The sequence below is a fragment of the Listeria costaricensis genome (assembly GCF_900183385.1).
In the GTDB taxonomy this organism is placed as follows: domain Bacteria; phylum Bacillota; class Bacilli; order Lactobacillales; family Listeriaceae; genus Listeria; species Listeria costaricensis.
On record NZ_FXUT01000008.1, the window covers coordinates 173014 to 221486 of the forward strand.

52 protein-coding genes (1 of these 52 running past the window's edge) are annotated in these 48473 nt (G+C 45.0%); 28 read left to right on the plus strand and 24 right to left on the minus strand.

What is annotated here, in order from left to right:
• The 3 genes from CS921_RS08075 to CS921_RS08085 all read right to left on the minus strand — a co-directional run.
• Nucleotides 1-1031 carry the start of an immunoglobulin-like domain-containing protein gene (locus CS921_RS08075; protein ID WP_099222738.1) on the minus strand. 1261 nt of this gene lie to the left of the window's left edge, so 1031 of the gene's 2292 nt are visible here — the first part of the coding sequence; its start codon is at nt 1029-1031; the stop codon falls past the left edge of the window.
• Between the two features lie 133 nt (nt 1032-1164).
• Nucleotides 1165-2742, minus strand: a complete 1578-nt coding sequence (locus CS921_RS08080; RefSeq protein WP_099222740.1) for an MFS transporter — start codon at nt 2740-2742, stop codon at nt 1165-1167.
• 62 nt (nt 2743-2804) lie between these two features.
• Nucleotides 2805-3242: a MarR family winged helix-turn-helix transcriptional regulator gene (locus CS921_RS08085; RefSeq protein ID WP_099222742.1), complete on the minus strand. Its 438-nt coding sequence runs from the start codon at nt 3240-3242 to the stop codon at nt 2805-2807.
• A gap of 133 nt (nt 3243-3375) precedes the next feature.
• On the opposite strand from CS921_RS08085, the gene CS921_RS08090 reads away from it, so the two are divergent.
• From CS921_RS08090 to CS921_RS08110, 6 genes are all read left to right on the plus strand, one after another.
• A complete protein-coding gene (locus CS921_RS08090; protein WP_099222744.1) occupies nt 3376-4119 on the plus strand; it encodes an alpha/beta hydrolase in 744 nt (247 codons plus the stop codon).
• 100 nt (nt 4120-4219) lie between these two features.
• Nucleotides 4220-4567 carry a DUF2200 domain-containing protein gene (locus tag CS921_RS08095; protein WP_099222834.1) on the plus strand — a complete coding sequence of 116 codons (348 nt, stop codon included), beginning with the start codon at nt 4220-4222 and terminating at the stop codon, nt 4565-4567.
• A 169-nt stretch (nt 4568-4736) separates the two neighbouring features.
• Nucleotides 4737-5345, plus strand: a complete 609-nt coding sequence (locus CS921_RS08100) for an SGNH/GDSL hydrolase family protein (RefSeq protein WP_099222746.1) — start codon at nt 4737-4739, stop codon at nt 5343-5345.
• Nucleotides 5342-5485 carry a DUF7677 family protein gene (locus CS921_RS15550; protein ID WP_162921719.1) on the plus strand — a complete coding sequence of 48 codons (144 nt, stop codon included), beginning with the start codon at nt 5342-5344 and terminating at the stop codon, nt 5483-5485. Before CS921_RS08100 ends, CS921_RS15550 begins: the two co-directional genes overlap by 4 nt.
• 158 nt (nt 5486-5643) lie before the next feature.
• Complete coding sequence (locus CS921_RS08105) at nt 5644-6162, plus strand: DUF4303 domain-containing protein (protein WP_099222748.1); 519 nt, start codon at nt 5644-5646, stop codon at nt 6160-6162.
• A 154-nt stretch (nt 6163-6316) separates the two neighbouring features.
• Nucleotides 6317-7942 (plus strand): NAD-dependent malic enzyme, encoded by a 1626-nt coding sequence (locus CS921_RS08110; RefSeq protein WP_099222750.1) that lies wholly within the window; start codon nt 6317-6319, stop codon nt 7940-7942.
• 458 nt (nt 7943-8400) lie between these two features.
• Here CS921_RS08110 and CS921_RS08115 read toward each other — a convergent pair whose 3' ends face one another.
• Genes CS921_RS08115 through CS921_RS08130 form a run of 4 tightly spaced genes read right to left on the minus strand, consistent with a single transcriptional unit; the run spans nt 8401 to nt 11412 of the window.
• Nucleotides 8401-8955: a CD3073 family putative ECF transporter S component gene (locus CS921_RS08115; RefSeq protein WP_099222752.1), complete on the minus strand. Its 555-nt coding sequence runs from the start codon at nt 8953-8955 to the stop codon at nt 8401-8403.
• 36 nt (nt 8956-8991) lie between these two features.
• Nucleotides 8992-9486, minus strand: a complete 495-nt coding sequence (locus tag CS921_RS08120) for a CD3072 family TudS-related putative desulfidase (protein WP_205527771.1) — start codon at nt 9484-9486, stop codon at nt 8992-8994.
• Entirely contained in the window at nt 9483-10241 is a 759-nt protein-coding gene (locus tag CS921_RS08125; protein WP_099222754.1) for an acyl-CoA dehydratase activase, read from the minus strand. The genes CS921_RS08120 and CS921_RS08125 overlap by 4 nt, the downstream gene beginning before the upstream one ends.
• A 7-nt stretch (nt 10242-10248) precedes the next feature.
• Nucleotides 10249-11412 carry a double-cubane-cluster-containing anaerobic reductase gene (locus CS921_RS08130; RefSeq protein ID WP_099222756.1) on the minus strand — a complete coding sequence of 388 codons (1164 nt, stop codon included), beginning with the start codon at nt 11410-11412 and terminating at the stop codon, nt 10249-10251.
• Nucleotides 11413-11657: 245 nt separating this feature from the next.
• On the opposite strand from CS921_RS08130, the gene CS921_RS08135 reads away from it, so the two are divergent.
• From CS921_RS08135 to pnuC, 3 genes are all read left to right on the plus strand, one after another.
• Nucleotides 11658-12428 carry an NUDIX domain-containing protein gene (locus tag CS921_RS08135; protein WP_099222758.1) on the plus strand — a complete coding sequence of 257 codons (771 nt, stop codon included), beginning with the start codon at nt 11658-11660 and terminating at the stop codon, nt 12426-12428.
• 67 nt (nt 12429-12495) lie between these two features.
• Entirely contained in the window at nt 12496-13623 is a 1128-nt protein-coding gene (locus CS921_RS08140; protein WP_099222760.1) for an AAA family ATPase, read from the plus strand.
• Complete coding sequence (gene pnuC, locus CS921_RS08145) at nt 13617-14309, plus strand: nicotinamide riboside transporter PnuC (RefSeq protein ID WP_099222762.1); 693 nt, start codon at nt 13617-13619, stop codon at nt 14307-14309. Before CS921_RS08140 ends, pnuC begins: the two co-directional genes overlap by 7 nt.
• A 101-nt stretch (nt 14310-14410) precedes the next feature.
• On the opposite strand, the gene CS921_RS08150 is transcribed toward pnuC, so the two are convergent.
• Nucleotides 14411-15376, minus strand: a complete 966-nt coding sequence (locus CS921_RS08150) for a cation diffusion facilitator family transporter (protein ID WP_099222764.1) — start codon at nt 15374-15376, stop codon at nt 14411-14413.
• Nucleotides 15377-15542: 166 nt separating this feature from the next.
• Here CS921_RS08150 and CS921_RS08155 point away from each other — a divergent pair, with 166 nt between their 5' ends.
• Nucleotides 15543-15767: a DUF896 domain-containing protein gene (locus tag CS921_RS08155; RefSeq protein ID WP_099222766.1), complete on the plus strand. Its 225-nt coding sequence runs from the start codon at nt 15543-15545 to the stop codon at nt 15765-15767.
• Between the two features lie 106 nt (nt 15768-15873).
• On the plus strand, nt 15874-16692 hold the full coding sequence (locus CS921_RS08160) for a LysR family transcriptional regulator (protein ID WP_162921720.1): 819 nt from the start codon (nt 15874-15876) through the stop codon (nt 16690-16692).
• A gap of 4 nt (nt 16693-16696) precedes the next feature.
• Here the strand turns inward: CS921_RS08160 and CS921_RS08165 are convergent, their stop codons facing one another.
• From CS921_RS08165 to CS921_RS08190, 7 genes are all read right to left on the minus strand, one after another.
• Nucleotides 16697-17191 carry a hypothetical protein gene (locus CS921_RS08165; protein WP_099222770.1) on the minus strand — a complete coding sequence of 165 codons (495 nt, stop codon included), beginning with the start codon at nt 17189-17191 and terminating at the stop codon, nt 16697-16699.
• A gap of 158 nt (nt 17192-17349) precedes the next feature.
• A complete protein-coding gene (locus CS921_RS15690) occupies nt 17350-17439 on the minus strand; it encodes a putative holin-like toxin (protein WP_240422325.1) in 90 nt (29 codons plus the stop codon).
• Nucleotides 17440-17652: 213 nt separating this feature from the next.
• The gene (locus tag CS921_RS08170; RefSeq protein WP_099222772.1) at nt 17653-18852 is read right to left on the minus strand and encodes an MFS transporter; all 1200 of its coding nucleotides are present in this window, start codon (nt 18850-18852) and stop codon (nt 17653-17655) included.
• Between the two features lie 179 nt (nt 18853-19031).
• Nucleotides 19032-20270, minus strand: a complete 1239-nt coding sequence (locus tag CS921_RS08175; protein WP_099222774.1) for an MFS transporter — start codon at nt 20268-20270, stop codon at nt 19032-19034.
• A 46-nt stretch (nt 20271-20316) separates the two neighbouring features.
• Entirely contained in the window at nt 20317-21186 is an 870-nt protein-coding gene (gene aroE, locus CS921_RS08180) for a shikimate dehydrogenase (RefSeq protein WP_099222776.1), read from the minus strand.
• A 45-nt stretch (nt 21187-21231) separates the two neighbouring features.
• A complete protein-coding gene (locus CS921_RS08185) occupies nt 21232-23157 on the minus strand; it encodes an oxidoreductase (RefSeq protein WP_099222778.1) in 1926 nt (641 codons plus the stop codon).
• 35 nt (nt 23158-23192) lie between these two features.
• On the minus strand, nt 23193-24053 hold the full coding sequence (locus CS921_RS08190) for a sugar phosphate isomerase/epimerase family protein (RefSeq protein WP_099222780.1): 861 nt from the start codon (nt 24051-24053) through the stop codon (nt 23193-23195).
• Between the two features lie 357 nt (nt 24054-24410).
• Between CS921_RS08190 and CS921_RS08195 the strand changes: the two genes are divergently transcribed.
• From CS921_RS08195 to CS921_RS08210, 4 genes are all read left to right on the plus strand, one after another.
• A complete protein-coding gene (locus CS921_RS08195; RefSeq protein WP_099222782.1) occupies nt 24411-25295 on the plus strand; it encodes a LysR family transcriptional regulator in 885 nt (294 codons plus the stop codon).
• Between the two features lie 73 nt (nt 25296-25368).
• Nucleotides 25369-26307, plus strand: a complete 939-nt coding sequence (locus tag CS921_RS08200) for a ribose-phosphate diphosphokinase (RefSeq protein WP_099222784.1) — start codon at nt 25369-25371, stop codon at nt 26305-26307.
• A 201-nt stretch (nt 26308-26508) separates the two neighbouring features.
• Nucleotides 26509-27351 carry a DUF72 domain-containing protein gene (locus tag CS921_RS08205; RefSeq protein ID WP_099222836.1) on the plus strand — a complete coding sequence of 281 codons (843 nt, stop codon included), beginning with the start codon at nt 26509-26511 and terminating at the stop codon, nt 27349-27351.
• A gap of 181 nt (nt 27352-27532) precedes the next feature.
• The gene (locus CS921_RS08210; protein ID WP_162921721.1) at nt 27533-28033 is read left to right on the plus strand and encodes an LPXTG cell wall anchor domain-containing protein; all 501 of its coding nucleotides are present in this window, start codon (nt 27533-27535) and stop codon (nt 28031-28033) included.
• A gap of 134 nt (nt 28034-28167) precedes the next feature.
• Here CS921_RS08210 and CS921_RS08215 read toward each other — a convergent pair whose 3' ends face one another.
• The 3 genes from CS921_RS08215 to CS921_RS08225 are packed head-to-tail and all read right to left on the minus strand — an operon-like array spanning nt 28168 to nt 29881.
• Nucleotides 28168-28629 (minus strand): hypothetical protein, encoded by a 462-nt coding sequence (locus CS921_RS08215; RefSeq protein ID WP_099222788.1) that lies wholly within the window; start codon nt 28627-28629, stop codon nt 28168-28170.
• Between the two features lie 36 nt (nt 28630-28665).
• Nucleotides 28666-29040, minus strand: coding sequence for a DUF1634 domain-containing protein (locus CS921_RS08220; RefSeq protein ID WP_099222790.1), 375 nt, complete (start codon nt 29038-29040; stop codon nt 28666-28668).
• Nucleotide 29041: 1 nt separating this feature from the next.
• Nucleotides 29042-29881, minus strand: coding sequence for a sulfite exporter TauE/SafE family protein (locus CS921_RS08225; protein ID WP_099222792.1), 840 nt, complete (start codon nt 29879-29881; stop codon nt 29042-29044).
• A 138-nt stretch (nt 29882-30019) separates the two neighbouring features.
• On the opposite strand from CS921_RS08225, the gene CS921_RS08230 reads away from it, so the two are divergent.
• The 5 genes from CS921_RS08230 (at nt 30020) to CS921_RS08250 (ending at nt 36933) form a co-directional block, all read left to right on the plus strand.
• Nucleotides 30020-31402, plus strand: coding sequence for a bifunctional metallophosphatase/5'-nucleotidase (locus CS921_RS08230; RefSeq protein ID WP_099222794.1), 1383 nt, complete (start codon nt 30020-30022; stop codon nt 31400-31402).
• Nucleotides 31399-31695: a YutD family protein gene (locus tag CS921_RS08235; protein WP_099222795.1), complete on the plus strand. Its 297-nt coding sequence runs from the start codon at nt 31399-31401 to the stop codon at nt 31693-31695. The genes CS921_RS08230 and CS921_RS08235 overlap by 4 nt, the downstream gene beginning before the upstream one ends.
• Nucleotides 31692-32456: a TIGR01457 family HAD-type hydrolase gene (locus CS921_RS08240; protein WP_099222797.1), complete on the plus strand. Its 765-nt coding sequence runs from the start codon at nt 31692-31694 to the stop codon at nt 32454-32456. Before CS921_RS08235 ends, CS921_RS08240 begins: the two co-directional genes overlap by 4 nt.
• Before the next feature lie 72 nt (nt 32457-32528).
• Nucleotides 32529-33830 (plus strand): hemolysin family protein, encoded by a 1302-nt coding sequence (locus CS921_RS08245; RefSeq protein WP_099222799.1) that lies wholly within the window; start codon nt 32529-32531, stop codon nt 33828-33830.
• Between the two features lie 316 nt (nt 33831-34146).
• Nucleotides 34147-36933: a MucBP domain-containing protein gene (locus CS921_RS08250; RefSeq protein ID WP_099222801.1), complete on the plus strand. Its 2787-nt coding sequence runs from the start codon at nt 34147-34149 to the stop codon at nt 36931-36933.
• A gap of 89 nt (nt 36934-37022) precedes the next feature.
• On the opposite strand, the gene CS921_RS08255 is transcribed toward CS921_RS08250, so the two are convergent.
• Together CS921_RS08255 and CS921_RS08260 are read right to left on the minus strand one after the other, a co-directional pair.
• Nucleotides 37023-37256 carry a YuzB family protein gene (locus CS921_RS08255; RefSeq protein ID WP_099222803.1) on the minus strand — a complete coding sequence of 78 codons (234 nt, stop codon included), beginning with the start codon at nt 37254-37256 and terminating at the stop codon, nt 37023-37025.
• Between the two features lie 36 nt (nt 37257-37292).
• Nucleotides 37293-37622, minus strand: coding sequence for a YuzD family protein (locus CS921_RS08260; protein WP_099222805.1), 330 nt, complete (start codon nt 37620-37622; stop codon nt 37293-37295).
• A gap of 386 nt (nt 37623-38008) precedes the next feature.
• Here CS921_RS08260 and CS921_RS08265 point away from each other — a divergent pair, with 386 nt between their 5' ends.
• From CS921_RS08265 to CS921_RS08275, 3 genes are all read left to right on the plus strand, one after another.
• Nucleotides 38009-38245 carry a NifU family protein gene (locus tag CS921_RS08265; protein ID WP_099222807.1) on the plus strand — a complete coding sequence of 79 codons (237 nt, stop codon included), beginning with the start codon at nt 38009-38011 and terminating at the stop codon, nt 38243-38245.
• Between the two features lie 56 nt (nt 38246-38301).
• Complete coding sequence (locus CS921_RS08270) at nt 38302-38802, plus strand: phosphatidylglycerophosphatase A family protein (protein WP_099222809.1); 501 nt, start codon at nt 38302-38304, stop codon at nt 38800-38802.
• A gap of 98 nt (nt 38803-38900) precedes the next feature.
• Entirely contained in the window at nt 38901-39335 is a 435-nt protein-coding gene (locus CS921_RS08275) for a universal stress protein (RefSeq protein ID WP_099222811.1), read from the plus strand.
• 105 nt (nt 39336-39440) lie between these two features.
• Here the strand turns inward: CS921_RS08275 and CS921_RS15555 are convergent, their stop codons facing one another.
• The 3 genes from CS921_RS15555 to CS921_RS08285 all read right to left on the minus strand — a co-directional run bounded on the left by CS921_RS15555 (nt 39441) and on the right by CS921_RS08285 (nt 41480).
• Nucleotides 39441-39587 (minus strand): hypothetical protein, encoded by a 147-nt coding sequence (locus CS921_RS15555; RefSeq protein WP_162921722.1) that lies wholly within the window; start codon nt 39585-39587, stop codon nt 39441-39443.
• Between the two features lie 206 nt (nt 39588-39793).
• Nucleotides 39794-40423 carry an SDR family oxidoreductase gene (locus tag CS921_RS08280; protein WP_099222813.1) on the minus strand — a complete coding sequence of 210 codons (630 nt, stop codon included), beginning with the start codon at nt 40421-40423 and terminating at the stop codon, nt 39794-39796.
• Nucleotides 40424-40484: 61 nt separating this feature from the next.
• Nucleotides 40485-41480 carry an NAD(P)/FAD-dependent oxidoreductase gene (locus tag CS921_RS08285; RefSeq protein WP_099222815.1) on the minus strand — a complete coding sequence of 332 codons (996 nt, stop codon included), beginning with the start codon at nt 41478-41480 and terminating at the stop codon, nt 40485-40487.
• A gap of 505 nt (nt 41481-41985) precedes the next feature.
• On the opposite strand from CS921_RS08285, the gene CS921_RS08290 reads away from it, so the two are divergent.
• From CS921_RS08290 to alr, 4 genes are all read left to right on the plus strand, one after another.
• Nucleotides 41986-43194: an NAD(P)/FAD-dependent oxidoreductase gene (locus tag CS921_RS08290; RefSeq protein ID WP_099222816.1), complete on the plus strand. Its 1209-nt coding sequence runs from the start codon at nt 41986-41988 to the stop codon at nt 43192-43194.
• Nucleotides 43195-43358: 164 nt separating this feature from the next.
• Complete coding sequence (locus tag CS921_RS08295; protein ID WP_099222818.1) at nt 43359-44393, plus strand: D-alanine--D-alanine ligase family protein; 1035 nt, start codon at nt 43359-43361, stop codon at nt 44391-44393.
• Nucleotides 44393-44950: a D-alanyl-D-alanine carboxypeptidase family protein gene (locus CS921_RS08300; RefSeq protein WP_162921723.1), complete on the plus strand. Its 558-nt coding sequence runs from the start codon at nt 44393-44395 to the stop codon at nt 44948-44950. The genes CS921_RS08295 and CS921_RS08300 overlap by 1 nt, the downstream gene beginning before the upstream one ends.
• Entirely contained in the window at nt 44947-47049 is a 2103-nt protein-coding gene (gene alr / locus CS921_RS08305; RefSeq protein WP_099222820.1) for an alanine racemase, read from the plus strand. Before CS921_RS08300 ends, alr begins: the two co-directional genes overlap by 4 nt.
• 94 nt (nt 47050-47143) lie before the next feature.
• Here the strand turns inward: alr and CS921_RS08310 are convergent, their stop codons facing one another.
• Nucleotides 47144-47626 (minus strand): divergent PAP2 family protein, encoded by a 483-nt coding sequence (locus tag CS921_RS08310; RefSeq protein WP_099222822.1) that lies wholly within the window; start codon nt 47624-47626, stop codon nt 47144-47146.
• A 104-nt stretch (nt 47627-47730) separates the two neighbouring features.
• On the opposite strand from CS921_RS08310, the gene menI reads away from it, so the two are divergent.
• Nucleotides 47731-48102: a 1,4-dihydroxy-2-naphthoyl-CoA hydrolase MenI gene (gene menI, locus CS921_RS08315; protein WP_099222823.1), complete on the plus strand. Its 372-nt coding sequence runs from the start codon at nt 47731-47733 to the stop codon at nt 48100-48102.
• The last annotated feature ends 371 nt before the right edge of the window (nt 48103-48473 follow it).

The window sequence follows — 48473 nt, forward strand, 5'->3', positions numbered from 1 at the left end:
TTGGCATAGGAATCCGGAATGGTACCACGAATGGCATTGTATCCTGCGTAGAGAGTTTGAAGTTTTGGACAGCTGCCCAGTTCGGGAGGTAAATATTCTAGCTCCATTTGCGAAATATCCAGATACTTGAGGCTTTCGCACTCCCCGATTTCAGCTGGAATTTCTGTTATATAATTATAGTTACCGACAATAAGTGTGTCGAGCTTTTTCAGATTGCCAATGGAATGCGGCAGGCTGTCAATGCCCGTACCATCATAACCGCTCAGTGTGGTGTTCATCCCGTTGCCTGAGATGTCGAGCCGCTGTAGTTCCGTACAATTACCGATTTCTTCAGGAACAGCACCGTAAAGTTCATTGTCAAATATCCTTAAGCTGGTCAAATTTTTCAGATTCCCAATCTCAGCCGGAATTTCACCAGTCAGTACACCATAACCATAGCCGGATCCTTCACAGTTAGAAACCGCCTGAAGAGAGGTTAAACCAGTGAAAAGACCGATTGCTTTAGGGATATACTCTGTTTTACCATAGTCGATGTGGGCTTGAATCATCGTTATTTTCGCCAGATCGCCATAGGTAATCTGCGCAAGCGGTTTCCCGACATAACTAGTCGCAACGTTGATCAACCAGGTCTGATTTTCAAATAAAGAAGCGTCAACAATTTCATCATTATGCGTGCCATCCGTCAATTCTTCAATTGAAAGAGTAGTGGTGGCAGTTAGTGGCTGTTCTTGTTGCGTGGTTGCAGTCTCTGCTTGAGATTCTTCTATCACTTCAGCGGAGTTCGTGGATTCGTTGGAAGTAGTTGTGTCTACTTCTGCGGAGTCTGTCGTTTCTTCGGATTCCGTTGAGGTCGAGCTTTCTTCTGTTGCTGTGCTGTCGCCATCTGTTGAATTTTTCTCTGTATCGTCTGCTGTTTCAGTTGTTTGTTCACTTGTTTCCATTTGCGTTGCTGGCAAGACATCTTCGGCAAAAGCGAAAGTTGTAAAACTAAGCATACCGATGGAACAAACAGCTAATACTTTTTTAAACAAAAAATCCCCTCCTTGTATTTCATCTTAAGTTTATGTTACTACTTATGAAATAGAGGAGGGGATAAAAATGGGAAAATTCAAAGAAAGTTCGATTTTAAAGTGGAATAAAGTCCTCGTGCAAAGCAATTGTTCGCTATTTTTCTTTCCGCAAAGCACGCCATAGGAAAAAGGCAAGCGGTAGAATCAGAAAAGCCATGATCGAAGCGGTCAGAAACACATGCTGGTAAGCAATTTCGGCTGCCTGATGAATGGCGCTTTCTAGGGCGCTTTGAATCTGCGGGACGGGGATTTTGTCGATTTGGCTGGCCAGATCATTCATATTTCCTGTGCTACTGGAGAATTTTTGCCACTCTGATGCCGGAATATCCTGCGGAGAGATACCGTTTTGCTGAAGCTTTTCAGGAATGATCGTTTTGAGCTGTCCAAAGCCATTTTGAATGAGTGTCGCATAAATGGTCGGCGCGATGGTGAGCCCGATTTGGCGGGCAACGGACAGCGTGCCAAGAGCGGAGCCTTTTTCTTCACCGGCGGCATTTGAGGCTAGCACGGATAGCGGTGCTCCAATTAGGAAGCCAAAACCGATCCCGGCGACAATGGACGCAGCAATAAACAGTGGCTTGGTATCTGCAAAGTAAGCCAGCCAGCCGAAGCCGATGACCGCAACGATACTGGCATAAACAAGCGTCTTGACGGGTCCTTGCTTATCGACAAAGATGCCACCCATCGAAGCGCCGACACCGGCTGCCAGTGCGAGAGGTGTCATCCAGTAGCCAGAATTTGCTGCTGTAACGCCTAGCACAGCTTGCACGAAAGATGGCACGAAGATAACGGCCGCAATCAGCGTTCCGGACAAGAAGCCCATTAGAAGCGTCAACAGGTAGGCCTTTTGGCGGAGCAGTGAGAATGGCAGAATCGAATCGACATTTCGTTTTGGATTGCTTTTTTCGATTAGAATTAGGATAACGAAAAGCAGAATTCCCAAAATCAGCAGGCCGAGTACTTTGAGTGATAGGAAGCTGCCAAGGAGGTCGTCCGAACCAAGATTCGTGATGGCGAACATGATGCTGAGAATGGCGGTAGAAAGGAACACGATGCCCCAAAAATCGGTTTTGGAAAGCACATTTCCTTTGGTTTCAGGGATGACGATTAGGCCGAAAATCAGTAACAGCAGGGCAATGGGCACATTGATCAAGAAGAGCCAGTGCCAGCTGCCGGTCCAGTCGAGCAAAAAGCTGCCGATGTTGGGCCCGAGAACCGAAGCAATCCCATTCATTGCACCGAGAATTCCAAGCAGGCTGCCTTGTCGCTCTTTCGGCATCGTACTGAGCACATGCGAGCTGGCAATGATAAAGATCCCGCCGCCGCCAAATGATTGAATCAGTCGAGCGGTCAGGAAGAACGTGAAACTAGGACTCAGTGCCACAAGCAGCGAACCTAGCCCGAAAATCAGTATTTCAATAAGAAAGAGTTTTTTCCGGCCGTAACGATCAGCCAGTTTGCCGACGATTGGTGTGCTGACCGCCATGCCAAGTGTGTAAAGCGTGATGCCCCATGCCCCTTCAGTCGCCGAAACCTGAAAAGACTGGTTGATTGTTGTGAGCGCGGCACTGATAATCCCATTGTCCAGCGCTGCCATAAATACCCCGATGATGAAAATAAGCAAAGAAGTTGGTATCTTTTGACTTTTGGATACATTTTCCATGTTTTTCATCTCCATCTATTTTAGTTAATTCTAAATTAACTATTAATGAGGATTTTGTCAAAGATTTCAACTTACAGATCATGCGGGTGGAGCATTTGCGGTTCTAGATGTTTTTCGAGCAGTTGGAAAGCTTCTAACACGGTTGCCCGTTCGGTGGGTGTCATTTTTTGCAAAGCGGTGGACAAATTTTGTAATCCGCCGTCCAAGGCTTCATTAAATAGCTGTGCGGCTTTTTCAGATAAGGCAATCAGTGTCACGCGGCGATCTTTTTCAGAATTGTAGCGGACGACAAGTTCAGCAGCTTCCAAACGGTTTGTAATGCCATTCATATTGGGCATGCTAGTTTCCATTTGATCCGCCAGTATGCGCATAGGTGTTTCGCCTTCAATCATTAGATATAGAAGGGTTTTCATTTGCGGCATACTGAGATGCATCCCGACCCATTTGGTAAAATCACCGATCCCGATTCGGTAGATGACGCGTTTATAAAGTGACCATAATTCTTCCATTTGACATGTACCCCTTCTCGCGTTATTATATGTCTATTGTACTTGAAATCACTCAAAAAAAGCCAGTTGTAAAAAGCGATCAAATCGGCTACAATGGAGTGAATACAAGATTGATATGGAGGATTGCTAAAAAATGAGTGCGGATCGTAGCTTTAGCTTGAAGGCGGGTAAACGTGCGGTTTTGCTCTTGCATGGTTTTGCAGGAACGACAGAAGATGTCAGAGAACTTGGCGAACGTTTGGCAGAAAATGGCTATACCGTTCATGCTCCGAATTTTCGTGGACATGGCGATGAGCCGGCCATCTTTTTAAAGACGACACCAGAGATGTGGTATGAAGATGCTGTTGCAGGTTATGAGGCGCTTCAAAAAGAAGGCTATCAGGAAATTGCGATTGTTGGCGTGGCAATGGGCGGCGTATTTGCCTTAAAGATGGCAGAGCAGTTCCATCCGAAAGCAATTGTTCCATTATGTGCCAATGTTAACCGAAAGATGCGCTATATTCCTGTAGAGCAGTATTTACAGAAGCAATTAGAAAAAGACGGCATGCAGGCAGAAGATGTAGCGGCGATGATTCAAAGCTATCAGCCAGAGATTGCGAAGATGGCAGAGGAACGTTCATCATTCTACAAAAATGTCGCAATCAATATTGAAAAAATCCAAGTACCAACAATGATTGGCCAGGGATGTCAGGACGAAGAAATTGATGCAGACAATGCCAATTATATCTTTAAACACATCCACACTGACGAGAAGCAGCTTTGTTTCTATCAGGGGAGTGGTCACGACATTGTCAATGACTGCGAGAAAGATCTTTTGGAAGAAGACTTGATCTACTTCCTAGATGATTTGATGTGGCTTGACGAAGAGGTTGGATGAATCGAAAACTTATACACCAGTATTGGCCGTTTGCTGATACTGGTTTTTTTAAACGGACAGGCGTTTTATTATATTAATGAAGAAAGAAGGGATTTTAGATATGACCAAGCATCGGATTTTTACAACAAGTGTGGCAAGCGTTTATCCGCATTATGTTCAGAAGGCTGAACGAAAAGGACGTCAAAAAGCAGAAGTCGATGAGATCATTCGCTGGCTGACCGGCTATAGCCAAGTTGGACTTGAAAAGCAACTGGCGGATGAAGCAGATTTTGAAACTTTTTTTGAGCAGGCGCCGGAAATGAACCCGCACGCTTCACTGATTAAGGGTGTTGTTTGCGGTGTGCGTGTAGAAGAGGTGGAAGATCCCCTGATGCAGAAAATCCGCTATTTGGACAAACTGGTGGATGAACTTGCGAAAGGGAAAGCGATGGAGAAGATTTTGAGATGACAACGAGCTCTCACATATAATAGACAGTTGAAAGTTACTAATAGCCCCCTGCTAATCAAAGTAGGAGGCTATTTTTATAGTGTCGCTATTTTATGTTTATAAAAGGTTGTTCAAATGGTTGAAAAAAGATTAAAATATAGAAGTAAATTGAAGCAGAGGAGGTGCGAAAATGAAAATCAAAGCAGATAGTCGAATTTTATTTCAAGGTGATAGTGTGACGGATGCGGGGCGCGACCGGAGCAAAGCTGATCACCTGGGTGAAGGATATGTCAGTATGATTGCGGAGAAATGGGACGGACCGGGCACTTTGCTAAACCGCGGGATTAGTGGCAATACGAGTGCGGATATGGCGAAACGGTGGCAGGAGGATACGATCGATCTTCAGCCAGATGTGGTGACCATTTTGATTGGCATCAATGATACTTGGCGGAGTTTTGATACTTGGCAGGATACCTCGACGTCGGCCTTTAAGGCGGTTTATGAGCAGGTTTTGAGAGAGACGCGGGACAAGACGGAGGCACAGATTATTTTGATGGAGCCGTTTGTTTTGCCTTGGCCGGAAGATCGAAAAGAGTGGCGGTCTGACCTCGATCCGAAAATTCAAGTGGTGCGCGAACTTGCAGCGGCCTATAAGACTGGGTTTATTCCGCTCGACGGTCTGATGAACCAGGCGGGGATTCAATATGGTGCTGAGACGATTGCGGCTGACGGCGTTCATCCAACGGCGGCGGGTCATGCGCTGATTGCGGATATTTGGCTGGACTATTTTCATCAATGAATGTGAGCGGTGCTGTGCGTCAGTTTTCATTCTGGCTGGCGAATGTGACGGCGGGACATCCGCTTCTGGAAGGAATCGATTATTTTGAAGAATTTCAGGAGAGTCCGAGTTTGATGGGGCTGTTTATGCGATTTTTTTGAATGACCTGATACTTGATGAGCGGGGGAAGCTTTAAGTTTTAAAGCGGCAGAATACCGGTCTGCGCAAGTATATTCGGCAGTGATGTGACAAGAATTATCAGGCCGATTCACCATTTAATAATGTTAAATGATATTTGTCTTGAAGGAGTGCTAACGAGATGGAAACAACGGAACTTAGAGAGCTGTTTGCAGATTTTGAGCTGAAGCTGAAGGAGAATTTGGCCGGGCTTTTGGGACAAGTTTTGCAGGCGGAGGATCGTGTGCGTTATATTGGTTTTGTGACGACGGATGATTTTTATGGGGCGTTTGTGACTTATAATCAGGCGGGCGAAAACAATATCTGGGAACATTTTGAATGGAAAAAAGGGCTGTCGCCGGATTTTCTCTATCAGCCGCTTGTTGATGTGGTGGAGAAGAGTGAGGGAATTGATTTTATGGTGCCTTCAATGGAAAAATGGCAGTTTGCGGAAACTTTGATCGATGTTTTTCGCGAACAATTACAGCGGTTGCCGGATGAGATTTTTACTGCGGCAGGGTACAAGCGGGATGAATTGATTTTCTTTATGACGATGTCGGATGGGGATTACATGGATGAAATGTTGACGGAATCGGTGGAGCGGTTTAATTCAAAGGAAGCGATTCAGGTTGGTTTAGGGGATCGTTGGAAAGAGGTTTGAGCAGGGGAGTTTTCTCCTGCTTTTTGTGGTAGCAGGGGCTTCTTGGGATTCGGGCAGACTTTACTTGGGGGATAAAATTTTTTGAGAATAGATTGCCAATTTTGCTGCTGGCGGATTACAATAAGAATATCGGAATCTGAAAGGGGACGTTGGAATGACCCACTTGAAAGGAAAAGCATTACTTGAACAGCCATTTTTAAATAAAGGTACGGCTTTTACGGAGGAGGAACGGACGCGCCATGGTATGCATGGATTGCTTCCGACGGCGGTTCGGACGCTTGCAGAGCAGGTTCAGCTGGAATATGAAAAAATGGGCGATTTGGCTGATAATTATCAGAAAAACCAGCATTTGATGGCGCTTTATAATACGAATCGGACGCTTTATTATGCGATTGTGGCGGCGCATGTGACGGAGCTTTTGCCTGTGATCTATACGCCGACGATTGCGGACAGTGTGACGCGCTTTTCACGTGATTATGTGTGGCCGAATGATGCGGTTTATCTGGACAGCGATCATCCGGAACGCATTCGGCAGGCGCTCGTTGCGGGGGCTGAAAATTTGGAGCAGGTCGACTTGTTGGTGATTACGGACGGGGAAGGTGTACTTGGCATTGGTGACTGGGGGATTGGTGGCGTGATGATTTCGGTCGGCAAGCTGTCAGTCTATACGATTGCAGCAGGTATGAATCCGGGCCGCGTTTTACCAATCGTGATTGATAATGGGACCAATCGAGCGGAGCTGCTGGACGATCGGTATTATTTAGGGAAGAAAGCACCGCGAAAAACCGGTCAGTCGTACTTGGCTTTTATTGATCAGTTTATCCAAATAGCCAAAGAATTATTTCCAAAGGTTTTATTTCACTGGGAGGATTTCGGGCGCGGCAATGCCAGTGTGATTTTGGAGAAATATCGCGAGCAGATTACGACGTTCAATGATGATATTCAGGGGACTGGCGTGATGATGGCTGCGGCGGCACATGCGATTGCTGTAGTAACGGAAAAGCCTGTTACGGCGCACAAATACGTGATTTTCGGCGCGGGGACGGCTGGTGTCGGCGTGACGGAACAGATCAAGCAGAAGCTAGTGCTTGCGGGGTTAAGTGAGGCCGAAGCGGTCAGTCGTTTTTATTTAGTGGATCGGGATGGCTTGATCACGGATGAAATGGCGGAATTGACGGACGGACAAAGGAAATATGCGCGGAGTGAAGTCGAATTTCGCGGTTTGAAAGATTTGGCTGCGATTGTCGAAGCGGTGCGGCCTTCTGTTTTGATTGGGACATCCGGGCAGCCGGGAGCCTTTACGGAAGAGGTGGTGCGCAAGATGGCGACTTATAACGCGCGGCCGGCGATCCTGCCGATTTCCAATCCGACAAAACTTTGTGAGGCAAAAGCGGAAGACTTGATCAAGTGGACAGATGGGACGGCACTTGTTGTGACCGGAAGTCCATCAGCACCAGTGGATTACAAGGGTGTTACGTATCAAATTGGTCAGGCGAATAATGCCCTGCTGTATCCGGGACTTGGGCTTGGGATTGTGGTTGCGAAGGCGAGCACGGTGACAGAACAGATGCTTTCGAGTGCGGCGAATGGAATTGCAGGGTTGCAGGATTTGAGCCGATTAGGTGCACCGATTTTGCCGCCTGTCAGTTTGGTGAGAGAAGCCTCGCGCATGGTAGCGGAGGCAGTTGTGCAAACGGCGATTGATGAAGGCGTGGCGACGCGGGAGATTACGGATGTCGCGCAGGCTGTTCGGGATGAGGTTTGGGAAGTGGGTTATTAATATAAAGCCTAATTTGAAGTTTTTGAGAAAGACTTTCAAATTAGGCTTTTTTGTAACTTTCTTAATACGTGTTTTACGATTGTATAATTTTGAAAAAACTATCTTGTCAGGATTTTGAAATTGTCGTATAATAGTTTTTGTAAACGGTTTCTTTTGCTTGTTGTACGCTTTTTATTGTGAAATGTAAATGAACTAGAACTGGCTCACAGAAAGCAGGGGGAGACGTGTTTAAATACTTATTGTGAAATGTAAATTGCGAAAAACCTATTTGTTCCTTGCGTAATGTACGTTTAAATACTTATTATGAAATGCAAAATCCAAGAGCTTGGCTGGCAAACTCTTGGGGCTTCTATCATTATGAAATACTCAAAAAAATCAGTATCCTAAAAACAGCAGAAAAGCAAACCAATGCCACCAACCTGGCACTTGATTCGCTTTTCTGCCTTTCTATTCCATCTTCAAACTGTCCGTCCAATCATCTTTTTAATCGCCACTTGCTTCATCAGGAAATATACGATCAAACATGAAACCACTTTGTCCACTAGATTTGCCATGATGGTTGCAATGAATGTAGATGTAAATAATTCTTGGCCGGAAGCGCGTAAAATGAAAATAATGACATCTGCACCTGAACCTGTTGCGCCGCCAAAGAATGTAATCCGAATAATTGTGCCAATCAAAGGGCAAACAATCGCTAAAATAAGTCCGGCGATCAAAGCACGGCTTAAGGTGAATCCCTTCTTCGCAATTAGCCCAACCACGATCGCTACGGCTACATTGACTAGTGCGAAAGGCAGCGAGGTGATCCCTGTCGTTAAACACATCAACAAATTGGTCAAAATACCTGTCATCGCTCCGTAAAAAATTCCGAATGATGCGGCAATGAAAATGGTTCCGATCGTATCTAAAAATAATAATGGAATGTGCAATATTGAAACAAATGAGCCTACTACAACATTTAATACCACGCCGATTGCACAAAAAGCAATAATTCTTGCGTTAAACTCCTTCAATTCGCCCTTACCTACTTTCCCAGAACTTTATTTTTCTCATGAAATTTGTAAAAAATCCCTGATTTTTTGCTCAAATTTTTCTTTTCTATCCAAAATATTTACTGGGACTTCCAAATGGGCTAATGTAATTCCGCGTGCTTTCACTTCTTCCCAGAAAATCTCCATCATTACTCCGCGGCGCCCGGAAATCGCGCAATTTGGACTTTCAGCAATTCCCAGTACGCCTAAAATTTCATAATCTGCTTCTAAAAACCGGTCAATTTGCCAAAATGTCGGTTCCAAACTTTTCTGGCAACACGCCCGGTGCTGAGCGGTATTGTAATCTTCGTATTCCAAAGGTGGTCGCTCCATGCCGAGGTGAATCAGTTCAGGGCAGGGAAGCTGAATCAAGCCAACGCCTGCCTCTAAAATCAACTGTACAAAAGGAAATGCGCCATTCGCTCGCTCCCATTCATGGATAACGGCATTCTGGTTAAGCACGCAAAAAGGAACAATGATCATTTTTCGGGAACGCTCGATAGAAGCTGTCACGATAAAACACGCTCCTCTGCCAGTATGGCTGCTCCGATTGCGCCGGTGTATTGGGCGAGTGGATGTGTTTCGACGGGTCGCTTGATGTACTCGCTCAGGAGCATTCGGATGGCCTCACTACTGGATGGTCCGCCGGAGAAAAAGACGGTTCCTTTTGGCGATGGGCTAACGCGGGCAAATTGATTGGCGACACGACTGCAAATGGAATGAAGCACGCCAAGCGCAATATCATTTCTGGAGGCCCCTTTTGAAATCAAACTGATAATTTCTGATTCGGCAAAAACGGTGCACATGCTGTTGATCTTGACGGGCTGGGCATTTTCAACAAAGGAATCGATTGCGGAAATATCTTCGCCAAGCGTTCGTAGCATGACTTCAATAAAGCGGCCAGTTCCAGCGGCACATTTGTCATTCATATTAAATTCTTCCATAGCCCCGTCTGCATCTAGTCGAATCGCTTTGCAGTCCTGTCCGCCAATATCAATAATGTTGCGCGTTTCAGAGGCGAGCCATTTTGCACCTTTGGCATGGCAGGTGATTTCAGTCAGACTTTTATCTGCTTGGATCAGCTTTCGACCGTAGCCGGTTGTCACGACTGGGATTTCAGATTGGTGGGAGAAGCGCGACAGAATTTCTTCCATAGCGGCTTTGGGTGTTCCGCCGGTTGGCATCAGTTCGGTTTGAATGATTTTTCCATTTTCCAACAGCACGCCTTTGGTTGTTGTGGAGCCGGAATCGATTCCAATTGCTTTCATGGCGATCTTATCCTTTCATCAATTCGATAAATGCGGCGATCCGTGTATTGATTTGCTCAATGTCCGCATTTGAATAGTCTGTTTCTAAATATAGATAGGGAACTTGTTTTTCTTTTTGGCAAAATTGCTTGATTTTACGCGATTCAACGGAGAAGGGGGTGCAGAACTGCAAGACCATGTCTAACACGCCGTCCACCTGGTAGTCGTCGATCATTTTGTCCAAAAGGTCGATCCGTGGCTGATTGTCGGAAAGGCAGGCACAGCCGATGTCTAAATACTTGGCTGCGATGGCTTCATAGACATCTGCTTCGGTTTCGTCAACAAGTCGCTCGATCGGTTTGGCAACGGTGCAGTTTTCATAAGCGACTACTTCACCGCCATTTTCTTCGATCGCGCGAATGACTTTTTCAGTGGCACCGCCAATTGGAGAGCCTGTAATCAGAATCCGTGGCTTGTCAGAAGGTGTCTTGTCGCGGGTTTCATAATCGGCTAAAATTTGTTCGCGTGTCTCCGTCAGATTTTGAATTAAGGCAGGTTTGTCAAAGGAATAATTGGCTCCATACATGACTTTGAAAATTTCACTGCCGCTAATTGGAAGGGGATTTAGTTTGCCCAGACCGTAAAAATTCTTACGTGCGGTTCGTTCCTGATTTTTCAGCTTGATGGCTTCACGAATGGCCTCTTCTGTAATTTCCACTTCCAGATAACTTTCCAGCATCTCTTTATAACGAATGATTTCAGCTTTCCAAAGGGCGAAACTTTCAGGACTGTTGCGCATGTTTGGCAGATGCATCAGATACAGATTTTTAAAATCCGCCATGTATTCATACATTTTTTTCTTGCCGTCACAAGTTGCTTCACCAACAATGATATCCGAAAAGTAGAAGTAGGGGCATTTGTCCGTTTTGCCAAAACCATAACTTGATTTGATCAGCGGGCAGAGGTTTCGCGGCAAATCTTCCTCTGCGTCGGCAATGGTTTCATCAGATGTGGAGCATAGGCTGATTTGAAGAGCGCCGGCGGCCATGGTGATTTCCTCCGGCATGAATGTGCAGTAGACTCCAACAACCGGCGTGCCTTGTTCTTTCAGTTCTTTGACCGCAAGAAAACCTTTTTGACGCATTTCACCAAATTCATCGAAAATTTCGGGCAGTTCTTTTTTTACTTGCATCACTTTACACGTCCTTTTTATGGATTTTATTCGGAATTATCCGTTTTATTTACAGCTGAAAGAAAAGCGGTTTCATAACATGTTCATCATATCACAAATTCAGAAAAGAAAGATTGAACCGAGAAAATAAGGACTTTGGATTTGAAAAAATACCACTTTTTGAGAAAAAGCGATTGACATGATGATGTAGGTAATGTATTATGAGTTTATAAAAGTAAAAAATACTTTTATTAAGAGGTGATCAAATGACCAAGCAAGAAAAAAAATATTATGAAACAAAGGCAACAGAAAAAGAGTTTTTAACTTGGTATCAAGAAAAAGATCAGCCAACCTATGAAACGCCATCTGTTACGATTGACAATGTTATATTTAGTTATGACAGACAGGAAGATTTATTAAAAATATTACTGATCAAGCGAAAGAACCATCCGTTTCAAGATTACTGGGCTTTACCAGGAGGCTTCATACAAAAAGGTGAATCAGCTGATGATTGCTGTATTCGCGAAACATATGAAGAAACAGGCATTAAGATTTTTGCTGATCAGATTGAACAGCTGTACACTTTTACTGAACCGGAACGTGATCCTCGTGGGTGGATTTTAACTATTAGTTATTTAGCTTTTTTGCATCAACTTCCTGTACAGGCTGGGAGTGATGCAGGGGAAGCAAGATGGTTTGATATTTGGATTGATTCAAATGAAATAAGTCTTGTAAGTGGAGACGATACGCTGATTTTGACAGACCAAAAATTAGCTTTTGATCATGTGAAAATTATACAAATGGCGATTAAGCGGATTGTTGGTAAATTATACTACCAACCCAAACTCTTATTACTTCTTGAACCTCCATTCACAATTGTAGAGGCTCGAAAAGTATTTGGGAAATTTCTTGGAGTTCCGTATAAAGAAATTGATCATTCTAATTTTAAAAAAGAGATACTGAAGTTTGTCGATGAAGTAGGCGAACGTCCAACAGGAGTTGGGAGACCGTCCAAATATTATCAACTGAAAAAGTAGTCGAAGCAGACATTTTTTCATACTTCAATAAAGGTAAAAAATACTTTTAAAGAAAAGAGGCATAAAAATGGGTAATTTAACGAAACCAAAATTGAAAGCTAAACGAGTAGGAGTGGTATTTGGTTGTTTTGCACCTTGTCATCTGGGACATTTAGATACGATTATCAGAGCGAAGCGGGAAAATGATGGGTGCATTGTTATTGCTTCTGGAAGAACAGGGGATAGAGGGGATAAAATCGGCCTTGATTTAAATAGAAGATTTCGCTACTTGCGCGAGTTATTTGCAGATGATGAACAAGTGTATGTTGTGTCACTAAATGAATCTCATCTTCCGGAATACCCACATGGCTGGACCGAGTGGCTAAATATAGCACAGGATAAAATTTCGGCTGCTAATCTTGCAGAACATCCTGCTGTTACTTGGTATGTTGGAGAAGCTGCATATAAAGAAGAATTAGAGCAACGTACAGTTGATCGTGTGCAGCTTGTAGATCGCACAAAACGAGCAATTTCAGGGACAGCAATTCGGAATAATCCGCTCAAATATTGGCAACAAATTACAAAGCCATTTCGGCGCGCCTTTTCCATCAATATTTTGGTAATGGGGACTGCTAGTGGAGGAAAAACCACACTGGTTCGTGATTTGGCAAGAACGTTTGGCAGTCATTTTACGGATGAATATGCTCGGCGATATGAAGAAAAATATAATGTTCGGGATGAAGAGCTGACAGTTAATGATTTTCAGTACTTGGCCTCGGGACAATTTGAGAATAACAAACAGGCAATTCTGTCAGACGCTAATAATGGTCTATTTTTTGCTGATACAGATGTGATGGTTACGAAAGTTTATGCCAAGTATTATTTGCCAGAGAATGCTTACTCTCAAATAGCACCCAGCTTTGATCTATTCATTCAAAGCCAGAAATGGGATTTGATATTTGTTATTCCGCCTATCACTCAATATGTAAATGATGGTTTTAGGGACATGAGTTACTCGGATGATAAAATACGTTGGCAAATGCACCAAATGTTTATAGAGGAAATCGAAGCAAATCATATGAGTGAAAAAGTAATCGTGTTAGATCAAACTGGCAATGAAACAGATAAAGAAGGATTCTATGCTCGATATGAGGCTGCTTGTGAGGAAATCAATCATTATATAGCAAATTATGAAGGGGAGGGAGTTACATGTTAAAAAAATGGCAGAATGAGTTGTTTGGAAATTGGACTGCTTTTGAAAAAATGTATATTAGCTTATTACTTTTATTGCAAGTGATTGTTTTCTACTTTAATCCGGATAGTTTGATATCGATGATTGCCGGGATAAGCGGTGTCTTATGTGTCACTTTTGCTGCAAAAGGAAAAATTAGTAATTACATATTTGGGTTTATTCAGATCATGCTCTATCTAATCATTAGTATTCAGTTTGTTCTATATGGAGAAGTATTATTGAATGTGTTTTACTTTATCATGCAGATTGTCGGTTTTTGGGTTTGGCGGAGAAATATGACTGTCAGTAGAGATGAAGAGGTAAAAATCGTGAAGGCAAAAGCTTTGACTGTTAAGCAATGGGGTTGGATGATTCTATCTGTTATCATTGCGTGGTATCTATTTGGAACACTTTTGAAAGTAATCGGAAGCAATAGTCCTTATCTAGACAGCATGACAACAGCACTTAGTGTAGTGGCGCAAGTTTTAATGACACTACGTTTCAGGGAACAATGGGTATTATGGATTATCGTGAACCTTTTCTCTATTGTACTTTGGATAGTAGCTGGTAATGCTAGTATGGTTGCTATGTGGGTGGCATTTCTTTTCAACAGCACTTATGGCTACATGAATTGGATTCGTCTTTCAAAGTGCACTTTGGAAAGTGAGTAAATAAATGTTGGTATGAATAAGAAAACCTCTAAAAGTTAGATTTTTAGTTCTAACTTTTAGAGGTCTATTTATTTCTAGATTAAATTCGAGAGATTTCTATTTTAGCGTCCATCCCCATATTCCCAATCCATCACACTGTCCTCTTCGTCAAATGTAATCATGACATCGGAAATATTGTCGATTTGGAGCAGGTCATCCTCGATTCGGTTGCGAATGTCATCAATTTCTGCCAGTGTCAGTGCCGAGTCAAGTTCGACTTCCGCATCCACATGGAAAGTATCGCCTTCCTTGATGACGGTCAGAATTTGAATATCACGGACATCAGGGTCGGTCATAATGCGCTGACCAACTTGCAAGTGCATGCCTTCATCTGATTTACCGATGGCTCCGCCGGCATTATCTAGGAAAACTTCGCCGACGACGATGAACATCATAATCCCAATAAGAATGGAGGCAATACCTTCCGCCTGGTGAAACGGGGTGAAATGTGAAATCACAACGGCAAGTGCTGCTAAAAGTCCGCCGCCTGTCGCCACGGTGTCTTCCATAAAGACTAGCTTGGTGGCTGCTTTGGCCTGTTTCAGATTTTTTATTGCCGCTGGAAAAATGGCCAATCCTTTTGCCTCAGCACCGGTCTCGTGAACAATTTCTCGCATTGCTTTTAAAAGAACGGTCGACTCGAGTGCCGTACAGCCCAGAAGAACGATCAGATTGATTAAAAACCCAGTGGATTCAGTCGGATGGAAAATGTGGCTGACACCCTCTTTAATGGTCTCATATGCCATAATCCCCACCACGATAACCGCACCGAGGAGCACCAGATTGACGACCCGGCCAAAACCTTTAGGAAAGCGCTTTGTCGGCCGCTTTTTGCTAAGTGCTGAGCCGGTGAAAACGAACAGCTGATTGGCTGCATCTCCCAAGCTGTGCAACGTTTCTGCAAACATGGCCACATTGCCGGTGAATATATATGTCGTGCCTTTAACGAGCGAGACCACTGCATTGACCACCGCCGCCATTAAGGCCGATTTATTTCCTTGTTTCAATAATTGAAAAAACTCTTTCAAATAGTTCATCCTTCTTTCAGTCCATTATTCATTGTGTCATTTTACTATTTTACCATGATAATACCCAATCTGTCAGCGGTAGAAAGAACAGTTTGACATAATTTGACCTTTGTGTTATTATTTGGATAGTTACTTATGAAAAGTAACCGAATAGAGGAGGGATCACATGAAAGAGTTATTAGCACAAATCAATGCGTATGCAGCCAAACAGAAAGAAGGCAGCTTGACGGAGCATGAGAAGACGCATCAAGCAGAACTTCGGAAAGAATATTGCGCAATGATTCGCGGCACAATCAAAGATAATTTACATCATGTGACCATCATTGATCCACTGGGTGATGATGTGACACCACGTAAATTAAAAGAAGAACAAGCGAAACTAAAAGCATAAAATAGAGAAGAGCCGGCATGTCGATATGCCGGTTTTTTCATTGGCAGAGATGCGGAACTGCGGTAAACTGGAAGTAACGATGTCAAAATGAGGGATGAGGGGAAGTATGTTTCAGCTATTTGATTCATTTATTGCGGTCTACGAAAATCGGAATTTTACCAAGGCGGCAAGCCAGCTTTACTTATCGCAACCGACCATTTCCGTACATATCGAAAAATTAGAAGAGCTTGTCGGGGCAAAATTATTCGAGCGGAGTGGCAAAACGCTCATCATTACTGAAGCGGCGCACCATTTATATATGCAGGTGAAACTGTTAAAGAAAAATTGGGAGGTCATCAAAGAAGAAACGCAGATGATCGGCGAAAGAAAGCGGCGCAAATATACGATTGGAGCCTCCCAAACGATTGGCCAACATGTCGTGCCGCAAATCATTGAAAAGTTGCAGCGCTCGTTTCAGGATGTGGACTTTGAAATCCGGATTGCCAATTCGCTGGCGGTTCTTGGCCTGGTGCACTCGTTTGAATGTGACATCGGCCTGGTCGAGTCGCCAGAAGTCGTGCCGGATATAAAGCGGACCCCATTTAAAGAAGATGAGCTGGTGCTGATCGGGCCACCTGATGCTTCGACATGGATTGTGCGCGAGGAAGGGTCGGGGATTCGCAAATATACGGACCTCTATTTTGAACGGCATAATATCGTGCCTAAAGAGCTTCTGGTGATCAACAGCAATGAAGCGATCGACGAGTTGGTTGCACGTGGCCTTGGCCGGTCGCTACAGTCGGTCTATATCGGCAGAAAGCATCCGGATACAATGGCTCAAACTGGCATGAAACGGCCATTTTACCTGATTGCGAGCGACAAGTACCCGTTTCAGGATGAAGAGCTGAAAACACGGCTGGAAGCCCTGCTGAAAGAACTTGATTAAGGGGTTAATTTTCACCATAGAGTTTTGTATAGAATTGGAGCTGTGCATCAGTCAAGGGGTAGAAGTCGTCGCTAAGTTTATAGATGCAGGTTCCCCCGTAATTGTATTTGGTGATAGTCGGATCAAGGGTCAAAAATTCCTGCATGAACGAATCGAAATCAATCGTACCGTGCGAGGGTGAGAGTTCATGGAGCTTCTTGAAAAACTTTTGCTGGCACAGGGCAAAGGCTTCAAAGTGTGCATTGCAATAATTCAGCGAGTCTGTTGTTAGCCAAACGACCGTTTTACTTGTTAGCACCACCCTGAAATAGCCTGTGAAACTATGTCCGAACAACTGGTAAGTTTCCCCATTCTGAGTGAACAGAAATTGCCGGTCACGATAAGAGCTGATTCCCGCATTTTCGTAAGGAAGTAGTGAAGTGGTATCAAGGAGATTTTCTGCTGTAGGGTGCAGGGCCTGTGAAATGTCTTCACAAAATAAAGGGAACGTTATGTTCATCTCTCCTTCGTTTACAAATAAAATGATTATGGTATAATATAAGAAAAAAGAGAGCTATGTGGGGACATAACTCTCAAGAGCAGCACCGTTTAAAAGACGGCGGTCTAGAAATTGATTAGTGAATAACCATCTAATTTCCTTCCAAAGCGATTAGATGGTTATTTTTTGTGCTCGTGGTTGAAGTCAAGTATCAGCACAATCAATGTCGCAAATGCGATCATTAATGTTAGTGCTTCAAATACTGACATTGTCTAACTCCTTTCAGGGAGACAGGCATTACATACAAGCATAAGCCTCACCCCCAATACTAGGGATTTAGCCACCATCTTTTTCACTTTGCTGCTTCTTTATTAGTAAAATACGCATTGCATTTGGGTATAAAGTATTAAATGAAAAAACCAGAAATTCACATGACAAACCATTTTGATAGTGGTGTGTCGATCGAATTTCTGGTCTTTTTGTTAGGATAGGCTGCTTGTTTTTGGCTCTTCTGCACGCTGTTTTTTGCGGACTAAGATGATGATCAAAAGGGTTAGTCCGAACAGGGCCACGAGCGCATTCAACAAGTAGATATTGGCAATATTCGTGCGTGACATGGCACCGGCGACAATTGGAATACCGAAAACGGCAATGCCCTCTGCAATTGTGTAAAGACTTGTGACAAAGCCTTTCCCTCGCGTCGAGACTTCCGCAAGAAGCGTCAAACCAAGTTGTATCAAGCCGCCAGCTGAGAAATAACCAAGTAAAACGGAACAGATTGTTGCGACAATTGGGTTTGGTACTGCCCAAAGGACTAGCGAGATAAACATGGTCATAGTCAGGTAAGTCAGTAAAATCTTAAGCGTCGACACGCCGCGGCTGCCCAAAGTAAAGGTTACAATCACGCAGATGATCGCTCCGATACTTTCCAAGCTGACAAGCATTTTTGACGTGTTTTCAGACATACCGACAACAATAGAACCATATTTAGCGATCCAGTTGCTCAGCAGGTAAAGCAGTGCCTGAGCAACAAAGCCAAAACAAATCAGGCAAATTTCATCCACGCTGAAATGCCATTTGCTGACAGGTTGTTCTTGTGTTTTAGCAGGGGTATCCGCTTCGACCATTGGCGGAAATTTACGCGTCGCAATAAAAATCGTATTGAGTGAAAGAACGGCAATGAGGAAAATAATGCTCCAGCCAAACCATAAATGCTGGCTCATAATAAAGGCAATCATAAAGGGCAGCAAAAATTGACCTGCCTGTACGAAGGCTTTTACGACGATATTAGCAGAAGCGGCTTTCTTTGGATAGGCTTCCATCAGGGCTGGATAGGTTCCTGTATCAAGGAAAGAGTTGGCAAATCCGGCGCTGATCCCAAAGATATACGCAATCTCTGTATTAGGACTGACGAGAATACCGATAAAGAAGGCCAAATAGAAGAGTGCACCCACAATGATCGATAACTTTCGCCCAAAATGATCTGATAGTTTACCGGAGAAAAATACGGCAATCAATTTTCCGATTCCGAAAGAAGAAACGACAAAAGCAACGCCCGCCATGTCTGTATGCCACTGATCGGCAAAGGCATCCATATTTTGCGCGATAATAATCAGCGCCATACCATGAACGAAGTAATTGATATATAGACCGAGTGATGTTGAAAAATACTTGCTTTTCATAGATGGTTCTCCTTACTGCAACACGCTGTTGCAAAATTTGAAAGAGTCATAAAGATAGATAGAGAAATTTAATCGATTTATCAAATTATATAAGAAATTTCAATATATTGTTCACTGGTTCACAAGTGCTTGGCAGAAAATGCCGAGTCTAAGAGAAGCCCCCTAGACTCGGCCATTTATTAACTAAATTGTATTTTAGCAGCTTCAGGATTGGTTCTTTCAAGTTCTTTTTTATAACGCATATTAACAAAGATTGCGAGAAGAATACCAATAACGGTAATGGCTACATTAAATAATAGCACATATTTTGGTCCGTCAACACCCCCAGCTTTAGTAATGTAGCTGGCAATGTTCAAGATGACATAGTTGGAAATACTGGAAGCGATCATGACAACCGAGGTGATTTTCCCTTTATTGGCAGGGAAGAATTCATTCGCTGTGGAAACAGCTAGTTGCAAGACACCGCCGGCAGCAGCATAACCGATGACAAAGCCGCCGATTAGACAAATTGCTGGTGTTTGGACGAAATAGATGATCAGTAGCATGATTGTTGCGACTGTCGGATAGATGATGAGTACGCGTACTGGCATGATCCATTTTTTAACAAGTACAGCTGTTACAAGGATGGCAAGCATGCTCCCCATTGAATAGAAGGATTGAATCTTACTTGGATCACTTAAGCCGTAAAGCGCCCCCAGCTCTTGGTTACAGTTCAACCATAGTTGGAAAGTGGCTGTACAAGTAAAGCCAATTGCGATAACTGCCCAGCTGGTTGCAGAGAAGCGCATTTTTTCTTTCTTCGCTTCTGTTGCTACTTTTTCAACATTTGCATTCATTGGAGGGAATGGCAGGAAGGCGATGATCAGGCCATCAATAACGATCAGAATACAAGTTGCGATAAAGATCGTTTTGAAGGACATGTTAGCCCCTGCAACCATCCCGATAACAAATGGCAGGATAAATTGCCCGATCGAAATGGAAAATTTCGTAAACATGTTGGCAATAGCTCCGTTTTTCGGGAAAATTTCCAGTACGGAAGGTGTAACGGCTGTATCCAAGAAGGAGTTTGCAGCCCCGCCCAAAAGTGCAAAGAAATAAGCGACGTACATGTTGGGTGAAAATACCAATCCGATAAAGTAGCAGGCATAGAAAGCTACACCAATCAGTGCGGAAAGGCGGCGACCAAAGCGGTCAGAAATCGGCCCGGCAAATGGTAACGTGAAAAGTCGACCAAGACCAAGTGCTGCGATAACAGCTAGCACCATACTGACATCAAAAGTACCATCAGCAAGCTTGTCAGCTCCCCACATGCTGGCGAAATCTTGTTTATATTGCCCGATGATCGAGACCCCGATTCCGTGAATAAAATAAGTAAAATAAAGAGCTAAAGCTGTCGGAAAGTATTTTTTTGCGTTCATTCATTTTCTCCTCTCGTTTCCCTTTTTGGAAACTACGTTGTTGCATTCATTTGAAAAATTTGGTTTTTACTTCTTCAATCGGCATATCAAGGCCTGTGTAAAGTTTGTAAGCAGCAGCCCCCTGGTGGAGCAGCATGCCAAGACCGCCGATTGTACGCGCGCCATGCATTTCAGCCTCGCGCAGCAGGCGTGTTTTTTCCGGCGTATAGATGACATCCGTTACCGTCAAGCCTTCATGGAAGACGCTTGGATCAGGAACAGGTGACAGCTCTTCATGCGGATGCATACCAACAAGCGTTGCATTGGCCAAAATGTCACTGGACGTAATTTCATTTTTCAGCGCATCATGGTCTTCTAAATCAAAAAGCTGTACCTGACAGTCCGGCATTTCAGCGCGAATCGCTTCGGCCGTTTTTTCAGCTCGTTTAAAGAAAGCATCTTTTTGGTTGAAGATGGAAATAGCCCGAGCCCCGTCAAGCGCACATTGAACTTGGATGGCTGTAGCGGCTCCACCGGCTCCGATGATGGTGATTTTTTTGCCAGCAACCGAAATACCATGGTCGAGCAAATCGTTCACATAACCCGCTCCGTCCGTCATATGCCCCGTCAGTCGACCGTTCTCATGAATGATCGTATTAACAGCGCCAACCAGACGAGCGGCAGGAGAGAGTGCGTCGAGATGCTCAATAACAGCTGCTTTACAAGGCATTGTCACATTGGCGCCACGCATGTTGAGCGTTTTGAGTGCCGCAATCGCTTCGGGCACCTGATCGATTTGAATATCAAAAGCAAGATAGGCATAGTCAACGCCGGCTTTTTGAAAACTATAATTGTACATGACAGGCGACTTGGAATGATCCACTGGAGACCCGATCAGACCAAGTAGCCGTGTTGTACCGGAAATTCGATTTTCCATACGAAAAAACTCCTTTAAAGCGGGGAAAACGCTCCCCGCCTCGGATTAAATCGCCATCACAACATTCAGTGCGTCGGTTGTTGCATCAAGTGCCCGTCTAGCGCGGACAGCATCGCCGATTACGAATGTATCAGGAACGATTTGTTTCACTTCTTCTTCAAGCGGATTGTAGGCACGGGAACCCATTGCCAGTACGACTGAATCAAAGCCGTCTACACGTGCTTCCGTTCCATCTGCCTGTGTATAGCTGACGCCGCCTTCAAAGAATGAGGCAACTTTTGCGCCAGTGATGGTATGAATATCATATTCATCAAAGTCTTTCATCAAGAATTTACGATGTTCACTGCGAACGTCTGCACCGACTTCATCACGAAGCTCGACGACAGTGACTTTATGTCCAGCCTCGCCTAGGAAGGCCGCCGTTTCACTGCCGACCATGCCGCCGCCGACAACCAGTACATTTTTGCCCGCATGTGATTTGCCGTCTAAAATATCGACCGCATGCAAAAGACCGGATTCATGGATGCCCGGAATCGGCAGAACAAGTGGTGTTGCACCGGTTGCCAAGATGGCGACATCCGGATTTTCCTGCTTGATCAAATCAGTGGTGACTTCCGTATTCATGTGGATTGTAACACCATACTGCTCACATTTTTGAATGTAGCTGCGCACCATATTGGTGAGATCGCCCTTGCCGGGAGGATACGCTGCCAGCCGCATTTGGCCACCGAGCGTGTCGTTTTTTTCAAAAACAGTAACCGCGTGACCGCGTGATGCCGCCAGCCATGCTGCATAAAGACCGCCCACACCGCCGCCAACAACCAGTACCTTTTTGGAGGCGCCAGTTGGTTTGTACATCTCGCTTTCACGTCCAAGCAGCGGATTGACCAGACAAGTGATCGGTTTACCGGCATACATATTCGCCACACAGCCTTGCAGACAAGCAATACATGGTAGCATCTCGTCGAGCTTGCCAGCCGCTGCTTTATTCGGCGTTGCAGGGTCAGCCAGACTTTGCCGTCCGAAAGCGATCAGATCGGCCCGGCCTTCACGAACCATCAGTTCTGCAAAATGAGGTTCCGTAAAGCGGCCCACCATGATGACTGGAATCGAGACAGCCTTTTTGATTTCCGTTACGAGGTCGGCATTGAAACCACCATGTAGAACGGTCGGTGCCCACATGTATTCATCGCGAATGTGAACGCTTCTTGAAACGTGCAGTCCGTCAACACCGGCATCTTCCAAGTAAGCCGCAATTGCTGCACTGTCATGCACGCTAAGACCGCCGTCCACGCCGTCCGTACTGTTGATCCGGCAAAGAATCGCGATCGAGTGGCCCACTTTTTCGCGGATGTCCTCGATGATTAGTCGAATAATGCGTACCCGGTTTTCAAAGCAGCCGCCAAATTCGTCGACCCGTTTGTTGGTACGTGGCGACAGGAAGCTGCTGATTAGGTAGCCGTGTGCACAGTGGATTTCGACCGCATCGGCTCCGGCTTTTTTCGCACGTAAAGCTGCATCGCCGTATAGGCCGACCAGTTCATAAATTTCTTCACGGGAAATCTCGATCGGCACATCTCGACCCTCAGCAGAAGAAATGGAGGAAGCGGCCCGAAGCGCATGACCGGCCACCTTGGCATTTCCTTCCGGCCCAGCATGCTGAAGCTGAACGGAAATCTTGGCACCATTTGCATGACATTCGTCAATCACGCGTTTCATGGCAGCAATTTGATGATCGCTGAAAAGACAGGATTTGTTCGCACCGCCTTTTGCCCGCTCGTCAACCACCGTTGCCTCAAGTGTAATAAGTCCGAATCCGCCCAGTGCCCGTTCTCGGTAGTAAGCAAGTGTCCGGTCGCTAAGTGTTCCGTCTGTATTCGCATAGTTGTTGCACATTGGCGAAACGACAAAGCGGTTCGGCACAGTCATCGGTCCAATTTGGATCGGCGTAAACATCGAGTTGAATTTCAAAAATAACACTTCCCTTTCAAAAAATAGTTCATCAGTTAGTCACGTTTAGGGGAAAGCTCTGGCCAAGCTTCGTCCAGCACTTTCTTGGTTGCTGTGTAGACTTTATTAGCCGCATATTCCAAGCCAGTTGCTACGAATGCATCGGAAATGACTTCCACGCCCATCACGCAAGGTTTGACACCGTGGTCACGTAAAATTTTAGCAAAGCCCACTGTATCGCCATAGCCTTCACCTGGAGCCAAGCGATCATGCAGAGATTCGTCGCGCAATTTGATATAAGGTGCTTCACGAACATCGCACAGTTGGATGGAGACGATTCGTTCAGCTGGAACAGGAGCGATATCAGCGGCTGTTTGTTCCGCGCGCGCCCAGTGCCAAGTATCACAGATCAGTTGGGCATTCCAGCAGCCGGAAGCTTCACACACACGCCAAGCAGTGGCAAGATCTGGCACACCGCTGTACGGCATGAATTCAAGCCCGATAATGATATCGCCGGCACGTTCGCAAAGTTCGCGTAGAGCCACCACGATTTCATCTTCTGGGATGATTTCAAGCAATCCGCAGTTGACATGCTTCACGTCGAAAAGTTTCGCCATATGGAAAACCGTCCGTTCTTTGTCCTGCTGTGCTTCTGTGCGGTCTTCTGCACGTCCCCATTGGGTGATATATTCCACTTCTGTTACTTTGATATCATGTGCATCTAGAATTCGCAGCATATCCTCATCAGTCAGACCGTCACTAAGGGCATCCCAGTAGTTCTCCGCACGCAGACCTATACCGTCAAAACCTCTTTCAGCGGCAATTCGTACGCGTTCCGGAAAGGATACCTCTGTTCCAAGTGTATAAGAGCTGATTGTTAGTGGGCATTTTGTAGGTTGATTCTGTACATCTGTCATTGCATTTTCTCCTCTCTTGAAAATGAATTTCCCTTGGTTGTGATGCGTGAATCTCTTTAAACATTGCGATTTTTTTCACAAACGTTTGTTAAGAAAAAAGTATCGTCTGGCCGGGACCATACTTGCTTGCCACATCTTTATGTGAGAAACGTCACAAGTCATTCTAAAAAAAGATAGGCAAATTTGATAGATATTCAGTTTTTTTCACATAGTACTTTTTAATTTGATTACAACTTAATTGTATTATGCGACTAAGTTAAAAACAAATTGATATTTTCGACATAATCTATAGAAAAATTATATAGGTCTGTGTTATAATCTGTACGATTATTTGAATCGAGAGAGAAGGCGGGAAAAATGAATCTGCATCATTTACAGTATTTTATTCGATTGGCACATATCGAACATTACACAAAAGCATCAGAAGATTTAATGATTACACAGCCGAGCCTCAGTTACGCGATTTCATCTCTTGAGCAAGAGCTTGGCGTGCAGTTGTTTGAAAAAGAAGGTCGAAATGTGGTTCTCACCAAGACGGGCAAGATCTTTTTGGACTATGTGGAGCAGGCGATGCAGCTGTTTGATGAAGGCGTTGAGAAAGTGCAGAGGGAAGGCCAGGGAGAGGGACGGATCGATTTGGCTTTTCTGGAAACCCTCGGGACGAATTTGGTTCCGGACATCACGCGCAAATTTCTTGAGGCGAGTCCGGGCAAGGATATCCAATTTCATTTTCATACCGGCGTCACGACAGAAATCATTCAGGGGCTAAAAGAAAAGAAATATGATATGGCTTTTTGTTCCAAACAGGAGCAGGAGCAGACGATTGAATTCGTACCGTTTGCCCGTCAGGATCTCGTTGTGATTGTGCCGCCGGACCATCCGCTCGCTGCAAAAGAAGAAGTGGATTTGATCGATACGATTCCCTATCCGCAGATCGTTTTTGCTAAAACAAGCGGACTTAGACCTTTGATCGACAGCCTTTTCCAAAAAATCGGCGCAGACTATCAGGCGGTTTATGAAGTGGAAGTCGATCAGGTGATTGCCGGCTTGGTATCGAAGGGCTTTGGAATCGCCGTTGTGCCCTACATGCCGATTTTGCGCTTTTTAAATGTCAAAGTGCTCAAGCTGGGCAGTCCAAATTGGGAACGAAAATTTTATCTGGCCTATTTAAAGAAAAACTATCTGACACCTGCTTCCAGTGATTTCATTACTTTTGCCAAGGAGCATGATATGTTGGGCTAGAAATACCATTTGCGAACGAACACGCGGTTCTATATAATAGGTATGTATTCTTATGTTGTGGAAGGAGAAAATCATGGCGAACGAAATGAAGCTTTTTTCTGTTACAAATGAACGTCCATTAGCGCTTAAGATTGCGGAAAATCTGGGCGTACCGCTTTGCGAGGTGGAACTGCAAAAATTCAGCGACGGTGAAGTGAAAATCAATGTGGAAGAAAGCATTCGGGGGACGAACTGCTATGTGATCCAGTCAATGAACAGCAATGTCAATGAACGCCTGATGGAGCTTCTCATTATGATTGACGCTTTAAAACGCGCTTCGGCACATACAATCACTGTGATTATGCCTTACTATGGCTATTCCCGCCAGGACCGGAAAGCACGGAGCCGTGAACCAATCACAGCGAAACTGCTGGCCAATCTGATTCAGCGAGCCGGTGCGACCCGTCTGATTTCCGTCGACCTGCATGCGGCACAAATCCAAGGCTTTTTCAATATCCCAATCGACCACTTGTCAGCACTGCCGCTACTTTCTGCCAGACTGATTGAGGAGTATGGCAATGAAGAGAATCTGGTCATCGTAGCGCCAGATCATAGTGGCGTTGTTCGGGCTAGAAGAGTGGCGGACAAGCTACACGCGCCAATTGCGATTTTGAACCGCAAACCGCGGCCGAATGAGCGCGAGATTACGAGTATCATTGGCGAGGTGGAAGGCAAGCTTGCGATCGTGGTGGATGACATCATTGATACAGGCTACCGGGCGACCACTTCCGCTGAAAAACTACTCGAAGCGGGTGCCAGAGAAGTTGTCACCTGTGCGACACATGCCGTTTTGGCAGGCGATGCAGCAGAGCGACTGGCGGCTTCTCCGATTTCGAAAATTTTTGTGACCGACTCGATTGATGTTGTTGGGGCGAAAAAAATCGACAAGATGGAAGTCATTACGATTGGGCCGGCGCTTGCAAGAGCCATTTCCGGCGTACAGGAAAATCGCAGCTTGCACCCATTGTTTTAATATTTGAAGAGCGAGACGTTTGGCTATTCAGGCAGGCGGCTCGCTCTTTTTTTGATCAGCCGAATTGTTTAAAAAATAAGCGTAGATTCGTTATAATAGAAGAGAAAGCAGGAAATGATTCTGCCAACATGGACGAGCTACACGATATCAGAGCATTCTGTTGAAAAAGTGAACGAAACGGCTACGAAAGGAAGCGAGAAGATGATTACAATTGGTCTTACAGGTTGGAGCGACCATGACAGCCTGCAATTAGATGCAAAACATAAACTGGCAGATTATGCCGCACATTTTCCCTTAGTAGAAGTGGATACGAGTTTTTATGCGATTCCGTCCCCGCGCACAACAGCCAACTGGGCAGCCGGCACGCCTGATGCTTTTCGTTTTGTTGTGAAAGCGTTTCAGGCGATGACGCGTCACAAGGAATGGAACCAGTATTTTGACAGTGAAAATGAGATGTATCAAAAATACATGGAGGCAATCGCGCCGATCAGCGAAAGCGGCAAACTAAAGGCCATCCTTTTCCAATTTCCGCCTTATTTCCAGTGCAATCAGGAAAATGTCAGCTACTTACGGCATATCCAAAAGCAGATGGGCAGCTTGCCGGTTGCGATTGAATTTCGTAATGCTAGCTGGTTCAGTGAGGCGCATCAGGAGAAAACGTTGGCTCTTTTGCAGGAGTTAGGCTTTATTCATACCATTGTGGACGAGCCGCAAGTGGGTGTGAGAAGTGTGCCAATCGTTTTGCGGGCCACAGATCCTGAACTGACCCTCGTGCGCATGCATGGACGCAATCAATATGGCTGGATGAAGGCGAATAGCCCAGAATGGCGGGAAGTCCGCACGCTTTACCGATACAATGCCGAGGAAATCAAGGAATGGGCTAAGTATTTGACGCATTTACAAAAGGAAACCAAGGAAGTTGTCGTTATTTTCAACAATAACAGCGGCGGTGATGCGGCTGATAACGCCAAACATTTGCAGGAAGAACTAGCAATCGAATATACAGGTCTGGCCCCGATGCAGATGGATTTGTTTTCGGAGTGAACACAAGGAGCGGCCCGATCATCTCAAGGAAAAATCGTGATGATCTGCTTATTAATAACGCATTTTTCATCTCTCTTTTCATATATGGAAGGGGAGATTTTTTTAAGTGTCTCATTGCATCATGCATATAAATGACTATTCTTTAGGCAGGAGGTGCTGAATATGGCTAGTGGGCGATTATGTGCTAAATTATACGGTAGAGGATCGGCAAAATAATCAAGCGACTTTTGAACGGACGGTAATTGTCACGAATGCGCCAACGATTGAGGCTAAAGATCAAACGATTCAACAAGGCGCTAATTTTAATTCACTGGAAAATGTCACAGCTTCTGATAAAGAAGACGGTGATTTGACGAAGCAAGTAATAGTGAAGCAATCAGATGTAAATCCGCAGGCACCCGGTATTTATCACGTGACGTATGCGGTAAAAAATGCAGATGGCAACTATGTGGAAAAAACAATCCAAGTGACAGTGCAAGCACCCGTTCCAAAAGAAGAACTGTTTATCACAGAAACGCCAACTGTAACGGCTGAGCCAGTTGCACCAGAGGTACCACAACCAGTAAAGGCACCCGCTCAAACATTACCGAAAACAGGTGATCAAGGTGATTGGCCGCAAGACCTCGCGGGAATGCTTTTCGTGCTAGCGGGTCTAGAAATTTTAAGTATGCGTAAGAAATAACTAACAGAGACTGGCAAGCTCACTTTTAGCCACTAAAAAACACAGGCAGGAAACAAGTAGAAAAGTTTCTCGCCTGTGTTTTTATATGTAAGAAATTCCCAGTGGTAAGATAATCGTTAAGATCACCCGCATAATCACAGCCCCCATTTTTGCCAGTCTGAAGCTTTAGTAATAACGGGAACCAGGCAGTCTATGTCGAATTTACCTGTTGTATAAGGCTTTGTAAATCCGTCAATAATTGCGGTTCCAGAGCACTTTATATGGGCAATGTCTTGGTCAATTTTAAGAATGGTGAGGGTATAATTTTCCAAAGGCTCGTGTTCGTAAAAATAAAAGGTATCTTCGCGCTGCTGGGATTCATTGATATTCGCTATACTAAAACGCGCTCCTGTCAGTGCCTCTTTGTGGGAGAGCGTCGTTTTGATCGGGTTGATGCATAAAGAAGGCGCAAGATGATCACCATGGAAAGTATGGGCCTTAAACGAGCAATCAAGTGCATATTCTAGCTGGCCTTCTAAATTTTCAAAGATAAAAATCGCCGTGTTTCGAGTGGTTGTATCGAGCTCAAAGGGGACGCCTTCAATGATTAATGCCATTTTGTAACTCCTTTTCGGGTATTCTAATGGAACGTATTATTCTCTTCCGAGTAGAAAACTAATCGCCAAAATTACCAGCACAATCGCGGTAATTGCGACATACAGATAATCCTTTTCCTTCAAAAAGGTGAACAGTGATACGACGACCCGCAGTACGGGGGTTAAAATCAGGCAGAGCAGTCCGAACATGATGATTGCAAATGGCTTGAGGGCCGCTAGTCCGCTGAAAATCGCGCGGATGGTGGTTGGATAGGTGTCGCCGGGATAGCCGCTATCACCAGTAAAGATAAACAGGGCCAGTCCGATGATAATGATGGCCGCGCTTAAGATGACGCCAATGCGGAGCAGGCCGCCAACGACCGCCTCGACTTTGTACATTTCTTCTTCTTTGGTATCGTGTTTTTCTGCCATCCTATATCCACCCCAATCCTTGTAGAATCATTTGCAGGGCGACATAGATGAGTACGGGGATGAAAATCAGCCGGATGATTCTGCTTTTGAGTCGCTGCATGATTCTGGTTCCAAGTGTGGCACCGATTAGAACGCCAATTGCGACGGGTGCTGCGATCGTTGGCTGAATGTCGCCTTTGAAAAGATAGACCGTTGCGCTGGCTGCTGCCGTGACGCCCATCATGAGATTGCTGGTTGCACTGGAAACTTTTAGCGGCATTTTCATGAATACGTCGAGTGCCATCACTTTGAAGGCGCCGCTGCCAATGCCGAGTAGACCGCTTGCCACGCCGGCGCCGTACATCACGCCAAAGCCTGCTGGGACATTGGCCACTTTGTAGTCAACCTCTTTACGAAGCGCCTTGTCATAATAGTGATCGTGGAGGTTCAGTTTTGTGGCGATCGGGTCAGGTTTAACATTAGTCGGGATTTCTGTACCGGCTTTTTTGATCATATTGAAAGCAGAATATAAAAGCAGTAAACCGAAAATCATATAAAGGGCCGTTTCAGAAAGCAGACCGCCGATAAATGCCCCTGTAACAGCTCCGATCGTTGTGGCAATTTCTAAAAACATGCCGACACGCAAATTGGTAATGCGGTCCTTGATATAAGCAATCGCTGAACCGCTACTGGTTGCAATGACCGAAATGATACTGGCGCCAATCGCATACTGGATTGGAATATCGAACAGCAGGGTCAGTGCTGGCGTGACGATAATACCGCCACCAAGTCCAAGCATTGAGCCGATGATTCCCGCTGCAACAGCGATCAGTAAAATTTCGATCGTTTGTGAAATATCCATTTTCTCACATCCTCAAAATCTCTCATTTCCTATCATACGACAAACAAATTAAAAATGCGAGATTCTCATGAAAAAATTGCCGGGGCGTGTCAAAATAATGAAAGTAGGCTACAATAAGAGGAGGAAGGGGATGGAGAGATGAAACGGTTCACGATTTGGCACACGAATGATGTGCACAGTCATTTGGAACATTGGCCGCGTATTTTTTCCTTTTTGCGTAAAAAGAGAATCGAAGCGGAAGAAAATGCCCTCTTTTTTGATATTGGTGACTATCTGGATCGTGTGCATCCGCTGACAGAAGGGACAAATGGTCTGGCGAATGTCGACCTGCTGAACCAATTGCCGTTTGATGCGGTCACGATCGGGAACAACGAAGGGACGACACTTGCGCACGACAAATTGGCCCGCCTTTATGAGCATGCGGCTTTTCCGGTTGTTTGCTGCAATGTGTATGCCGATCAGGCACGAACGAAGCATCCAGATTGGGCGCTCCCAGTTGTTTATTTTGAAAAATCCGGCTTGAAAATAGCTGTTATCGGGGCCACTGCGCCGTTTAGTGAATATTATGAGGCGCTGGGATGGGGCATTGAAGAGCCACTTTCGGCCATCAAACGGGAAGTAGCGGCTCTTCCAGATGATCTTTCGGCCGTCGTGCTGCTTTCCCATCTGGGACTGCCAACAGACGAGCGGATCGCAGCTGAAATCCCGCAAATCGACGTGATCCTAGGCGGTCATACGCACCACCTTTTGGAAGACGGCAAACGGGTCAACAAGACGCTGCTTGCGGCATGTGGCAGATGGGGCGAGTATGTCGGCAAGGTCGAGCTGACTTTTTCGGACGATGGCCAGCTTGAAACCAGTCAGGCGACGACTTTCCCCACAGAAAGCTTACCGGCACCCGCGGATGAGCAGGCACAGATCGATGCTTTCTTTGAAAAAGGAAAGGAGGCCTTGGCGGAAAAAGTCGTTGCACTTCCAGCGAAATTGTCGCATAATTGGTTTGGCGACTCACAAATTGCCGACCTATTTTATGAAGCGGCTTGTGAGTGGACACATGCAGACGGTTTTCTAACGAATGCCGGGATCTACATGACGGATTTAGGGCCGGGCAATGTGACGGCTTTTGATATTCATCAACTGTTGCCGCATCCACTCAATCTGATCGTACTTTCGATGTCAGGGCGGGAACTTGGCATCCTGATTGAGGAGATCGACCGTAAAAAGGTCGAACTGCAAGACATTCCACTGCGGGGCTTTGGGTTTCGCGGCGAGTATTTTGGCGCCATTCTACTTAAACGAGGAAGCTATGATCGTGAAAAAGAAGTGGCTCTTTGGGATAATATGCCGATTGACTTGCGGCGGACTTACCGGATCGCGACACATGATACCTTTGTGTTTGCGCCGTTTTTCCCAATTATCAAGCAAGTGAAGCAAAAGGATGTCTACACACCGGAATTACTCCGTGATATATTGACTTGGAAATTGAAGAAACGTTATCAGAGTGAGGAGGAGAACGCATGATTACAATCGGAGGCCATGAATATGAGCTTGTCGAGAACTATCGGGATTGTTATGATGAAGAAAAATTAAATGAGCGCTACAGTGATATTTTGGGGCGCTATGATTATATTGTCGGCGACTGGGGTTATGATCAGCTCCGGCTCAAAGGATTTTTTGAGGACAACAGCCGCAAAGCCAGCTACGATAATAAAATCAGTACCATGCGCGAATATTTGTATGAATACTGCAATTTTGGTTGCGCCTATTTTGTACTGAAAAAAGTGAAGAAAAGCAAGGAGCAGAAGAAATCGTGAAAGACTACCAAGCCTATCTGATCGACCTTGACGGCACCATGTATCGCGGAAATGCGGTCATCCCGGAAGCGATCAGTTTCATCCACCGTTTAAATGAAAAAAAGATTCCCTATTTATTTGTGACCAATAATTCGACGACGACACCGGAAAAAGTAGCGGCGAAACTTGTCGGAATGGGCATTGAGACAACCGCCGACCGCGTGTTTACTTCTTCGCAGGCGACGGCTCTTTACATGCTGTCCAAAAGTGCCGAACGCAGTGTCTACGCCATCGGAGAAGCAGGCCTGATCGAGGCGCTGGACGAAAGCGGCTTCCATCGGCAGACGGAAAATCCAGCGTTTGTGGTTGTAGGACTCGACCGGGAGCTGACGTATGAGAAGCTGGCTGTGGCGAGTCTGGCGATCCGTTCGGGCGCAACGTTTATTTCGACAAATGCCGATGCGGCGATTCCGACCGAAGCAGGTCTCTTGCCTGGCAACGGCTCACTTACGGCTCTTCTGGCTGTGGCGACGGAGACAGAACCCACTTTCATTGGAAAGCCGGAAGCGATTATTATGGAACAAGCGATTGCCAAACTGGGTGCTCGAAAAGAGGCTGTCATCATGGTGGGCGATAATTATGAAACCGACATCTTGGCAGGCATCAATTTTGGCATTGATACGGTAATCGTGCACACAGGTTTTACTTCCAAAGAAGCGCTTCAAACGAAAAAAATACAGCCCACTCATTCGATCAATACGCTGGATGATTGGCTGATTTGATGTGCGGGGACGCCTCCTCGTACATTTTTTTACGTGAAAAAGGGTATATGGAGCTTATAGGAGGAACAGATTATGGCCGTTTTTAATGATTTCTTTGTCATTTTTTTGATTGTTGCCACCGCATTTTTTGTGGCATCTGAATTTGCCATTGTGGCGATTCGCAAACCGACTGTCGCAAGTCTAGTTGCAAGCGGGAAGAAGCGCGCCAAGTATGTGGCCCAGGTAACGGCGAACATGAATGATTATCTGGCAGCTTGTCAACTTGGCAATACACTGGCGGCACTGGCAATGGGGTGGGTCGGCGAAGAGACAATGCGCGGCTGGCTGGAGCCGTTGTTTACGATTTTACCGCTTCCGGCTGCTGTGGAAGGCCCCATCTCGATTTTCGTTTCATTTATTTTGATTACCTTTTTGAATGTTGTGCTGGGCGAACTGGCACCTAAGACACTCACGATCCAAAGCACGGAAAAAGTGGCGCTGTTTGTGGCACAACCGCTTGTCTATTGGTATCGGGTGACTTTTCCGCTCAATTGGCTGCTCAATCATTCCGCCAATCTGATCACACGACTGTTCGGCGTGAAAAATGGGCAAGATCCCGATCAAATGACCCCGACTGAGCTCAAGATTATTTTTGAGGACAGCTACCGGCAGGGGCTACTCAACCCGCAGGAATTCCGCTATATGAGCAATATTTTCAAGCTCGACGATGTGCCGGCTCAGGAAGTGATGATTCCGCGCACGCAGATGATTGCGATCGACCAGACGGCAACCGTTCAGGAACTGCTTCAGCTGACATCACGGCATACCTATCATATTTTTCCCGTGACAGAAAATGAAGATAAGGATCAGATCATCGGTGTTTTACAGGTCAGCAAGGTGATGGCTGGATTGGGGGAAAATCCGGAAATCCTTCACCATTCGATTAAAAAATTCATGACACCGGTTTTGGAAGTTTTTGAGGGGATGGTTTTGCAGGAATTACTGGTGAAAATGCAGCAGGAAGGGGAGTCATTTGTTGTACTGACGGACGAGTATGGCGGGACTTCGGGTATTGTGACTCTAGAGGATATTATGGAAGTGATTGTAGGCGACATGGAAGAAGCCAGTCAGCCGCGTGGCATCCGCAAAGTAGCCAAGGATCACTATATGATGGCCGGAAGTGAGCCGCTCGTAAGTGTAGAAGAAGTTCTCGGCATTGAGCTGGAAAGCCCGGATGTTCATACCCTATCAGGCTATCTGCTTCTGCAAAAATTCGATCTGGATACAGGCTTTGTCTTGAAAGAAGGAGGATACCGCTTCATCGTGCGTTCCATGAATAAAAATTCAATACGACAAGTTGAAGTCCGAAAAATAAACAAACAGTCTAAAGCCTAGCAAGCCTATAAATAAGTCATTTTAAATAAAACGACAAATTTGAAAAGAGCTCGAAATAAAAATAGAAAGAGAAGCTAAACCCAAGTAAAAGTCATTTTGAAAAGTGGCTTTAAAACTTGAGTTTAGCTTCTTTTGCGTTTCCATTCATCATGTTGAAACCTCCCGATGTTATAATTCTAATGATTTCGTACTAAAAGTTCATAAATCCTTCTTATTATTTGAGAAGATTACTCCTATCTCAACATTTATCAATGTATATAATGGCGTATTATAGACAAGTGTGTGATTAACAGATAAGAGACGGAGGAGATTAAGAGTGGGGCAACTAAAAAAAATAGTCACTTCTATGATTGTTATCTTACTGGCATTTGCTTGTTTGCAACCAATCCTAGCTGAGACGACTTCATCAGTTGAGCTGGAAGTGGATGCAACAGCGCCGGTTTCAAAAGAGAAGACCTTTTCATTAAAGGTGACAACACATCATTCAACTGGTTCTGTAGAAATGGATTTTCCCGAACAAATCAGCTTTATAGGTGTGGATGATGAGCATGCAGTTGTAACAGAGGATGGACAGCATGTATCTGTTACCTGGCCAAATGATTCATCTGAAACGAAACAAATTGTGTTACAGCTACAAGCAAAAGAAGCAGGGGACTTTTCTGTTTCAGCCTATACAACTGATGCACAGGCGCAAGCAGACATTCACGTGGCTGAAACACAGGGGGACTCCGTGGAGAATGCTGATCCATTAACTGATGGGGAGAACACGGAGCAAGCTGGAACGGCGAATGATGAAATTCAAAAAGATGAAGAAGTGCAAGAAAATGATGCAGTCCAAAACAGTGATGACCAATCAGTGAACAATGTGAAAACGGAAGGCTGGACAGAGCAGACGACTTTTGGGTACAGCTCGATTCCTTTAAACGACTCGACCAGTTTGCGTTTTCAGTTCGGTGGAAGTGAGCTGATGGGGGAAAATGTGTCAAAATCGACGACAAACGATATGTTAGCGGTGAACTATATACCGAATGTTTATTTTATTGACAATGGGAAGGAGATAAATTCCCTATATGAGATGAGTGGTGAACTACTCTCAAGTCGAATTGCTTTCTCAAATGGAAAGAATGATTCACATGAATTGTTCAGTTTAGCTTTAAGAGCTAAGAATCCTCACTATTATACAAAAGAACAAGCAAATGGAATCCAAGCAGAAAAATTAACAGTGGATATCACACTTTATCAACATAGTGCTACATTTTCGATGGAAATGTATGGACGTTCAGATGGCACAGTTTTAGTGACGGAATCCTTAACGAATAATGATACTTCTGCAATAGCAGATTTTTCAATGCTGAATATTGATGATACAAAACTGAATGGTGATGATGATGTTACCATTCATTATATGGGGGACGATCAAGGCCTATATATTGAAAGTGGAAAATATCGCTTGAATTATTATTTTAATCAGCAGTATTGCTTTCCCAATTGGGTAGGAAGCAACTTTGATATGTATTCTTCCAACCCTTTTGAAAAAGCTTTCCCAGCCGGCAATCACTATGACGAACCTGGTCAAGAAATCAATCATGGTGAAGCAGGTGCAAACGCCTTTACTGCCAGTGATTCGGCGATCTATTTCAAGTCTCAGCCGCAGACACTTAATCCGGGTGAAACGATGACTTATGATTATGTGGTCAGTATTGAAGATAACTTTGTGCCTAAGGTCTCGCTCGATCAGAATACAGGCGAGACGATTCCGTATTATGGAGATGATTTTAAAATCAGTGGTACATGGAGAGATACGGATAGTTCAACAATGGATCTTTATTATAAAGTAGATGGTGGAACGCCCGTATTATTTTCAAATGATGCGCCAAAAAATACAACAGAAACCGCCTTTACCTATGAAATCCCTAGCTCGCAAATCATCTCAGGAGAGCCGGAAATCGGAAAGGAGCACACCATTGAAGTCTACGCGATTGATCCTGATGGAAACCAGTCCAACCTGGCAACAGCAGTGCTGAAGGAAGCAAATTCCACAGTAAAAGCACGTTATGTAGACATAGATGGAAAAGAACTACATGAATCCGTTGTTTATAATGGCAAACCTGGAGAGGCTTATCAAACAGAGCAGTTGGCGATTGATGGCTATACATTCAACCATGTGGAAGGGAATACGAAGGGTAACTTTACAGAAGCGCCTATAACTGTCACCTATGTATATAGGGAGAACCCGTATATTGCCAGCCTAACTGCAACGAAAACGGATGGGACAACAGCTGTCACCGTACAGCCAGGTGAAACGATCCATTATCAATTAACACTCACGCCACCATTTAGCCAAGAAAATAGTAACTATTATCAGACAGCGACCTTTTCATTCAATGAAATAGATCAGCACCTTACAAACATTACGAACATTCAATTCACAGATAGCACGGGTCAAACGATAGGAACTGGTCAGTTTGACAGCCAGCAGGCAAAAATCCAGGCGACTCTAACGAACCAAAATGTACCGCGCAATCAAGCATTAAAAGTATCTTTTGATGCAACTGTCGATCCTAATACAGCATCGGGTACTACAATCACTGAAAAAGCTGCAGTTTCAGGAGCGCTAACGGATCAAACGAGCTTTCAGGTGGATTCTAATGAGATTACAGTCACTGTGAACGAAGGCAGTCTGGCATTTGTTTCAGCGCCCGATGAAATCAGTTTTGGTGCTGACACTGGAGAACCAATTCCGAATAAAAATGAAAGCTATTTTGGCCATCTTAGTGATGGGGCGTTGATCGTTCAAGATCAGCGTTCAGCGGGACATAATTGGTCACTGACCGTTCGACTGGAAGAGCCGCTAACGGGAATTGACCGACACGATCAGCTGAATGATTGTCTGTTCTATTATCACGATGGGGCAAAATATATGCTTTCCACGACTACGGCTGCTCCAGTTATGACGGGTTCATCTGCCACACATCAGCCGATCAACATTTCGGACAAGTGGGACGAGAAACAAGAAGGATTGGAATTAGAAATAGCGAGTGAACAGCCCTATTCAGAAACTTATAATGGCACGCTCAGTTGGGCATTGCAAGACGCTCCTTAATGACATGTAAAAAACCTTTCAAGCTTTTGAGGATCATTCTAACACCGCACACTTTAAGGTAGAATGGTCCTTGTCGCTTGGAAGGTTTTTTAAAACGGATTTTCTTCAATAAATTGGTAGATTTTCTCCAAAAGATCAGCGGCAGTCTCCGCACGAATGACCTCCCCGTCCACAAGCGCAAACAGGCTCGTGGCACAAAGATCGCAATAAGTCAGACAGTCGTATTCAATGACATCGATGCCGGGATCCTTATCAAGCGCCTCGTAAACCTCCTGGGCCCCGCTCGCTAAATTGTTCACACAAAATTCCACAATTGGATTCATAACAAAAGCCTCCTCTATGCTTGGAAGCCGCATACTTCACATGGTTGCTGTATAGCCGCGACTTGTCATCACCTGATAAATGTCCTTCAGACGCGGACTACCTTCCGCTATGATATCGCCATCTACAACAATCACTGGATACATATAGTCTTCCTCAATAATTTTTTCAGCCATTGCTTTTTCTTCTGCTGATAACTGTTCCCGGGCGAAAATATCGACATATTCAACAATAAATGGCTGACCGCCAAATTTTCTTCCAATCGCAGCTCGCAGCCATTCCTCCGTTTCCTTGGAGGACGGGGCGCCTACACAACTTGCACAAATCACCGAAGAACCATAGACATACAGCTTTGCTTCTTTTAACATGCCTCTCACCTCACCGTTATTGTACATAAATCTTTCAGTAAAAGCGATCAAATGGTTTGTGTAAACAGGCGCATATTTTGAAGTGCGAATTATCAATAAAATCCGATAATTGATTGACAAGCACTATCCGGTATATTATAATGAAAAACAACTTTACACGCTTTATCTATTTGAAGCGTTAAAGCTGGCCAATGTGTTGGTCACAGTAACACTCCCTTTTTTGGCTGGGCATCCAGTCAACTTTGATCGCGGATTTATCTCTCGCGGTCGGCACGTTCCTTTCTGAGCCTTAGGAACGTGCCTTTTTCATGCAGGCAACAGGCTTCCTATTTTAGCGTAACCTGTTATAATAGAAGATATTAATGATAAAAGGAGTTCGGTAGCGCATGGGAAATATTAGTTACCAAGAAGTCGAAGCGGCTCTAAAAAAATTTCGCCCGTTTTTACTGCGTGATGGCGGCGACTATGAACTAATCGATGTCAGTTCGGACGGGATTGTCAAAATTCGCCTGCTCGGTGCTTGTGAAACTTGTCCGAGCTCTGATTTAACGCTTAAAATGGGGATTGAATTGACACTAGCCGAAAAAATCCCTGGCTTTAAAGAAGTTGTTCAAGTGTATTAAAAGGATAGAAGCGTGACATAATGTCGCGCTTTTTTTAAAATAAGGAGCGTGTAAGCATGGTAGAAAAACAAAGTAAATTAGAAGAAAAAGCCCGGAGCTGGATGATTGAACGCGGTGTAACCATAGACGACATTGCCGATTTGGTGCTCTTTTTGCAGAAAAAATATCATCCAACCTTGGATATTGCAATTTGTCGAGACAATGTGGACCACGTCTTGCGGAAACGTGAAGTGCAAAACGCAATTCTAACGGGCATTCAGCTGGATGTTATGGCGGAACAGGGTGAGCTCGTGCAACCACTGCAAAATATTATTTTCGAGGACGAGGGGCTGTATGGGGTTGATGAGATCCTAGCGCTGTCCATTGTCAATGTATACGGCTCGATCGGCTTTACTAACTATGGCTATATTGACAAGGTGAAGCCTGGTATTTTGGCCAAGTTGAATGAACATGACGGCAAGAATGTCCATACTTTTCTAGATGACATTGTGGGCGCAATTGCCGCAGCTGCCGCCAGCCGATTAGCGCACAGCTATCATGAGGATATCGTGCAGTAGAGGAACAATCGCTCTTTTTTGTGTGAATAGGTTTATACTTTGTGAAGAAATGGTATAAAAAAGTATGAAACAAATTTCACAGAGAGGGGTTTTACAAGATGGTCAAAAGATATGGACATATTCTTATTGCGATGGATGGCTCAGAGGAAGCGGAAAAAGCGTTTGAGCGGGGAATAGAGTTGGCACTTGAGATGGGAGCCGAGGTGGCGCTGGCTACAGTCATTGACACGCGTTCTTTCCCGACAATTTCACCAGATGGTGGTGCTTTTGAATATCAACTTTCAGCTGAAGCAGAGCAGAGTGTGAAAAACCATGTCGAGCTGGCGAAGGAAAAAGGCGTGGAATCAGTAGGCAGTTTTGTTGAAAAAGGAAATCCTAAAAAGCTATTGGCGGAAGAAATACCTACTGTCTATGGGGCAGATCTGATTGTTTGTGGAGCAACAGGGCTTAACCGGATTGAGAAAGTTTTATTAGGCAGTATTTCTTCCTATGTGGTACAGCATGCGGTTTGTGATGTACTTGTTGCAAGGTGATAAAATAAAAAAGAAGCTTCATCTGTATTTTTCATTGACAGACGAAGCTTCTTTTTTATGGGGGATGAATCAAGGCGCATCTACAATCGACCAGTTAAAGTGGGTTTAGTAGGTATTGGCCTTGACTGCATTTGTATGGTATTGAAGCAGCGGACCTTCATTTTTACCAAATGAAAGGGTGATGGTTTCTTTGTCACCGCTAGTTGTCGAAGCCAGTTTCCCAACTTCCATCGAGCTGCCAGGAATTAGCAATGTTTCGGTTCCATCCGCTGATTTCCAGATAATCGCGCCATCGAGTTTGTCCCCAGGGTGTTAAATACAGTGTATTTTGTTATAAAGTAAATAATCATAATTAATGATGTGGAAACATAGCAATTATTAACGAAGATAAATGCGCATAAAAAAGCTAGGAAAAGCAAGTGCCGAGTGGCTTTCTTCCTTGTTCTCCTAGCTTTTTATTAGTTTAAGAAATGTTGAATGGATTGATCACCAGTGGCGAGTTCATAAATTTTTTTATAGCTTCCTTTGAAAGGTAAAACTGCAGTGGCGAATGCAGCAACATCGGCGCGAGGGATTGTTGTGTGACCGCTTGCCTCAGGGGAGCTGATTTTTCCGACTTCCGGCTCGTCTGTCAGCGTGACTGGGCGGATGATGGTATAGTCTAGGCCACTTTCAATCAGGGCTTTGTCTGCGTTTCCTTTGGCAGTCAGGTAATGTGCTAAAGAATTCGGGCCTTTATTCGGCTCGCCTGCGTGGATCGAGCTGATCATTACAAAACGTCGAACATTTTTCTCCTTGGCGAATTGAATCGCTTTGATCGCACCTTCTTGATCGACTGTGATCGTTTTATCAGGGCCGGTATGACCACCGGAACCAGCTGTAAAGATGACGGCATCCACTTCATCATAGGCATAACGAAAATCTTTTTCCAAATCGGCAATAACAGGTTTTCCGCCTAACTCTTCAAGTGCTTCGGTCTGATGGACATCACGGATCATCGCTCGGACGAAGTAGCCTTTTTCAAGGGCTAGCTTTTGAACGATTTGCCGTCCAATTTGACCATTCGCACCAATTACTAAGACGTTCATAGTATACCTCCTTGTTTCTTTGGCTAGTGTTCTTTTTCCCGACGGCTTTTTTTTGAAACGTTCAGGCAAAAAGAGAGGTAGAGTGCATGGGCTGAATGCGGGCTTTTGGATCGATATAATTCATGGCATTGTTGACCGCTGTTGGAGCCTCGCCAAAGCCTGTTGCGATCAGTTTAACTTTGCCATCATACGTGCAAATATCACCTGCACTATAAATGCCGGGAATGGAGGACTCCATTTTAGAATTGACAACAATCGAATGGCGTTCAATATCAAGTCCCCAGTCTTTAATGGGACCAATTGAGGAGACGAAGCCATAATTGACAATGAAATCATCTATTTCAAGTGTTTTTGTTTCGTCGCCTTTTACTTCTTGCAATTCGACAGCAGAAATTTGATCAGCTGCACTTTGAATGCCAGTCGGGATGAAGGGTGTCAAAATCTCTACACGAGAATTCTCCAATTTTTCAACACTGTGCTCATGTGCGCGAAAGGCTTTGCGCCGATGGATGATGGAGACGGAAGCCGCGACAGGTTCCAGCATCAGTGCCCAGTCAACAGCAGAATCGCCGCCGCCGCAAACTGCTACATGACGACCTTTAAAGCGGTTCAAATCATTGATAAAATAATGCAGGTTCTTGCTTTCAAATTGTGCAGCTTCTGGTAGCTCAAGGCGCCGCGGTTGGAATGCTCCGTTCCCTGCTGTGATAATGATGGCTTTGCTATAATGAATGTCTTTCGACGTGGTTATTTCAAAGGTACCGTCCGCTTGTTTTTCGACCATTGTGACAGCCTCTTCTAAACAGGTGACAGGTTTAAACGGCTGCATCTGCTCGATCAGACGGTTGACAAGCTCCTGTGCGCGCACGGCCGGAAATCCGGGGATATCATAGATGTATTTTTCAGGATAGAGTGCTGCAAGCTGTCCGCCTAATTGTGGCAAACTTTCGATTATTTTCACGCTTGCACTGCGCATACCGGCATAAAAAGCTGCGAACAAGCCAACAGGACCGCCGCCGATAATTGTTATATCATAAATTTTGGTTTTTTCGTCCAAAACTTTTCCCTCCAATACGTGTTCTATAGCTGATTGCTACAATAAGGTCATTCTATCATAAAAATTTCAAAAAGAATGTTTTGCGGATTGTGGTAATTCAATGGGAAAGCTACCGTTTGTGAACAATCTCAACTCAAAGAAGAGAAGAAGTTACGTTTTAGTTTTCACAAACTCGGGTATTTACTACTAAACTTCATTACATGGTGAAAACGCTAACAACTAGACCGATTCATAGACTTCCAGGAGAAAAGCTGGGTGGATATGCGCAGAGGAGGCTTGCTCGGAAAAATTCATCTATACCATTGAAAACAAATGGAAAAGTCGATCTATCTTGAGCTTGCTTTCTTGAAATGAAGGGATAAAAATACTATTATATAGTGTGTAAGTGGAGAACTTCACTTATTTCGTAGGTTATTAGCGCAATCTACATAGTTGTAATGAAGCAGATTTTATTGCAAGCATGTTTGTGAGAAAAAATATAAAGGGAAAGTAGATGTGATGACAGATGAGTAAACCAAAAGTTGTCATTCTTGGTGCAGGTTACGGTGGTTTAAAAACACTCAAAAAATTACAGCAGGCGAATCTGAATGCAGAATTTGTGCTCGTCAATAAGAATGACTATCACCATGAAACGACTTGGCTGCATGAGGCGGCTGCGGGAACTTTAGAACCGGAAAAACTGATTTATCCGATCTCAAAAGTTGTAAATCCAGCCCAAACGACCTTTATCCAAGATATCGTGGAAAAAATCAATAAGGATGAAAAAACGGTCACACTCGCACAGGAAGGTGAAATTTCCTATGACTATCTGCTGATTGGTCTGGGGTCTGAAGCTGAAACATTTGGGATTCAAGGCTTGAAAGAGTATGCTTTAACCATCACAAGCGTTGAATCTGTGAAAAAAATCCGTGCTCATATCGAAGCACAATTTGCCAAATGGAAAACGGAACAAAAAGACGAACTTTTAACCATCATTGTGGGTGGTGCCGGCTTTACAGGGATTGAATTTCTGGGCGAGCTGACAAACCGCATTCCTGAGCTTGTCAAAACGTATGATGTACCTCGTGAAAAAGTTCGCATCGTTTGCATGGAAGCAGCGCCAAAAGTGTTGCCGCAGTTCGATGCCAAACTGGTCGATTATGGGGTCGGCATTCTTGAAGATCGTGGTGTGGAATTCTATGTCGGCAAACCAGTCAAGGAAGCTACGGCGAATGGTGTCAAATATGCGGAAGGCGAAGAAGTGAAAGAAATCAAAGCGGGAACGATCATCTGGGCAGCGGGAGTTCGCGGCAACAGTGTGATCGAGGCATCTGGCTTTGAAGCAGGTCGCGGCCGCGTGAAAGTCAACAATAATTTGACCGTGCCGGGCAATGAGGAAATTCTGATTGTTGGTGACTGTTCGCTGATTATTAATCCAGCCAATGAACGGCCATATCCGCCAACTGCACAAATCGCAATGCAGCAGGCCGATGTAGCAGCGGTCAACTTGGCGAAACTGATCAAAGGGGAAACCGATCTGGTCGACTTTGTTTATCATGAAAAAGGAACCGTCTGCTCACTTGGCGACAACGATGCGATTGGGGTTGTTTTCGGCAAGAGCTTGAAAGGTTATCCGGCGAGCGTGATGAAAAAAGTCATCGATGACCGGGCGCTTCTGCAAATTGGCGGCCCTGGCGTTATGATGAATAAAGGCAAATTTAAATTTTATAAATAAGCAGTAAGCAGACTTCCGAATGGTCAAGTGGACATTCGGAAGTTTTTTTATGGAAAAAATTAACCTTCTCCTTTAAATTTCTTTAAATTTTCTTGCTGAAAAATTCAAACTATTTTTTCTATAATGGTTCTATCCTAGTAAAAAAGGAAGAGGAGGATTTTGAAATGAAAAAAGTGGCGGTTATTTTTGGTGGTAAATCGACTGAATATGAGGTCTCATTAAAATCAGCACGGGCAGTAATTGATGCACTCGATCATGAAAAATATCAAATTTTGCAAATCTGCATCACGGAAAAAGGCGAGTGGCGGCTACTTTCGGGTGACTATGTGATTGACACAAGTAGTGAGCGCTGGCTTCGGGCGAGCACTCAGATCCAGCCGGTCATCTCGGAAACGAGCAAGGGTTTATATGACCGCGATCAGATGGAATTTCATGTGCCCGATCTAATTTTTCCTGTGATCCATGGGCAGCAGGGCGAGGACGGGATTCTGCAAGGTGTTCTTGAAATGATGGAGATTCCCTATATCGGCTGCGATATTACCAGCTCGGCGATCTGCTTCAATAAAAAACTGACCCATCAGCTGGCGGGCGTGAATGGCGTTCAGGCAACCCCGTCGATCACTTTGACCAAGCCAGAATTTCCAGAAGCATTTATCGATCAAAATGGCTATCCGGTTTTTGTCAAACCTTTACGAGGCGGCTCGTCGATTGGCATTTCAAAGGCGCAGACAAAGGAGGAGCTGATTTCGGCCATTGAAGAGGCGTTTCGCTATGACCGAATCATCACCATTGAAAAAGCGGTCGAAGGGATTGAGGTTGGCTGCGGCATTTTGGAGCAGAATGGCGAGCGGATCATTGGCAGTGTGGACGAAATTGAACTGCAGTCTGGGTTCTTTGACTACCACGAAAAGTATCATCTTGAACAAGCGGAAATTCATCAGCCGGCACGCGTGGCAGATGAGGTGAAAAGACAGGTGGCAGAAATGGCCGAACGACTTTTTGTCGCATTTGGCTGTCAGGATTTGGCACGGATCGACTTTTTCATTGACCGGACTGGGGCGATCTATTTGAATGAAATCAATACCATGCCAGGCTTTACCGGGCAGTCGCGTTTCCCACGCATGTTTGCTGAGCTGGGGATTGATTATGCGGCATTGATCGAGATTCTACTGCAAAATCACCTGAGGAGTGAGGAATGATGAAGGATTATCTGGTGCTTGTTAATGCTGAATCACCGCTACCATCAAACTACAGCCCGGAACCGCTCAAACTGGTGGATGCCTGGCAGGGAATTTTTCTGGAAAAACAGACGGCCGAAGCGCTCAGTGCTCTTTTGGCAAAAGTTGACCCGGACCACCTCATCCAAATTACGAGTGGCTTTCGGTCAATTCGTGAGCAAGTGGAGCTCTACCAAACGTCAATGGAGGAAAATGGTCTTGCCTATACGAATGCTTATGTGGCAAAGCCTTATTGCAGCGAACATCATACGGGCTTAGCTGTGGACCTTAGCATAAAAAGTGGCGCAGTTGGTGAGATTGCACCGGACTTTCAGGATCATCCAGTCGTCGAAGCGTTTCTAAAGGAAATGGCAAATTTTGGGTTCATCATGCGCTATCTGCCGGACGAAAAGACTGAAATTACGGGAATCTCCCATGAGCCGTGGCATTTCCGGTATGTCGGACTGCCGCACAGCCAGCGGATCACAGAGGGTGGACTCGTGCTGGAAGAATATCTGGAAAAAGCGGTGATCCAATGAGAGCCGCCAAGCAAGAGACCCATTTGGCGATTGATGACTTTCGACTAGTTGCAGCCATCATGGTGATCGCCATTCATACATATCCATTTGCTTCTTTTTGGCAAACTGGCGACGATTTGATCACACTGACGCTATTTCGTGTGGCGGTACCGTTCTTCTTTATGGTATCCGGTTATTATCTGCTCGGCCCCTATGCAAAGGCGCGAACCTATTTGAATGAGCGACATTTGAAAGCTAAAACGCGGCAAATGCTCGTGCTGTATGGGCTGGTGACGCTGCTCTATCTGCCGCTTTCTGTCATGAATGGCAATTTGTCGCCAAGCATGTCCTTGTCTGCCTTTTTGCAGGGCGCATTCTTAAACGGCTTTTTCTATCATCTCTGGTATTTTCCTTCGTGGATTTTGGGTCTTTGGATCAGTAAGAAAATGCTCGACTGGTGGGGGCTGAAGCGAGCGCTGATTGCTTCTGGCAGTTTATATGTGGCAGGAACGCTGATCGAAACGTACAACGGGATTTTGCACCAGATTCCAGTGCTTGGCGGAGTGGCTGATTTTATTTTGACAATTTTTGGGACTACACGTGACGGATTATTTTTAGCGCCATTATTCTTTTTATTAGGTGTGGTCTTTTACAGAAAGGCTCGGCTCGGTTTTGCCAAATATCTATGGCTGTTTGTCCCGCTTCTTCTGGCGGAGGGCTGGCTGGTGCATGCGTTCCAGTTTGCGAAACATGACGCGATGTACCTGATGCTACCGTTTGTAATGCTTGGCCTTTACGAATGGCTGCTGAGTCTTCGCGGACGCTATTTGAAAAATGTTCGCCCGTTGTCGCTCTACATGTACGTGATTCATCCTTGGTGGATCTATCTGTGCTATCTGGCAACGAAAATGGCGGGTACACAGCTGAATTCTATGGTTCAATTTGTGCTGATCGTCGTCTTGAGTTTCCTAAGTGCAGAGATTTATGTCAACTGGAAAAAGCCGAAGCTGAAAAAACGGCGGCGACGGGGCAATGGGAGACGCGCTGAAAAGGTTCTTCATTTGGACAATCTGACGGATAATCTCAGGCAGATTCAAGGACTTGCGCCACATTCGGAAGTTCTGGCCATTGTGAAGGCAAATGCGTATGGTCATGGCGACGTTGCCATCTCTCGACATTTGTTGGCACAAGGCGTGCGGTATTTTGCAGTGGCCACTTTGCAGGAAGCGATCGATTTGAGGAAGGCGGGCATTGGCGGGGAGATTTTGATTCTCGGCTATACGCCACCAAGTGAAGCCACTACGGTTCGTTACTATGACTGCATTCAAGCTGTTGTCAGTTACCAGCATGCCACCGAACTGGAAAAAGTTATCAAGGGGCAGCCGCTTCGTGTGCATTTGAAAATTGACACAGGGATGCATCGCCTAGGAATGGCAGCGGAAGAGACGGCTCCAATTGTCAGCTGCTACAAGGCGCCCCATCTGAAAGTGGAAGGAATTTTTTCGCATCTGGGTTCTGCGGACCGGTTGGATGCCCTTTCTGTCCGGCGCACTCGGCAGCAGATCGACCGCTTCGACAAGTTGCTTGCTTTTTTACGCAGGCAGGGAATCAAGCCGGGGCTGACCCATCTGCAAAGTAGTTACGGCGTTTTGAACTATCCGGAACTTCAGTACGACATGGTCAGAATTGGTATTTTTCTGTATGGCAGTCTAAGCGAAGTGGCTCAGCCGGGCAGTCGAACGTTGCCACTGAAACCGGTGCTGGAAATCAAAGCGACCCTAATCGACCAGAAACGCGTAGCAGCTGACGAGTGGATTGGTTACGGTGCCAATTTTCAAACAAAAAAAGCCACGAATATCGGTATTGCATCGATCGGCTATGCAGACGGAATTCCGCGTGAGCTTTCGCAAAAAGGGCTCCAAGTGAAAATTGGTCCTCAAATTTATCCTGTGATCGGCAATATTTGTATGGACATGTTGATCATTGATCTTGGCGACCAGAAAATCGAGCCGCAGCAAACGGTCACCATTCTTTTCGAGCCGGAAAAGACGGCCAGCAAACTGACCACCATCACCAACGAACTTTTCAGCCGAATTGGTCCGCGCGTCGAATTGAAATAAAGTACGAGAAGAGCCCCCTGTCTGATTCGATGGGAGGCCTTTCGTTAGGCACAAATAAAACAACACCCCCGATACCCGAGAGTGTTGCGAAAAGTCAAAGTGCGCCCATCAGATAGGCCATGATGAAACCAATCACGATCCCTGTCACGGCACCAAAGAACACTTCCATGGGTTTATGACCGAGCAGTTCTTTCAAATGTTTCGTTTTTACTTCCGTTTCCGGGTCAGTTAGTCCTTTGGCATGCTCAACGAATTCCTGAAAATCCTGAACGAGCTGATTGAGGACGACTGCATGTTCACCGGCTTGGCGTCTGACACCCGTTGCATCGAACATGACGATAATCCCGAAAACGACACTGATAGCGAAATAAGGAGAGTCCAGCCCATATTGAATGGCAAGGGTCGTCATCAAAGCTGTGACGGCAGCGGAATGGGAACTCGGCATACCGCCTGTTGAAAACATCAATCCTGGTTGAATTTTTCTAGAAACGATCAAATAAATCGGAACTTTGACAACTTGAGCAAAAACGATCGCCGTAATCGCAGCGACTAAGGGCAAATTAGTGAAAATGGACATGTCTATCTCTCCAGTCATTCGTGTTATGTCATTATTTTACCACAAATCAGCGGATACAAACGTTGAAAATATGCTATGATGGAAAGAAAAGGAGGGATCGAAACGTGGGTCTACAAGAAACGATCGGCATTCAAATTATTTCTGTTGAAAAAGGTCGAGCGGTCTGCGAGCTTGAAGTGACAGACAAAGTATTGCAGCCTTTCGGTTACCTGCATGGCGGAATTTCCGTGGCACTGGCTGAACACGCAGCAAGTCTTGGTGCCGCAAAATCGATTGAACCCGACCAAATTGTTTTCGGGCAGGAGATCAATGCGAACCATTTAGCTTCAAAACGTGATGGGAAAATCACGGCTGTGGCGGAGGCAATCCACCTGGGCTCAGCCACACAGGTCTGGAAAATCGACATTCGCGATGAAAATGACCGCCTGATTTGCGTGAGCCGCGCAACCATTGCGGTGCGAAAGAAGCGGAATTAATTAAAAAAAGATGAAACAGATTTGCGCCGCGCCGCAGGTCTGTTTTTTTCTGTCGACCGGAGCTCATGCGAATTTAGCGGGAGGTCGACAGAAGTGCGGGAAGTGTTGTGTGGCAAGGGGAGAACGTGGGGGATAGCTTGGTGGGAATGGGAGGAAGGAGAGATTTTTGAGGAATTTATGATAGGTCGACAGAAACGAGGGTTTGAGGTAAGATGAGAGTAAGCGTTTGGATGAGCGGGTTTAAATACTTATTGTGAAATGTAAATTATTGTTTATACTCTTCGGTTTGGGCAAGGTCTTGAGTTTAAATACTTATTGTGAAATGTAAATTTTCTTGCAACGGCGGCTTAGTGCGCGATTTTGGAACAGGT

What these genes read in the sequence shown, in the direction of transcription:
- CS921_RS08080 (WP_099222740.1), bottom strand. Translation starts at nt 2,742, where the DNA reads ATGAAAAACATGGAAAATGTATCCAAAAGTCAAAAGATACCAACTTCT.
- CS921_RS08085 (WP_099222742.1), bottom strand. Translation starts at nt 3,242, where the DNA reads ATGGAAGAATTATGGTCACTTTATAAACGCGTCATCTACCGAATCGGG.
- CS921_RS08090 (WP_099222744.1), top strand. Translation starts at nt 3,376, where the DNA reads ATGAGTGCGGATCGTAGCTTTAGCTTGAAGGCGGGTAAACGTGCGGTT.
- CS921_RS08095 (WP_099222834.1), top strand. Translation starts at nt 4,220, where the DNA reads ATGACCAAGCATCGGATTTTTACAACAAGTGTGGCAAGCGTTTATCCG.
- CS921_RS08100 (WP_099222746.1), top strand. Translation starts at nt 4,737, where the DNA reads ATGAAAATCAAAGCAGATAGTCGAATTTTATTTCAAGGTGATAGTGTG.
- CS921_RS15550 (WP_162921719.1), top strand. Translation starts at nt 5,342, where the DNA reads ATGAATGTGAGCGGTGCTGTGCGTCAGTTTTCATTCTGGCTGGCGAAT.
- CS921_RS08105 (WP_099222748.1), top strand. Translation starts at nt 5,644, where the DNA reads ATGGAAACAACGGAACTTAGAGAGCTGTTTGCAGATTTTGAGCTGAAG.
- CS921_RS08110 (WP_099222750.1), top strand. Translation starts at nt 6,317, where the DNA reads ATGACCCACTTGAAAGGAAAAGCATTACTTGAACAGCCATTTTTAAAT.
- CS921_RS08125 (WP_099222754.1), bottom strand. Translation starts at nt 10,241, where the DNA reads ATGAAAGCAATTGGAATCGATTCCGGCTCCACAACAACCAAAGGCGTG.
- CS921_RS08130 (WP_099222756.1), bottom strand. Translation starts at nt 11,412, where the DNA reads ATGCAAGTAAAAAAAGAACTGCCCGAAATTTTCGATGAATTTGGTGAA.
- CS921_RS08135 (WP_099222758.1), top strand. Translation starts at nt 11,658, where the DNA reads ATGACCAAGCAAGAAAAAAAATATTATGAAACAAAGGCAACAGAAAAA.
- CS921_RS08140 (WP_099222760.1), top strand. Translation starts at nt 12,496, where the DNA reads ATGGGTAATTTAACGAAACCAAAATTGAAAGCTAAACGAGTAGGAGTG.
- pnuC (WP_099222762.1), top strand. Translation starts at nt 13,617, where the DNA reads ATGTTAAAAAAATGGCAGAATGAGTTGTTTGGAAATTGGACTGCTTTT.
- CS921_RS08155 (WP_099222766.1), top strand. Translation starts at nt 15,543, where the DNA reads ATGAAAGAGTTATTAGCACAAATCAATGCGTATGCAGCCAAACAGAAA.
- CS921_RS08160 (WP_162921720.1), top strand. Translation starts at nt 15,874, where the DNA reads ATGTTTCAGCTATTTGATTCATTTATTGCGGTCTACGAAAATCGGAAT.
- CS921_RS08165 (WP_099222770.1), bottom strand. Translation starts at nt 17,191, where the DNA reads ATGAACATAACGTTCCCTTTATTTTGTGAAGACATTTCACAGGCCCTG.
- CS921_RS15690 (WP_240422325.1), bottom strand. Translation starts at nt 17,439, where the DNA reads ATGTCAGTATTTGAAGCACTAACATTAATGATCGCATTTGCGACATTG.
- CS921_RS08170 (WP_099222772.1), bottom strand. Translation starts at nt 18,852, where the DNA reads ATGAAAAGCAAGTATTTTTCAACATCACTCGGTCTATATATCAATTAC.
- CS921_RS08175 (WP_099222774.1), bottom strand. Translation starts at nt 20,270, where the DNA reads ATGAACGCAAAAAAATACTTTCCGACAGCTTTAGCTCTTTATTTTACT.
- aroE (WP_099222776.1), bottom strand. Translation starts at nt 21,186, where the DNA reads ATGGAAAATCGAATTTCCGGTACAACACGGCTACTTGGTCTGATCGGG.
- CS921_RS08190 (WP_099222780.1), bottom strand. Translation starts at nt 24,053, where the DNA reads ATGACAGATGTACAGAATCAACCTACAAAATGCCCACTAACAATCAGC.
- CS921_RS08195 (WP_099222782.1), top strand. Translation starts at nt 24,411, where the DNA reads ATGAATCTGCATCATTTACAGTATTTTATTCGATTGGCACATATCGAA.
- CS921_RS08200 (WP_099222784.1), top strand. Translation starts at nt 25,369, where the DNA reads ATGGCGAACGAAATGAAGCTTTTTTCTGTTACAAATGAACGTCCATTA.
- CS921_RS08205 (WP_099222836.1), top strand. Translation starts at nt 26,509, where the DNA reads ATGATTACAATTGGTCTTACAGGTTGGAGCGACCATGACAGCCTGCAA.
- CS921_RS08215 (WP_099222788.1), bottom strand. Translation starts at nt 28,629, where the DNA reads ATGGCATTAATCATTGAAGGCGTCCCCTTTGAGCTCGATACAACCACT.
- CS921_RS08220 (WP_099222790.1), bottom strand. Translation starts at nt 29,040, where the DNA reads ATGGCAGAAAAACACGATACCAAAGAAGAAGAAATGTACAAAGTCGAG.
- CS921_RS08225 (WP_099222792.1), bottom strand. Translation starts at nt 29,881, where the DNA reads ATGGATATTTCACAAACGATCGAAATTTTACTGATCGCTGTTGCAGCG.
- CS921_RS08230 (WP_099222794.1), top strand. Translation starts at nt 30,020, where the DNA reads ATGAAACGGTTCACGATTTGGCACACGAATGATGTGCACAGTCATTTG.
- CS921_RS08235 (WP_099222795.1), top strand. Translation starts at nt 31,399, where the DNA reads ATGATTACAATCGGAGGCCATGAATATGAGCTTGTCGAGAACTATCGG.
- CS921_RS08245 (WP_099222799.1), top strand. Translation starts at nt 32,529, where the DNA reads ATGGCCGTTTTTAATGATTTCTTTGTCATTTTTTTGATTGTTGCCACC.
- CS921_RS08255 (WP_099222803.1), bottom strand. Translation starts at nt 37,256, where the DNA reads ATGAATCCAATTGTGGAATTTTGTGTGAACAATTTAGCGAGCGGGGCC.
- CS921_RS08260 (WP_099222805.1), bottom strand. Translation starts at nt 37,622, where the DNA reads ATGTTAAAAGAAGCAAAGCTGTATGTCTATGGTTCTTCGGTGATTTGT.
- CS921_RS08265 (WP_099222807.1), top strand. Translation starts at nt 38,009, where the DNA reads ATGGGAAATATTAGTTACCAAGAAGTCGAAGCGGCTCTAAAAAAATTT.
- CS921_RS08270 (WP_099222809.1), top strand. Translation starts at nt 38,302, where the DNA reads ATGGTAGAAAAACAAAGTAAATTAGAAGAAAAAGCCCGGAGCTGGATG.
- CS921_RS08275 (WP_099222811.1), top strand. Translation starts at nt 38,901, where the DNA reads ATGGTCAAAAGATATGGACATATTCTTATTGCGATGGATGGCTCAGAG.
- CS921_RS08280 (WP_099222813.1), bottom strand. Translation starts at nt 40,423, where the DNA reads ATGAACGTCTTAGTAATTGGTGCGAATGGTCAAATTGGACGGCAAATC.
- CS921_RS08290 (WP_099222816.1), top strand. Translation starts at nt 41,986, where the DNA reads ATGAGTAAACCAAAAGTTGTCATTCTTGGTGCAGGTTACGGTGGTTTA.
- CS921_RS08295 (WP_099222818.1), top strand. Translation starts at nt 43,359, where the DNA reads ATGAAAAAAGTGGCGGTTATTTTTGGTGGTAAATCGACTGAATATGAG.
- CS921_RS08300 (WP_162921723.1), top strand. Translation starts at nt 44,393, where the DNA reads ATGAAGGATTATCTGGTGCTTGTTAATGCTGAATCACCGCTACCATCA.
- alr (WP_099222820.1), top strand. Translation starts at nt 44,947, where the DNA reads ATGAGAGCCGCCAAGCAAGAGACCCATTTGGCGATTGATGACTTTCGA.
- CS921_RS08310 (WP_099222822.1), bottom strand. Translation starts at nt 47,626, where the DNA reads ATGTCCATTTTCACTAATTTGCCCTTAGTCGCTGCGATTACGGCGATC.